The sequence below is a fragment of the Chthoniobacter flavus Ellin428 genome (assembly GCF_000173075.1).
GTDB classification, from domain to species: Bacteria; Verrucomicrobiota; Verrucomicrobiia; order Chthoniobacterales; family Chthoniobacteraceae; genus Chthoniobacter; species Chthoniobacter flavus.
The window spans coordinates 1-57671 of sequence record NZ_ABVL01000025.1; the positions used below are offsets into that span (position 1 = coordinate 1).

Consider the following 57671-nt stretch of genomic DNA (forward strand, 5'->3'; position numbering starts at 1 on the left):
CTATGTGCTCTGCCGCAGCCGCGCCCCGGAGTGAATAGGAAAAGGCCATGCTGCGCGGGCAACAAGAGCGGCTGCGCAAGAAGCTCGCGCAGATCGATGCCGCGTTGCGCAAAAAGCCGGCCAAGTCACCCCGGGTGATCGAACGGCGCATCGGCAAATGGCTTGGGCGCAATACCGCCGCCGAAAAGCTCTTCGCAGTCGAAGTGCTCGTGGGAAAAGGCCGCGCGGTCGGACTGCGCGTCAGCGAAGACCCGAGCAAAACCGAATGGGCGCAAGCCGCCCATGGCGCCTATCTGCTGCGCACCAACTGCACCGAAGAAGATCCCGGCAAGCTTTGGCGTTGGTATATCCAACTGACGGAAGTCGAAGACGCCTTTCGGACCAGCAAGAGCGACTTGGGACTGCGCCCAGTCTTTCATCAAAAAGAAGATCGGGTGCAGGCCCACATCCTGGTCTGCTTCCTGGCGCTGGTCATGTGGCGCACCTTGGAACTCTGGCTCAAAGCCAAGGCCATGGGAGACACCGCTCGGCAAGTGGTGCAGGAACTCGGCACCATTCATTCCATGGACCTCTTGTTCAACGTCCGTGACCGCGGCGAAACCCGGCTGCGCCTAGTCAGCAAACCCGAACCGCTGGCCGCCGATCTGCTGGCTCACTTGGGCCTGAAACTGCCCACGCGTCCGAAAATCATCGAAAATGTAGTGGAGAAAAACCGCCTTTAATCAACGTAAGCCCTTCAAAATCAACCCAACTAACTTCGTAACTGTCGAACTTGGGTTAACACTGAACACTACCCTGCTTTCTTCCGCTGCCAGGTCTTGCGCGCGTGGTGGAAGAGGTATTGCTGGGCGTAGCCACCGTAAGCGCCGAAGTAAGTCGCGGAGAATTCGCGCAGGCGGCTGACGGTGACGCGACGTTTGCGCGGGAAATAGATTTCGCGGAGCACCCGTTCGATCCAGACGTCGATGGGGAAAGCGCGCACGCGCTCGAAGCCGAAGAGCAGCGCACAATTGGCCACCTTTTCGCCCACGCCCGGCAGGCGGCACAATTCTTCGCGGGCGGCGTCATCATCCAGGCGCGCGAACGCCTCCAGGTCGACCTCCCCGTCGGCAATCATCCGTGCCGAACCGAGCAGATTCTTCGCGCGATACCCTAGCGCACAGGCGCGAAGGTCTTCTTCCTCGAGCTGCGCCAAAGCCTGCGGTGTGGGATAGGCGAAAAGCGTGTGGCCCTCCCACGCCACTTTCTTCCCGTAGCGCCTGCGCAGCGTGTGGGAGATTTGAGCGATGTGCGCCACCTGCTTCATCGAGGAGGTGATGAACGTCGCGATGCATTCCCACGCCGGCTGCCGGATGATACGCATGCCGCGGCAAAACTCCCGCGCCGCCTGCATCGCGGGATCTTCCGGAAAGCTCGCGCAGATTTCCGCGAGCGGATGATCGAGCGCGAAATAATCGCGCGCCACCTCCTCCGTCCCTCGCGGGATGAGCAATTCCTCGCCCTGCTGCTCCACATACATCGGCAGTTCGCCGATCACCCCCAACCAACCCGCGCCTTCGCGCACCCAATGGAACACCTGCCCGCACTCCAGCGTGAGCGTAAGGTCGAAGTCCTTCGCCGCGAGGCGCGCGGAGTTCACTGGATGAAGTAGCTCAGATTCTCCAGCTCGATCGCCAGGTCCACGTTATTCACCACCACGTTATCGGGCACTTGCAGGATGATCGGGGCGAAATTCAGGATCGCCAGCACACCGGAGGCGATGAGTTCGTTCGTGACCTCCTGCGCGACATTGCCGGGCACGGTGAGGATGGCCATCTTGATGCGCTGCTCGGTAACGAACTGCGCGAGCTTGGTCATCGGCAGCACTTTGATGCCGAGTTCCTTTTCGCGGGAGCGCAGCGGCTTGGCATCGAACGCGGCCACCACTTCGAAGCCTTCCTTGGCGAAACCGGGATAGCGCAACAGCGCCGAACCGAGATTACCGGCGCCGACGAGAATGACCGGTTGCAGTTGTGTGGTGCCGAGCGCTTCGGTGAGCCGGCGGCTCAGGGCTTCCACATTGTATCCCAGTCCACGCGTGCCGAAATTGCCGAAATACGTCAGGTCCTTGCGCAACTGGGTGGGCTTCACCCCCGCCGCCGTGGCCAGCGCGGCCGAGGAGACGGTCTCGATGTTGTTCGTGCGCAGCCGCTGCAGGGCCCGGTAGTAGAGTGACAACCGATAAACGGTTTTGCGGGGAATTACGAGTTTCTGCATCGTGTTTATCGGGGCGGGCGGCGAGGAATTAATGGAATCTCCGACTATTGGGTAGTTTTTTCCAACAACATCGCGTAACTCCCCCTCCCGACATTTTCCGGGCGTTCACCACGCGATCTCCGATCTTCCATCTTCCATCTCCCAATTTTCCATGCGTCTTAATCGTTTTCTCGCTTCCGCCGGCCTCGGTTCCCGCCGTGGCGTGGAGGAACTCATCACTTCCGGCCAGGTCCGGATCAATGGCCAGGTCGTCACCGATCTATCGACCCAGGTCGGCCCGACTGACGCGGTCAAGGTGGGCAGCCGCCTCCTGCGCACTGAACAGAAAATCACTGTCCTCCTGAATAAACCGGCCGGCTACGTCTGCACGGCCAGTGATGAGCGCGATCGCAAGACCATCTTCGACCTGTTGCCGGCGAACTGGCCCCGCGTTTACCACGTGGGCCGCCTCGACAAGGACAGCGAAGGCCTGCTGCTGGTGACCAACGATGGCGACCTTTCCCTCGCCCTCACCCACCCTCGTTACAAGATCGAAAAGGAATACGAAGTCCTTCTGGACAAGCCCTTTAACCCGCAGGATCGGGAGAAGCTGCTGAAGGGGTTTCACATCATCGGTGGCCGTGCCAAGGCCGAGCGTGTGGAGATTCTCAACCCCACGCACCTGAGCCTCACTCTGACGCAGGGCATCAAGCGGCAGATCCGCCTCATGCTCTATGATCTCGGCTATGAAGTGGAACGATTGGCGCGCATCCGCCTCGGCCCGTTGAAGATCGGCGAAATGCGGCCCGGCGAATGGCGCCTGCTGACTTCCAAGGAAATCGCCGCGCTGAAGGGCCCCGCTCAACCGAGCGCGCCCAAGGCGTAGCCTGAGCTCTGTTTCACGCAGAAGAACGCCTGCTTTTGTAAAGGGAGAGTGCGCCTTTTGCTGTACGCAAGGCGAACGGGTGGCCGCGGACACAGCCCAAACAAATGAAAAACCGCCGTTATATAAGTTTGCCACATATACTGAAGACTGCGTAGGTTCCTCTCTGTCCTGCGTGACGGCTTTCTTTCCAACCCGCTCTGTCGCCCGGATTCCTTCCCATGATGACATTGCGAAATACCATATTCTCCACAACGGCCACCACACGTCATTCCGTGCGTCGCGGACACCGTGTCCTGGCTGGCAGCATCGCGGCCCTCGTCGCCAGCCTCGCGCTCACTTCTGGTCTTCCGCGCGCCGCGGCCGCACCGCCCGCCACCTTTTGGCTCGGTGAGACCGACGGTACCTGGACCGGCAACAACTGGGCCACCAACTCCGCGGGTACCGTGACGATCTCGATTCCCACGGCAGCCGACGACGTCACCTTCTCCGCCACCGGCGCGGCCAATCAGGGCGTCACCACGCTCGGCCAGAACTTCACCATTCACAGTCTCACCATCGCCGACCCGACGCCCGTGGTGATCAACAGCGGCATCGGCGGTCCATATACCCTCACCGTCGCGGGTAATGCCGGCACCGGCATCACGGCTAGCACTGGCACCAATCTTACCGTCAATGCCAACCTTACGCTCGGAGGCGCCTCAGATACCATCGCGACGAACGGCACCGCCACCGTCACCATCACCGGCACGCTCAGTGGGAGCAATGGCCTCGTGAAAAATGGCGCGGGCACACTCAACCTCGCCGGAAACAACGCCTACACCGGCGCCACCACCGTCAATGCCGGCGTGCTGCAGTTATCGTCTGTCAGTCCGCTTCCTGGCGCCGTCAACCTCGCCGGGAGCACCGCACAACTGGTGCTGCCGGGCAGTCAACCGGGCGGCCTTTTGGGTCAGTACTACAATACCCCGCCGTTGAGCAACAACGGCAACGGTGGCGATCTCAGCTTCGGCAGTCTCGCCGCTCTGGAAACCCATCTCGGCACGCTGACACCGTCATTGACGGCCAATAGCAGTCTCGCCGGGACCAATTTTGATTTCAGCACGACTGGTTCCCTCTTTCCCGCGCCGTATAACTCGAACGCGAACAACCTCGAAGTGGAATGGAGCGGCCAGTTTCTCGCCCAAACCGCCGGCAGTTATACCTTCGGCACCGCGAGTGACGATGGCAGCATGCTCTTCATCGATGGCAACACCATCGTAAACAACAATTTCTTTCAAGGGGTGACCGAGCGCTCCGGCAGCGTCACCCTGACCCAAGGCCTCCACGACATTACCATCGCCTTTTATCAAGGCGGCGGCGGTTACGGCTTGCAGGCTTTCTACACTGTGCCCGGGGCGCCCTCCCAAACGCCGCTGCCCAACTCTCTGCTCTTCGCGCCGCACTCCAACGTTAGCATCGGTTCCTTGTCCGGCGTCGCCGGCAGCCAGGTCGTCCTCAATGGCGCGACGCTCAACGTGCAGGAAGACGTCGACACGATTTTTGCCGGGACGATTGTCGATGGCAGCGCGACTGGCGGCGGCCTCCTGAAGGCCGGTCCCGGCACCCTCACTCTCACTGGGACCAACACTTACACTGGCTTGACCACGATCATCGCCGGCACCCTGCAACTCGGCAACGGCGGCAACACCGGCAGCATTCTCGGCGACGTGGCCGACAATGCCGCGCTCGTCTTCAATCGCAGCGACGACTTCGCCTTTGCCGGCAACATCACCGGCAGCGGCACCGTCACCAAGCTGAACGCAAATACCCTCACCATTACCGGTAACTTCGCCAATACCGGCGGCACCACCATCGCCGGCACTTTGCAGGTCGGCAATGGCGGCACCTCCGGCGGTCTCGGCGGCACGGTAACCAACAATGGCGCTATCGTTTTCGACCGCAGCGACGACAATACCGTCTCCGCCAATATCGGCGGCACCGGCACGGTGACGAAACTGGGTGCGAACACGCTGACGCTTTCGGGCAACAATACCTACACCGGAGTGACCACGGTGCAGGATGGCACTGTGCAACTGGCGCCCAGTTCCCCGGCTGGCACGGCCTCGCTGAGCGGGCCCGTCAATCTTGCCAGTGCGACCGCGCGCCTTTCCCTCAGCTCCGGTTCCGGCCTGCTGGGCAGCTACTACGACGTGCCGAACACCCCCAGCGACAGCAACTTTACGAGCCTCGCCGCTCTGCAGAGCCATTTCGGCAGCATGACGCCGACGGTCGTCGCGAGCAGTTCCCTCGCGGGGGCCAATTTCGACTTCGGCACCTCCGTCGGCCAGAATTTCCCTGCTCCTTACAATAGCGGCACCGCCGCCAACTTCGAAGCGGAGTACATCGGCAAGTTCGACGCCCTGACTGCCGGCACCTATGGCTTTGAAATCGCCAGCGACGACGCCAGCGCCCTTTACATCGATGGACAGTTGGTCGAGAGCTACCTCGGGATCCATGCTTTTGGCGGCAGCTTTAATAACGTCACCCTGACCGCCGGTGAGCATGACATCCTCATTGCCTACTACCAGGCTTCTTTCGGCTATGGATTGCAGGGTTACTATATTGCCCCCGGAGGCGGATTTACTCTCCTGCCAAACTCCCTGCTCTCCTTCCAAACGCAGAATTCGATCGGTGCACTCACCGGTGTCGCGGGTAGTCAGGTCGTCCTCAACGGCCAGCAACTCACCGTCCACGAGGATGTCGACAGCACCTTTGCCGGGGCCATCGTCGATGGCAACCAGACCGGCGGCATTTTCATCAAGGACGGCGTCGCAACCCTCACGCTGACGGGCGCCAGCACGTTCACCGGGAGCACGACCGTCGCCGCGGGCACGCTGCAGATTGGCGATGGTGTGGCCGCCGGAGCCTCGCTCGGCAGCAGCGCCGTCACCACGAACAGTGGGGCGACTCTCGTCTTGAATCTCCTCAATGGCGAAACCTTTGGCAATGCCGTGACGAACAACGGTCATGTCGTCGCCACCGCGACATCGGCCATCAATAACTACACGCTCTCCGGCGCCATGAGTGGCACGGGTGATTTCACCAAAGATGGCGATAACATCGTGACCTTGACCGGAGCCAACACCTTCACCGGCGGCACGACGATCAATGCCGGCAAGCTGCAAATCGGGGACGGCGGGACCAGCGGCTCTCTCACTGGTAACGTCGTGAATAACAGCGCCCTGTTCTTCAATCGCAGCGACGACAACACGTTCTCCGGTAACATCAGTGGCGCTGGCATCGTGACAAAATTGGGTGCGAACGTGCTGACTTTCTCCGGCAACAACACCTACACGGGGACGACGACGATTCAAGCTGGCACCCTGCTCTTGCAAGCGAATGGCGCCAACACCACCCAGAATCTCAGCGGCGCCGTGAAACTCACTGGTTCCACGGCCACATTGGCCCTGGGCAGTCTGTCCGGGCTCACCGGGCAGTATTACAATGCTTCACCCAACCCTAACGACTTTACCAGCCTCGCCGCTCTGCAAAGCCACCTAAGCACACTCACGCCGGTTCTTACAGCGAACAGCAATCTGGCCGGGGCCAATTTCGATTTCGGCACCAACGGCTCCGGCTTTCCAGCACCGTACAATAGCGGCGCCATCAACCTCGAGGTCGAATGGACAGGCGTCTTCAATGCGCAGACGGCCGGCACCTACAGTTTTTTCACCGCGAGTGATGATGGCAGTATGCTCTTCATCGACGGCAACGTCGTGGTGAACAATAACAACTTCCAAGGGGTCACCGAACAGAACGGCACCGTCGATCTGACCGCCGGATACCACGATATCGTCATCGCCTTCTATCAGGGCGGCGGTGGCTATGGTCTAAACGCCTCCTACACCCCGCCCGGTGGCTCGAAGACCCTCCTGCCCAATTCCGCCTTTCAACTGATCACCAATGCCACGATCGGCTCGCTGAGTGGCGTCGTCGGCAGCCAGATCGTGCTCAACGGCGGACAACTCACCGTCAATCAAACCAGCAGCGATCTCTTCGCCGGCGTGATCAGTGACGGCAGCATCGCTGGCGGGCAATTGGTCAAGACCGGGACCGCGGCGCTGACCCTGAGCGGCGCGAATACCTATACCGGCGGCACCACCGTCAACGCCGGTGGGCTGATCGCGACCAATACCTCCGGCTCCGCCACGGGCACGGGCGCGGTGATCGTCAACAGCGGGGCGGCGCTCGGCGGCAACGGCATCATCTCTGGACCGGTGATGCTGAAAAGCGGCGGGTTCGTCGTTCCTGGGATCGTCACCCCCGGAACCCCTGGCAGCACTCTGCACGGCGCCTCGCTCACGTGGGATGGTGGCGGCACGGTCGCTCTCCAATTCGGCGGCGCGGCAGTCGACCAACTCGCCCTCACCGGCGCGCTCACCAAAGGCGCTCCGGGTGCTTACAATCTCGAGCTCATCAACACCGGCATCCTCCTTCAACAGGCTTACACCCTGGCGACGTTTGCCTCGACGGATTTTCTGGCGAGTGATTTCACGCTCACGCTGCCTGCCCGGTTACAGCGCGGCGCTCATCGAGACGGGCACGAGTTTGAGCATTGGCCTGGCCTACGCCGGCGGCGGGTCCACGATCCAAAATGCCGCTCCCGTCGGGACACCCTTTTTCGCGGACTTCATTGTAACTGGTTCGACGACTACCGGCGGTCCCGCGGATAACAATACGATCAACTCGCTGACCTTCACCACTGGCGGAAGCCTGACGATCACCAACACGCTCACTGTCACCAGCGGCAACGTCACCACCACCGGCACGAACACCATCACCGGCGGCACACTCTTCGGACCGAACGGGCTGCACTTCGATGTGCACGGCAACCTCTTCATCGGCAGCACGCTCATCGGCAACGCGACGCTCACCGGCGGGGGCTCGCTCTTCCTCGATGGCGCGCTCTTCGGCAACATGAACGTGTTGCAAGGTCTCCTCGGCGGCAACGGCACCATCTTCGGCAACCTCTATAACAGTTCCGTCGTCAGCCCCGGACATTCCCCTGGGCAGATTCATATGACGGGTAACTTCGCCCAGTCGCCCAGCGGCCTTTTGCAGATCCAGATCGGTGGACGCGACCTCACGCAACACGACCTCCTCTCCGTCGACGGCACGGCCAGCCTCGCAGGCGCGCTGCAACTCATCCGCCTCGACGGCTTCAAGCTGAAGCGCAACAAGCCGGTGACCTTTCTGACGGCCAATGGCGGCGTGGATGGAAGGTTTGCCATGGTGGAGAACGGTTTCACCAGCGACACGATTCTCGAGCCGACGGTGGTGTATCACACGAACAGCGTAGCCCTCGAAGCGGTGCAGGGTTCGTTTGCGGCGTATGCTGAAAACGCGGGGCTCACGCCCAACCAACGGTCGGTCGCCCGGGCGCTCGATAGCGCGGCCAACGATCGCCACGCCAATGCGCTCTTCGATTATCTCGATTACCGCAAGCTCAGCGATCTGCCGCGTGCTTTCGACAAGATCGCGCCGGATGAATTGACGAGCATGTTCACCATCGGCGTCTCGCTGGCCAATGTCCAGTCGGGCAACATCCAACGGCGTAACGATGACATCCGCAGCGGCTCGGCCGGCTTTAATGCCGCGGGTCTGGCGCTCAATGGCGCAGGACCGAGCTATAGTGGTAGCTTCAGCGGGGTCGCGGGACCAAGTGGCGACGATGGCAAACAAAGCAAGGAAGTGCAGCAGGTCGCGCCGGCGGACACCCGCTGGGGCGCCTTCCTCTCCGGCACGGGCGAATGGGTCAGCGTGGGCAACACCGACAACGCGCGCGGTTACACGATCGACAGCGGCGGCTTCACCCTCGGCCTCGACTACAAGGTCACGCCGAACCTGGCGATTGGTGTGGCCGCAGGTTACACCGGAACCACTGCCGATCTCACCGAGGGCGGTCGCGTGTATGTCAACGGTGGCAAGATCGGCCTCTACGCCACTTACTACGAATATCAGCAGGTCAAGGCCGCGCCGACGATGTCGAAGGATGCTGCCAAGGAAGGCCTCACGCCGACCTATGCGGAGGCCCGTGGCTTCTACGCCGATGCCGCCGTCTTCGGCGGATACAACAGCTACCACACCCATCGCGCCGCGCTGCAGGATGACGCCACCGGCGATACCGATGGCGGCGAACTCAACGTTCTTTTCGGAGGCGGCTATGACTTCAGGCAGGGTAACTTCACCTTCGGCCCGACGGCTTCGTTCAGCTACACCTACCTCGGCACCAATGCCTTCACCGAGCACGGCTCGCTCGCTCCGCTGGACATCCACGGCGGCAAGGGCGAATCGCTGCGCACGGCCTTTGGCATCAAGGCCAGCTACGACTGGAAAGTCGGCGGCGTGCTGATCAAGCCGGAGATCCGTGCCGCCTGGCAGCACGAGTATGGCGATACGGCTTACTCGCTCGATTCGAGTTTCGCCAATGGCGCCGGAGATTCCTTCCGCGTCGCCGGCCCGCAACTCGGCCGTGACAGCGCGCTCCTCGGCGCCGGCTTTGCCATCCAGTGCAGCGAACGCTGCTCGACTTACTTCTATTACGACGGCGAACTCGGCCGCCGAAATTTCCAGTCGACCAGCGTCACCGGCGGCTTCCGCCTGGCGTTTTAGAACGTCTCTCAAAATCAGTTCCCGAATTTCGAGTGCGTGCGGCGCGTTGGTGTAGGGCGGCGATCTTCGCCGCCGCGCGTGGGCGCATGGCGCCCCGGATATGAACGCAGGCGGCCAGGATGGCCGCCCTACAATTGCGTTCTCTGTCAGCGACGCCGGCCGACACCAACGAAGAACGCCAATAACATCACTCCACCACAGCACTGAGCGAAAGCATCTCCTATCTCGCTATACAATGTCTGGCGGGTATCGAGGTCGATGCGTTGCACGCTGTAACCTTCGACGCCGGCTTCGGTGCGTAACTTCCGAATCTCTGCGACGAGTGGCGCGATCTCCGCAGCATTCGCTCCACTGGGTGAGGCCTTGCGCCGCAGTACTTCGGCAATCACCGCGCGCTCGGGAAAACCACGGCCGGTCCACGATTCGCCCTGCGCATTCGTGACCGCGCCCGCAATCTCGCCGGTCGGCCGGACGAAGCAGGACACTCCGGTATTCGCGCTCCGCGCGATCGCGCTCCGGCTCTCCACCGCGCGATAGGCCAGCATCGATTGCCGCACTTGCAGCATCGCGCTCCGCTGGAACATTCCATCGTCGGAAATGTTCACCAGCAGGCGGGTTTGATCGTGCGGCAGAAATACTCCTGCCGTGCGGGCGAGATCGATTTCGCCGCAGATCGGCAGAGTGAAGGCGTGGCTTCCATTCGTGTTGCCGAACGCCAGAGGAAGGAATTTTGCACCGGGCTGCAGTTCGAATTCCGGTTGCACGCCGGTGACCGTCGCCAGCCAGCGAAACGGAGTCTCGGCCCATGTGCCAACAAAGGGAATGCGCTCGGCCGCCGGGAAGAGATGCACCTTCTGCTGCACGACGACCGGCAGGTGGGGACGAAAGAAAAACGCGGCATTGAAGCTTCGCCAGGGCCCGCCCCCGCCATTCGATTCCGGCAGGCGCATCGGTGCGCCGACAATGAGACTCGCGTTCGTCTCATCCGCCAGGGCCTGGATCCGCGCGGCGCAATCGCCTCCCTGCCGCATCTTCCCTTCGAGCCAGGCGCGCACACGAGCGTCGTCGGCCGCCGGTTGCTGGTGGACCATGAAGTCGACCGTCCGCTGGATCTGCGCGGGTTCAGCGCGGCAAAATTCCGGATTTAAAGGCGTGACCACGCTCGCTTCCGGCCAGACGATCAGCTCCGGCGCGGGATCGCGATGCGCCGCTTCCCGCGAGAATTCGATCAGCTTGTCGAAAAGTTGCGCGGGGTCATAACCGTCACCCACATCCGAGGCCCAAGGCACGTCCGGTTGCACCACGGCGACGACCGGTCCTGACTCGCGAGTCGTACGCGATTCGATCAGTCGATAACTGCCATAGCCGGCGATACATAGCCAAACACCGATCACACCGACGACCGTTGCGCAAAGGGCACGCGACCATCTTGGGCGGACCGTGAATGACGATGGCCAGATATCGCAGAGCGCACCGCTTACCATCGCGATGGCAGAGCTTACCAGGAACATCCCTCCGAGATCGGCGATCTGAATCACCCAAAGCTGGCGAAACAACGCCGGTGCCAACGCCCCGACGGGAAAACCAAAAGGCCCCAGGGAACGAAGATACTCGCCGGCCACCCAGCAGACGGGCAGCGTCAGACAAAGCGGGATCCGGCGCCGATGCCCCTCGCGAATCCCGACGGCGATCGGGAGCAAGCTCAAGCCCTGCAGCATCGCCAGGATGGCCAAGGCCCCCAAATTATAGAACGCGAACCAATACTCGATCGCGCCGAAATAAAACGTCCCCGCCACCCACGCCACGGCGAGGCGAGTGATCGGATATTCCGGACCGATAGCCAGTCGCGCGAAGGGCACCAACGCCACGAAGATCAGCGGCCAGCATACGTAGTAAGAGACCCATGTTATCAGCCCCCAGAGCAGAGCATACGAAACAATGTGTAACACCAACGTATTGCCAGCACGCACCCCTGTCCCGTCGGGAGCGGGAGGGAGACTACTTTTCGCGGTCATTCCGATTGCGTTGATGCACGGAGTTTTCTAGAACGGCGAAAGGCCGCTGGAAATCCTCAAAAAGGAAAATGCCGGCTGTCCACCATTTTATGCGCGCTTCGCTTCCTCTCGTCCTCGTCGCTTCGGCCTTCGCCTTGATTCCTCGCCCGGTTTCGGCCCTCTCTTCCGACCGCACCTGGCTGGCAGCGCCGATCTCAAATAACTGGAACGACGGCAACAACTGGCAGCCCAATACCCCTCCGGACAGTCCTTTCGCGGGAGCGGTGTTCGGACAATCGAACATCCTGAATCCCGCTTTTACGGCTTTCTCCTTCGTGGGATCCAATACCAAAGGGACGAGTATCTATTTCCAACCGAACGCCAGCGCCTACACCATCGAAATCAATGGTCAGACTGTGACGCTGTTCGCGGGCATTCGAAATGACTCGCAATTTACGCAAGTCATCAGCAACGGAGTCGCCAACGGCAGCCTGACTTTCAGCGGCGGAAGTATTGTCGGCAACGTGACTATCGTCAACGGAGGCGCAGGTACCCGGACGACGTTCACCAATGCATTCAACGGCGGCACCGTTCGCTTGATCAACGCCAGCACCACGTCCACCCTGGACTTCAGCGGAGTATTTTCACCAGGAACCACTGTCGGATCCATCGAGGGTTTCGGGACCATCATTCTCGGCTCCAACGAACTCCGGATCGGCACCAACAACTTGAATACCGTTTTCGCGGGAAGCATCACCGATGGATCCGGCACCGGCGGATCGCTGGTCAAGGTGGGATTCGGCTCGCTGACTCTGTCGGGAGTGAACACTTACACCGGCAACACGACCGTGCTCGGGGGCGCTCTTTTCGTCAATGGCTCGATCGCCAGTCCGCAGACATTCGTCGAGCCGGGCGCGTTGCTAGGCGGTAGCGGATTGATCGGCGGCAACGTCTTCAGCCACGGCGTGGTGAGCCCGGGAAATTCTCCAGGAAAACTCACGCTCGCGGGCAACTACACTCAATACAGCGATGGCACGCTGCGCATTGAGATCGGCGGAAACCAAGCCGGACAATTCGACCAACTCGCCGTGGGAGGAAGGGCGTCGCTCGATGGCACGCTCGAGATCCTGAGCAATGGCCGGGGCAAATTGAAACGCGGCGACCGCCTTTCCATCGTCACGGCTACTGCCGGGGTGTCCGGCACCTTCCGCGACATCGAGAATCGCTTCGATAACGGCACCATTCTCACCGTCGGAATCGCTTACGAACCCAACGCAGTGATCGCGATGATAAAGCAAGGGTCGTTTGCCAAATTCGCTGAAAGCACCGGACTCTCGTCCAATCAAATTTCCGTCGCCAGGGCCCTCGACAGCGCGGCAAACACTTCGCGGGCCAATCGGCTCTTCGATTATCTCGACTCGCGCAATCGGCGCAATCTGTCCGGCGATTTCGATCGCATTGCGCCCGAGGAACTGACTTCAGCCTTCGCCATCGGTATGGCCTTGGCCAATGTACAGTCGGCGAATATCCAACGCCGCACCGATGACATTCGCAGTGGCTCGGGCGGCTTCAGCGCCGCGGGTTTGGCGATCAATGGCATGGGTCCGAGCTACAGCGGAGGCTTCGATGCCGGTGTCGCCGGACCGAATGGCGACGACGGCAAGGACGTGAAAGAAACCAGGCAGGTTGTGCCCGCGGAGAACCGCTGGGGCGCCTTCCTTTCCGGCACCGGTGAATGGGTCAGCGTCGGCAACACCGACAACGCCCGTGGCTACCATCTCGACAGCGGCGGCTTCACCCTCGGCGTTGATTACAAGGTCACGCCCAACTTCGCCATCGGCCTCGCCGCGGGCTACACCGGCACCACCGCCGATCTCTCTGATCGCGGCCGCCTCTGGGTCAATGGCGGCAAGCTCGGTCTCTACGCCACCCTTTTCCAGAATGTGGAACCCGCCGCAGCGCCGAAGATGTCGAAGGATTCCTCCAAGGACTCGAAGGAAGTACGACCGCCGGCCACCGGCCTGGGCAGGAGCTTTTATGCCGATGTGGCGGTCTTCGGTGGCTACAACAGCTACGACAGCCGCCGCAGTGCACTGCAAGGCGACGCCCGTGGCGACACCGATGGGGGCGAACTCAATGTCCTCTTCGGCACCGGCTACGATTTCAAGAAGGGCCATTTCACCTTCGGCCCGACGGCGTCGTTCAATTACACCTACCTCGGCACCAGCGCCTTCACCGAGCATGGCTCCCTCGCCCCGCTCGACATCCACGGCGGCAAGGGCGAATCGCTGCGCACCGCTTTCGGCCTCAAGGCCAGCTACGACTGGAAAGTCGGTGGCGTCCTCATTAAGCCGGAGATCCGCGCGGCCTGGCAGCACGAATATGGCGATTCCGCCTACGATCTGACCTCCAGCTTCGCCAACAGCGCCGGCGAGTCCTTCCTCGTCGCTGGACCGCAACTCGGCCGCGACAGCGCATTGCTCGGCGCCGGCGTCGCCATCCAGTGCAGCGAACGTTGCTCGACCTTTTTCTATTACGACGGCGAACTCGGCCGCCGGAATTTCCAGGCGACCAACGTCACCGGCGGCTTCCGCCTGGCGTTTTAAGCCCGGTTTAGGGCGCAAGAGGCGCAGAGACGCAAAGGTCAGAATTCAGAGTCGAAGCCAGAGGAAACGATCTGTTTCTTCTGAATCGGCGCGTTTTTCCCAGCACCGACGGCCGAGGCGGAGGGGAATGGCTGGGACCGGTTATGGGCGAGCCGCGGTGCCCTCCAGGCTTTCTCCTATTCGGAATGGCCTGGACAGAGATCAGCCGGGGCGTCTGTTCGGTGGTCACGCGATCGCCCTCTGATCACGTTTCCTCCTATCCCTCAGCGCCTCTGCGTTTTCAAAATCCAAGTGCCGATTTTTGCCCGCACCGTGCAAAACACGACGGCGCATACATACTTTCCCTATTCAAAAATCAGTGCTACTTCTCCCGTTTCGCGCGTTGACAGACCACAATTTGTTGTGTTAAACCCCGAAATGCCCCCCGGTCGCCCACTATACAATGCATTGTAGCAAATGCGGAAGCCTTGAAGACAAGGTGATTGATTCCCGACTATCGAAGGATGGCCGTTCTATTCGTCGCCGCCGCGAATGCGTACAGTGTGGACACCGCTTTACTACTTATGAAGAAATCGAACGCGCCGACTTGCGTGTCGTAAAACGCGACGGTCGGAGCGAGCCCTTGAGTAAACAGAAGATGCTCGGGGGCATGATCAAGGCCTGCGAAAAGCGGCCCGTCAGTATCGAGGTGCTGGAGAAAAGTGCGGAAGAGATCGTGCAGGAGCTCGAAACGGAGTTCCGCCGCGAGATCCCTTCCAACGTCATCGGCGCCAAGGTCATGGACAAACTGCATCAACTCGATGAAGTGGCATACGTCCGGTATGCCTCCGTGTATCGTCATTTTCAGGACATCGGGGAATTCCTCGAGGAGATCCAGTCTCTGGAGCGTCGCCCGAAGCGCAGCGTCTCGCAGCCTGAACTATTCAAATAATCACCCGCACCACCACATCCGATGATTTCCCTGAAAGACAATCTTCCGGTTATCCAGCTGCCCAGTGGCCAGGTCATCGCGTTCGAATGCGAGTGGCTGGTGCGATCGCTCGTCCAGGCGGCAGCCCGCGCCGGCTACGCGAAATGGTGGCTGGCCGAGCATGTGGCCCGCAGCGTCACCGATTATCTGCACGATCAGAATGACGTGAACGTGCTGCCGGTGGAGCGGCTGACGAATGCGGTGCAGTCGGTGCTGCAGGTCATCGGCTATGCGGAAGTTGGCCGGCATTTTGTGCCGGCGGCGCCGCGAGTGCAGGTATCGCTGGTCGAACTGGCGCGCGAAGCCGGGACCGGCTACGAACTCGCCTTCTTCGATCTGCTCGGCCGCCGCATTCACGAGCTTTGCCAGGAGAAGAGTTCCTGCTTCGAACTGCTCGGCCTCGAGCCCTGCGTGAAGCTCCTCTGCTCGCGCAAGAGCTGGAGCCGCGACTGCGAAGTGCTGCAGGCCGATATCGTTTCCTTTGCCCGCGAGCAGACCGGCACCGCCGCCGCGGATCACGAAATCACTTTCTCTCTGGCATGACCATTTTCGAAAAAATCATCGCTCGTGAAATCCCCGCCCGCATCGTTCACGAGACGGACGAATTCATCGCCTTTCACGATGTCAACCCGCAGGCCCCGGTGCACGTCCTCATCGTGCCCAAGCGCGTCATCCCGCGGCTCGCGGAATCCGCGCCCTCGGATGCGGAGTTGCTCGGCCGGATGTTGGTCGCCTCGCGCGAGGTCGCGCAGAAACTCGGCGTCGTCGAAAGCGGCTACCGCATGGTCATCAACAGCGGCCGTGACGGCGGTGAAACCGTGCCCCACCTGCACATGCATTTGCTGGGCGGGCGGCATATGACCTGGCCCCCCGGATAGCCCTTCATGCTCTATCCACTACCCATCATCACCGCGAGTCTTGTCTATCTGATCCGCATCGCGGAAGTGGGGCGTAAACGTGAAACGATTCCCGGTCGCATCTTTGAGACGCTCACGCTACGCCTTTTCGTCCTGATCGGCACGCTCACGGTCGCCGGCTCCATCATCGAATACGTCGCTCGCGGCGGCGGTTTCTCGTGGAATGCTTTCGCCATCGGTCTCCTCTGCGCGGCCGTCTCGTTCAAGCTGCGCTGGGCGGCCATCGATGCGCTCGGCAAATTTTGGAGCTTGCACGTGGAGATTCGCGATAACCATCAGCTCGTGAAGACCGGGCCGTTTCGTTTTCTCCGCCACCCAGTTTACCTTTCCATGGTTTTGGAACTGATCGCCTTCATCCTCATCTGCAGCGCCTGGGGCATGTTGTTGATCGTCCCTATTCTTTTCATCCCGGTCATGATGATGCGACTGCGCCTGGAGGAACCGGCCATGGTCGAAAAATTTGGGGACGCATATCGCGACTATCAGCGCAGGGTGCCAATGCTGATTCCTTACAAATGGCCGCTCGCGAAATAAGCGGATCTCAACGCCGCCGCATCGTCATTACCGGCATGGGTGTCATCAGCGCTCCGGCGCTGAAGCTCGACCAGTTTTGGAATTGCATCCGCCACGGCATCAGCGGTGGCAAGATGATGACCCGCTTCCCTCCGGGCACCGCTCCGACTTTGATCGCCGCACAGATCGACGATTTCGATGCCTCGAACTACATGGACGCCAAGATGGCCCGGCGCCTCGATCACTCGCACCGTTATGGCGTCGCCGCCGCGCGTCTTGCGCAGCAGGATGCCAAGATCGACTTTGCCAAGGTGGACGCCGATCGCGTGGGCCTGGTCGAAGGCACCACGGCGAGCAGCAATGAAACGGCCTCGAAAGGCGATGAAGGCTATTACAAGCGTGGCTACAAAGGCGTGGGACCTTTCGCGCTCATCAATGGCTACAGCGGCGCGGGTTCCGGCGAGATTGCCAAGGAACTCAACATCCGCGGCCATTCGGTGACGCTGAGTTCCAGCAGTGCCTCGGGCAACGATGCGATCGGTTATGCGCTGAGCATGATTCGCCATGAAGAAGTCGACGTGATGGTCGCCGGCGGCGCCGAAGCGCCGATCGTGCCGCACATCTGGGGCGCACTCTGCCTGAACCAGGTGCTCAGCCGTCGCAACGCCACTCCGCAACAAGCCATGCGGCCTTTTGACAAGACCCGCGATGGCATTCTCCTCGGCGAAGGCGCCGCCTATCTCGTGCTGGAAGAACTCTCCTACGCCTTGAGCCGCGGCGCGCGCATCTATGCGGAGATTCTCGGCCACGGCCGCAGTTGCGAAGCCTACCATCCCGTCGCGCCGCACCCGGATGGCATCGGTTACTTCCGCGCCATCCAGAAGGGCATCCGCGAAGCGCAGATCGACCCGGAAGAAGTCGACTACATCAACGCCCACGGGACGGCCACGGAGGCCAACGACATCGTCGAGACCAAGGCCATCAAGCGTTACTTTGGTCCGCATGCCTACCGGCTGGCCGTCAGCTCGACGAAGCCCATTACCGGACATCTCCTGGGTGCAACGGGTGCTCTGGAGACCATCGTTTGCGCCCTTTCTCTCCATCATCAGGAAATTCCCATGACGCTGAATCACAGCGAAGCCGGAGATGGGTGTGACCTCGATTATGTGAAGGGCCGCTCGCGCCCTTACCCGATTCGTGTCGCCTTGAATCTGAGCAGCGGTTTCGGCGGCAAAAATTCCTGCCTCGTCTTGCGACGTTTCGAGCGATGAGATTCGGCGAGCTCATCCCACTCATCAGCGCGCTGCTGAATTTTTCGCTGGCGATCTTCGTGCTCGTCCAGAATCCCCGTGCCACGGTGGCCCGGGTGTACTTTCTCATGGGGATGTGCTTTTCCATTTGGAATTTCGGCACCTTCTGGATGTTCCGCGTCCCGGCCGGCCCCGAGCATTACGGTGAAGCGCTGTACTGGGCGCGTTTCCTCCAGTTCGGCGTCATCTTCATTCCCCTCACCCTGTGTCACGTGTCCTTCCTCGTGGCACAGATTCGCATCCCGCGCTGGGTGGTGTGGGCCGCCTATTCCTTCCACGTCGCGCTGTTTTTCAGCAACTTCACCGGCTTCTTCCTCGAGGGCGTGCGCAATGTCGGCTACGCGTGGTACTCGGTCGCCGGCTACGGATTCTGGATTCTCAGCGGCGTGTTCTCGCTCATGTGGGTTTCGGTCGCGGTGCTCTTCTGGCATCGGCGCAGTTTGCCTCCAATGGGCAAACGCCGTCTCACCCCGCTCATCATCGCGCAGACCGCCTTCGCCATCTTCGGCTGCAATGACATTTTGCCAATTCTCGGCATCTACTACTACCCCTACACGCACTCGCAGGTTTATCCGTTCGGGAGCATGGCGGTCATTTTTTATGGGCTGATCGTCGGCTACAGCGTGCTGCAGTATCAGTTGCTGGAAATCCACGTCACCCTCAACCGCAGCACGGCCAAGGCGGTGCGCGTGCTCTTCATCTTTTTCAGCGGCCTCTGCTCCCTGCTCGTCTTCTGGCTCGCAGATCGGGATGAGTTCACTTTCTATTCGTTCTTCGCCGGACTGGCCACGCTGATGATTGGCGCCATGTGCGCGGCGCTGCTCTTTCCCCGCCTCTTTGGCGAGAATACCGAAACCATCGAACGCCACATCCTCGGCGATACCTTCGAGTATGAGGATCGGGTGCATCGGTTCATCGAAGGTCTCACGTGGTACAATGACCTCACCGCGCTCCTCAACGATCTGCACGATCTGCTCGCCCGGACCTTCCAACTCGATAGCTACTATCTCATCCTGCGCAACGAGGCGAATCGGCTCTTCGAGCTGACCCGTTCGCAAACGGCCCAGCCCCCGCGAGGGTTTCCCGAATTGCGCACGCAATCCGCCATCTTCCGCTACTTCGAGTCGGCCAAGCGAGAGTATCTCTCGCTGCAGGAGGAGGACCCCTCCTCTCGGGGACCACTGCCCATGCAGCAGGCCCGTGTGGAATTAGCGCCCCTTCAGGGGCGTTTTTGTTTTCCACTGTCGTCAGAAGGCGAAATTTTCGGCCTGCTCGTGGTCGGACAAAAAAGTAGCGAGCAGTTCACCTCGAACGACATCAGCCTGCTCATCACGCTCGTCAAAAGCCTCAGTTTGATCGTGAACCAAATCCGCCTGAAGACGCAGGTCCAGCAGGCTTTGGAACTCGATCTGCTCGGCAAGATGTCGCGCGGCATGGCCCACGACCTCAACAACCTCCTCACCCCCGTCTGGACTTTGCTCCAGTTGAGCAGCGAAAACGGAAACAGCGAACCGCTGGACGACGAACTGCTTCCCGTCGCGTTGCGCAACGTGGCCACGATGCGCGCCTACATCAAGGAAGCGCTCTTCTTTTCCGAAAACCTGCGACCGGACCTGCAGCTCGGGCGCCTCGATCTCGTCATTCATCAAGCCGCGGATCTCGCCAAGGCGAGCCGCAAAAAGGAAGTGGAAGTCGTCGCCGATACGCCCGGTGAAGCGCTCGTGGAAATGGATGAAGTGCTTGTCCAGCGACTCATCGCCAATCTCATTTCGAATTCCATCGATGCCTCGCCGAGCGGTTCGCAAATCCGCGTGCAACTCGAGCGGCTCGCCAAGTCCGACGTCAACCGCGAGTGGTGGCGCGTGCGGGTCATCGACCAGGGCGAAGGCATCCCGAAGGAAAATCTCACGCGCATCCTCACGCCCTATTTTACGACCAAGAATCGCGGCGACGAAAATCGTGGCTTCGGTCTCGGTCTTGCCATCTGCCGCAAAATCGTGCACCTCCACGGCGGTCAGCTCTTCATTTCCAGCCAGCCCCGGAAAGGAACGACTGTCCAATTCGATCTCCCCAGTCGGCAGGCCAAACCGGCCACGCCGGCCATCGCTAAAGTTACTGCCTGATGCGTACCCTCCTCGTCATCACCCGGCAAGCCTCGCTCGCCCACGCCGTCCAAACGGTCCTGGATCCAGTCAAGTTCCAGCTCATCACCAAGGAAGCCATTGGTGAGGCCGAATTCCTGCTCTCGCGCGGCGCCATCGATGCCGTGATCCTCGACGCCGAGCTCACCGATGCTCGCGCGATTCGACTCATTGAGGAAGTGAAGAGCTTCGCTCCGGGTTGCCCCATCCTGATGTATGCCGGCGAGAAGCAGTGGGAGTGGGAAGAGGATGCCTACCTGCTCGGCGTGGAGCACGTCCTCGGCAAACCCGTTCGCGGCCGACTGCTCAACGTCCTGCTCGATCGACTCTTCCCGCGTCACGAGAGCCCCGCGACCATCGTGCCGGCGGGCCCCGCTGCGATCGAAACCGTTTCCCTGCGCCCGTATGTCGATCCCGTTCGGGCGTTGGAAGCGCTGCGCCGTTTCTCCGGCGTGCTCACGCACAGCCTCGATGCAGCGGCACTGCTCAAGCAATTCCTCCTGCTGCTCCGTGAGATCATCGGCGTGAATCGCGCGGTCATTTTCCTGCGCAAACCGTCCGGGCTGCTCGGCGATGGTCCCCTCGCCCAGGACGATCGCTGGCTGCGTTCCGCCTGCGCCATCGGCCACGACCAAAGCGTCCTCCAGCACTTTGCCCTCTCGCTCGGCGCGGGCATCGGCGGCTATCTCCATCGCCAGGGCCGCATCCTCCGCGCCAGCAGCTCTGAGGCGCATAACAGCCGTGAAATCTCCCGCGAATTCCAGCTCCTTGGCGCCCAGGTAGCCATCCCGATTCTCGATCGCGAATCGCTGCTCGGCGTGGTCGTCTTCGATGAGCGTCTGACCGGCGAATCCTACGCCAACGAGGAACTCGCGCTCATCTTCCACATGCTCGAAGAAGTGGGCCTGGCCATTCGCAACACCTGGCTGCACGACCAGTTGGTCGGCAATCACGACATGATCGCCGATATTCTCGGTCACCTCGGCAGCGGTTGCGTCGTCATCGGCGCCAATCTCAACACGCTGCACGCCAACATCGCCGCCTGCGAATATTTCCTCACGGAGAACCAGCACAAGGCCCGTCTGGAATTTTCCGACCTGCCACAGGAACTCGGCAGCCGGGTCTTCACCGTCATCAAGTCCGGCGAAGCGAGTCCGCCTTTCCGTTACGACAAGCTATCCAACGCTGCGGGCCGGGTCTTCCGCGTGAGCATCCTGCCTTTCCGCACGGCCAGCTCCACCGGCTCGAATGCTGCGCTGCTCATCATCGAAGACGTCACCGAGCACGAGCGTGCCCAGCGTTTGGAGATCGAGGCCTCCAATCTGCGTTTGGTGAAATCGATGGCCGAGCATCTCGCGCACGAGATCGGCAACTCGCTGGTGCCTCTCTCCACGCACCAGCAATTACTCAAGGAATCGATCACCGATCCGGAATTCCAGGAATCGCTCTCCGCGGTGCTCGCGGCCGGCGTCAAGCGCATCTCGCGGCTTTCGAATCAAATGGTCTTCCTCGCTCGCGAATGGCAGGGCGAATTCCGCGAGTCGGTGCAAATCTCCGATCTCATCGTGGAAGCATTCCACGAGGCCCACACCTTTCACCCCGGCAAGAAGCTGGCCCAGTTGCAATTCAACAAGGACATCTCGCCCTGGAAGGTCACCGGCGATCACAAGGCGCTGCGGCACGCGTTTTCCGAAATCATTCTCAACGCGCTGCAGGCCAATCCCGAAGACCCCAATGTCGCCGTGCATCTTTCCGAAAATCCGGCCGGCGTTCCCGAGTTGCAGGTCGAAGTGCGCGACTCCGGCACAGGCTTCGAACCCGAGGCTGCGCAACGTGCGCCGGAACCATTCTTCTCCACGCGCACGGTTGGCCTCGGTCTAGGATTGACAGTCTCCCGGAAAATTATTGAGAGTCATCACGGCAAGATTGAGATACCGACGCCGCGTAAAGGCGAGCCCGGTGTTGTCCGGATCTCGCTCCCCCTGCAGAACTAATTCCTCAATAGCGTTTACCCGACTTGGCTTGGAAAACGGCACTCATATTGCTTTCTCTTTTACGTTCATGAAAAACGCCCTGTTTATTCGTAGTTTTGCGTACCTCTTTCTCGGTGCGCTGTCGTTAAATTCCTACGGGGTCGGTTTCCGCATCCCCGAACAAGGCACGGCAGCGGCGGCCCGCGCCAATGCCTTCACGGCGACCGCGGATGATCCCTCCGCCGTTTACTACAATCCTGCCGGCATCCTCCAAAATGATGGCCTGCGGAACATGTTCGGCGCCTACACCATTTCCCTGCGTTCCAGCGTCGACCTCGACACTTCGGCGAAGAATAACCACTTCACCAACACGAATAACAACTGGCAGATCGCGCCGGAGTCCTACTACACCTGGCATCCGGCCGGCCAGCCCGTGGCCTTCGGTCTCGGCGTGTATGTCCCCTTCGGTTTTGCGATCAATTATCCCGACGACACGCCGATCCGCGATGTCGCGCACAAGGGGCGCCTCGGCTACACCACCATCAGCCCGGTCGTCGCCTTCCAGGTCTCGCGCACTTTCTCCATCGCGATCGGCCCAACGATCAACTATAGCACGGCCACCCTCGAGCGGGGCATCTTCGCTCCCGGCGACCAATTCAAATTCAACGGCGCGGGGTGGACCTTCGGCTTTATCGCGGCCATGATGTGGGTTCCCGCTCCCGAGCACCACTTCGGGTTGACCTATCGCAGCGCCACCCGGCTGGACTACAGCGGCCACACCTACGAGAACACCGACGCCTTCACCTCGGGCGGCGTGACGATTCCCGCGATCAATACCCATAGCAATGCGGATGTTGCCATCGACTTCCCGCAGACCATCACCGCTGGTTATTCGTATCGCCCAAGGCCAGACTGGAACTTCGAATTCGACGTCGACTGGGCCGACTGGGGATCGCTCAACACCGCGACCATCCACACCAGCACCGGCGACCTCGCCCTTCCTTTCAACTGGCGCTCCAGTTTCATGTACGAGTTCGGTATCACGAAACAGTTCTCCCATAATTTCCACACCAGCATCGGCTACTGCTACAGCCAAAAGTCCGTCCCCAGCGGCAGCTTCGATCCCGCTGTTCCCGATACCAACCGACACATCTTCAGCGCCGGTTTTGGACAAGGTTACGAACGTTTTAGCTGGAATGTCGCTTACCAATTCATTTATGGTCCTCCTCGCACCATCTCGGAAGGAACCGTGTCCGATGGCACCTACCGTTTTGACGCCCACGCTCTCTCATTCTCGATTGGATACAAGTTCTGAGCCAGTAACCGGCACAGGCCACACTTCCAAACCGACACTTCTGATCGTCGACGACGAAGAAGGACCTCGGCAGTCACTTCGTATCGTCTTCAAGAACGAGTACAACGTCCTCGTCGCCTCGGATGGCCTGGAGGCCATCATGCTCGCCCGCTCCAATCCCATCTGCGTGGTGGTGTGCGACATCATGATGCTCGGCATGTCCGGCGTCGAGGTGCTCAAGGAATTGAAGCAGATCGACCCGCTGGTCGAAGTCATCATGCTGACGGCTTTCGAAACGATCGAGACCGCGCGTCAGGCATTGCGCCACGGGGCCAGCGATTACCTGAACAAGCCTTTCGATATTCCGACCATGCGGGCCGCCGTGGCTCATGCCGCGCAGAAGCACAAGACCGCAGTGGAATTCCGCCAGGGCAACCAGCAGTTGCAGGAACTGCAAAGGGTCATCCAGGAACAGCGGATGCGCGAGGAGATGGCGCGGACGCAAGGCGAGATCTACGCCAGCGTCCTGCACGACATCAACAGCCCGCTCACCGTCATTTCCGGGTTCGTCGATCTCATCAATCGCTCCATGCAGAACACCGCGCGCGTGGAAGGCCAGCAACTCGAAAGCCTGCGCGACGATCTCAACAAACTGAACGGCCAGGTCGGCCGCTGCTTCGAGATTTCCCGCCGCTATCTCAGTTTCCTTCACAGCCAGACGGTGGAAAAATCGCAGGTCGGTGTGAATCAGATCATGAGTGATCTGAAGGAATTACTCCTACGCCATCCCACCTCGAAGGGCCATCAACTGACCGTCAACGGCCTCGACCGCGACGTCATCGCCGAGATCAACGGTACTGATTTCCTGCAAGTGCTGCTCAATCTCACGATCAACGCGCTGCAGAGCACCTCGCATCCGCATCGGGTCACGGTGAGCTGCCAGTTGCACCCGAGTCCGATCGACGTGCGGAAATTCTCGGACAGCCCCACGCAGCGGATGGTCAATCGCGAAGGCTTCGCCAACCGCACGCCCATTCTCACGGTGATCATCGAAGATGACGGCCCTGGGCATCCCCGGGCGACGTTCTCGCACGGATGTTCGAGCAACGCTTTACCACGAAGCCGCCCGAGCACGGTACCGGCCTCGGCCTTTCCATCGTCAAGCGCCTCGTCCGCGAAGCTCGCGGCGCAATCCTCATTCAATCCGCCCCCGGCGCCGGCGCGAAATTCACCGTCTGCCTGCAGACGTTGACGTAATCGATGTAGAGGCGGCTGTGTCAGCCGCCTGTGGTTTCGGAAAAGGCGGTTGGCAGAACCGCCTCTACAGCACTTCGACATTTCGCCCCAGTCTGCCTCCCTCTCACCGCTCGCCGGCCGTCTTCGGTCCGAGATATTGCCGGAGCAGAGACGACCAGGTCAGCGGAATGAGCGCGGCCACATAGAACAGCACTCCATACGCCACCTGCTTCATGAGGTGCGACAGCGGATCGATCGAGTCTCCTCTCACCAGCATGGCCAGCATGCAGAAAGCGGCGATCGCAATGCAGATCACGGTGATCATCAAATACCGCGCCCACATGTGCCGCAGCCACATCGCTACCCACAGAACCGAAGTCCAAAGGAGGCATCCACAGGTAATTCCGCCGCAGACACGGTAGGTATTCAGCGGATCGGAACTAAATCGGTAAAAGAAATAATGCGCGCCCGTAATGAGGATCAGGGTGACGCCCAACCAGGTGCGCCCCCACATTTTCTTCGTTCTCGTGGAAATCATGTATCGCTAAATCATCCGCCTTTCGCATCTTTCGCCGGTTCGACGGGCGCCAATTCCAACACCCGGCCGGGCAGCCAGCCAATCTTATTTTTGAAGTCGGTCGGACGTGTGTACTCGAGAACAAGCACATGTCCACGCCCGATCGAAAGCACATCCAGCGGCCGGGCCAGCGGAGCCAGCACGGTGGTCACCTTGGCCGTGACGCGGTTGCCCGCAGTCTTGTCCACCCGCACGGATAGCAGGTCGAATCCCACGTCGTCCTGCACCGCGGGCGGCCCGAGCAAATTACCGAAACGTGTCATGAGAAAACTCCCGCGCAAACTCGGCGGAAAGTCTCCTCCGCACCAAATCGTCCCGCACGGTGAGGAGTGAGGATCAAACGTCGACAAGCCAGCGGGCGAACCACCCCCGGCGGGACCGAGATTCACCACCGGCGGAGTGAACTCCAATCCAGGCGGTGGTGGCGGCGTATAGGAATACGGGAACCCCGGCTTCACCGGCCAGTCGGCAAATTGATACGGAAAACCGTAGTGCTTGCCCTGGCTGCACGAAATCCATCTCCTCCGGCGCATTGTAGTCTGGTCCATTGGCAAAGGTGAAAAGATCACCCGCGTCGTCCCAGGCAAAGCCGTAGGCATTCCGAATCCCGCGCGCGTAGACCTCGATCTTCGGCTGCTCGGCCCGCGGATCGAGCCGCCAGATACACGCCGTGATGTCGACCTCGCCGCCCTTGGAACGCTCCGGATCATTGCCCGGTTCGCCCCCATCCGTCCGCGACCCGCTGTTCACATAAAGCATCCCATCCGGACCGAAGGCGAGATGACTCACGCCATGATTGTAAGGCCCGACGCCATACGGATAACGGGTGCGGAACCAAGGCATCAATTTTCCCGGATGCCCATCGACCGTCTCGCTGGAGCGCCAGATGACCACTTCGTTCTGATGCGGCAGGCTCTCCTTGCGCTTCTGGTTGCTCACAATCCACAGCCGGCCCTGGGCATCGACCGTCATCCCCATCGTCACCGCATCGACGCCGCCCAGCTCGAGATAGTCGGTGGCCTTGATGATCTGCACAAACGCGCCCACGCCCATATCGAGCACATACACGCTCCCCTTTTCGGCCAGCGCATAGATGGTCTTCTTCACAGGGTCCATGGCCAGGCGGGTCATGAACTCCGGCGACTTCGCCACTTCTCGCAGGGTGAACCCTTCCGGCGCCGGGGGCAGTGGACGATATTCCGCGGACTTCAGCAGCTCGGCATAAGTCGGAAAACGCGAGTTGCTCCGGCCGGTCTTCACTTCATCCGCCGTGAAAATCGGCGCCTCGTTGCCCCACGAATTCGCCACGAACGTCAGCACATCCGCGACTTGCTGGTCGTCGAGGATTTGTGCGGGCATCAGGTTATCGAAATGCTGGCCGGCCACATCCACCGGACCAGAGAGCCCTTCGCAGAGCACCTTCACCACCGAGTCGCGCTTGTCTTTCAGCCAATCGCTCTTCGCCAGCGGCGGGAAAACGGTGGGCACACCCGCTCCGTTGGGCTGATGGCACATCGAACACTTCTCGGTAAAAGTCTTTTGCCCGCGGGCCATCTGGTCGGCCGGAGGGGCAGCGTGCACGGAAACCAGCCCCAGCACGCAAAACAGCGGGGCGAGTCGGCGGAAATTCGCAAAAATCATTTCGGCTAATTTGAAGCGCAGACCCGGCACCAATTCAATTGTCTATACGGCCAAGTCTCGTTTTATCTGCAAAATCAGGGCTTACCTGACTAAACCTGACTAATATTCCTGCGGTCTCGTTCGTCATCATCAGCATTGACGTAACTCGTACGCCTCGCTCTACTCGCGTTCAGGTTGCGGTTTTTGATTCCAGCTCACTATGCGATACATTGTGATTCTTCTGGCCCTCGGTACGACGGCTTTTGCGCAGATTCCCATCCCTGCGGTAGGTAAATTTCCGTCGACTCGCGTCCAGGTGCAAATCGGCAACCAGGAAAAAGCGAAGGGCAAAGACTTTTTTCGCAAGACCCAGCACATTCAGCCGCGGTTTTCGTTGGAAGGCGCGAGCAGCATGCAGCCCATCCCGGCCGCCGAGGCGCAGATGATCATCATCACCTACGACACGAAGGCCAAATTCGTCGACAACCGCGACTCTTTCAAAGTCCTCTCCACGGAAACGATCCCGGTGCCGGCCGCTCCCAACGGCGCCAAGCGTCTGTTGTCGTTCACTCCGTCCGACGTGACCTTCGATGGCTATCGCGACAGCTCGAATATTGGCGGTGAGGCCTACAAATTCTATATCTTTGCCCTGCGCGATAGTGAGACCAAGTCGATCGTCGACTTCGAGACGAACAGCCTCCCGCTCGCCAACCTCTGCAAGACGGACCCGGCCAAGCGCACTGAAATATTGGGCCTGGCCAAAGGCGCGAAATTCCCGACCGAATACAAATAGCGGTCGTCAGCGTTTCTGATGACCATCGTCCAATCCAGCCGGGAATACGAAAAGTGGCTGGGAGGACAGATCACGATCCTCAAGGCGGATCTCGCGGCCAAACATGAGCGGATGGCGGAGGATGCGTTCAGCTTTCTCCGGGCCACTTTCTACCGCTGGATGCAGCTTCTGCCGGAGCACTGCCGGGCGGTTTTCAAGGCGCCCGCGGTCCTCGGGGTCGGCGATCTGCACGTGGAGAACTATGGCACCTGGCGCGATTCCGAGGGGCGCCTCATCTGGGGAATCAACGATTTCGACGAAGCCTTTTCCCTGCCTTACACGAATGACCTCGTGCGCCTGGCCACGAGCGCGGCGTTGGCCATCGAGCTCGAGCATCTCCTCCTTCCCCTCACTATTGCCTGTGCGGCAATCCTCGATGGCTACATCACCGGCCTCGAGAGCGGTGGCAGCCCTTTCGTCCTTTCCGAGGAACACCGCTGGTTGCGCGACATCGCCACCAGCAAATTGCGCAACCCCACCCTTTATTGGGAAAAGCTCAACGGGCAGCCCCCGGTGAAGCAGGTTCCTTCGAAGGTCCTCACGATGCTGCGCAACGCCATGCCGGAAAAAGGGCTGTCCTTCCGCGTCGCGCATCGGCAGGCCGGCCTCGGCAGTCTCGGACGCGAACGTTACACCGCCCTGGCGGATTGGTGCGGCGGGAAAATCGCCCGCGAAGCCAAGGCGCTGCTCCCCTCAGCCTGTGCCTGGGCGGGGCATCATCCGACCGACACCCACATCTATTACGCGGATATTCTCCGCCGCTCGGTCCGGGCCGCGGATCCGTTTCTCTGCTTGCACGACACGTGGATCCTGCGCCGTCTGGCACCGTACTCCAGCCGCATCGAACTCGCCGAACTCCCTCGTTCGCGGGAAGAGGAAAAGCTGCTCTGGGGCATGGGCCGCGAATTGGCGAACATCCACATCGGCACCCGCTCCGCCGTCCCGCGCATCCTAAAGGATCTGCGCGACCGCAAAACGAAATGGCTGCGCCAGGCCGCCGACGTCATGACCACCGAAACCCTGCGCGACTGGAAAGCGTGGAGAAAGCGGTGACGCTAGGATTTCACCGCCCACCCCAGTATTGCTCCGCCCAACACCAGCCACATCGAGTTGACGCGGAAGCGAAACAAAAGCACGGCCGCGACCAGCGCGATGACCACGGTGACGACATCGACCACCGCGCTCCTTCCCAATTGCCACGTCACGACCACCATCAGCGCCAGCGATGCGACGTTCAATCCATCGAGAAACGCGCCCATCGTGGGTGAGGCACGCAAGCGCCGCAACAACGGGGCACTGACCGCCACGAAGACAAACGCCGGTAAAAAAATCCCGAGGGTCGCGAGGAGCGACCCTGGCACTCCACCGAGGATGTAACCGATAAAAGTCGCGGTGGTAAAAACCGGCCCCGGTGTCACCTGCCCCACCGCGATCGCATCGAACAATTGCGCATCGGTGAGCCAATGCCAGCGATCGACCAAATCTGCCCGTAGAAAGGCCAGCAGCACATAGCCGCTGCCAAACAACACCGCGCCCACTTTCAAAAAGAAGAGAAACATCGGCCACAAACCAAACGGCGCCGCCGCTCCCCAAGCGACCGGCGTCAACGGAACCGCCGCCACTGCATGCAGACGCGAGCGCGAGACGTGCCGCCCTACCATGGCCACCAGCGCCGCGCCAAAGAGCAACGCCAACTCATCCATTCCCAGCAGATTTCCCAGCACGGTCGCGCCACCGATCAACGCCAGTCCAAGCGATTTCACCGCCGATTGACCAAGATTCCACAAGGCCTGCAAAACGATTGCGATGATCACCGGTTTGACGCCATAGAGCAGCGCGTTCACCTGCGGGAGCTGCCCGTAGGTCACGTAGAGCCAGCCGCATCCCATGACGAGCAGCATCGCCGGCAAAATGAAGCATGCGCCGGCGACGACCAACCCCACGCCGCCCGCGCGCAAGCGGCCGATGTGAATCGCCAGTTCGGTGGAGTTCGGCCCAGGGATGAGATTCGTCGCGCCGACCATGTCGAGAAACTCCTCGTGGCTCAGCCAGCATCGTCGTCGCACGCACTCCTGTTCCATCAGCGCGATGTGCGCCGCCGGTCCGCCGAAACCAATCACTCCGAGCTTCAGGAAAAGTCCCGCGAGTTCCCACAGCCGTTGCGCGCGTGACGCGGGGACAGGCTCGGTAGACTCTTCACTGCTCATGAGGTTCGCTCATTCCGCCGAGAGGAGCCGAAAACGCAAGCCTTGTCCGCCGCCCCACGCGCGCCGCTGTTTCCCATCGCATCACCGAAACCGCAGTCAATCCAATGGCTCGTGGACCAGTCCGAACCCAGCTCCCACGGCGGTTCCCGTGGAGCCGGGCACGAGTGCGTCCTCGGGCGGCGGTGTGCAGACCTGCAATCGCCGGCAACGCGTGCAACGCCACGGCTCCCAACGAGCCGCGATCAACGTGATCAGCCAGCACGGCGCCCACAGGCCCAGCGTGCAGATGGTCAGTGCCAGATGCACTTGATGCTGCGGCACCCGGCGCCGCAGCACACTCTCCGTCCCACAGCCCGCACACTGTCCGAGTCGGTAGTGTTTTCGAAACATGTCCCGGAATTTCGCCACGCGATGTGGCGGATACTTGACGCCTCCGTGAACATTCCGTGAACCTTCTTCCCACACTCGTCTCCGTCAAAAATTGCCTTCCGTCGTGCGGCTACGTAACGTGCCGGCTCTCCTTTCCCGCAATGCGTGCCGTCTTGTTTCTCATTTTTACTGTTTGTCTGGTTCTTCCAGGTTTTGTCCTCGGTCGCGATCCCAGCAAGATCGCGGAGACCAATTCTCCCGATGGCAAATACGCCCTTTCGGCCACGATGGAAAACGAAACGACACTCCTCATCGAGTTCAAGAACAAGTCGGGCAAGACCGTCGGCAAAATCACGGTTTCCGATTTCGATGGCAATGATCGCCGCAGCGGAATCACCGCGCTGTGGAAGGCTGATGCCTCGGCAGTCGCGTTGAACATCGATCGCGGGGCGAACATCTCCGACTGCCGCGTGGCGGCAAATGCGAAAGGCTCGTGGGTCGAGCTGCCGTTGCCCAAGGAACCCGTCCAAAAGGTCCGCAAAGCCGGCAACACGCAGGGAGGCAAAGCGATGGACCACCTTAGCGCCCAATCGTGGCTGCCGGGGCAGAGATTGGCCGTCTCCTATACCGGCAACAACGGCACGGAATACGGGCTCGTCTTCCAGCTCGTGCGCGGCTGGAAGCAGCATCTCGAATATCAGCAAACCATCACCGTCAAAGGCGCGTCGTCGGAACCCAGGGTGGTAAACGAGCTGCCGTGCACCTTCCACGTTTTCGCCGGCGAAACGGAAGGCGCCGCCGACGGGGCCGGCGTGACGGCGCAATTCAAGAATCCGTCAGGACTGGCGATCGACGAGCACGGAAATGTGGACGTCGCCGACCGCACAAATCAGACGCTGCGCCGCATCAGCCCCAGCGGAGAAACGGAAACGATCGCGGGCACCGCGGGCGAACACGGGACGGCCGACGGCGCGGGAAAGGCCGCGCGCTTCTGGTATCCGCAGGGCCTGGCGATCGATGAGCACGGGAACGTTTACGTCGCGGATACCAGCGCAAAGAGCGTGCGCAAAGTCACGCCCAACGGACAAGTCTCCACCCTGGCGGGCGGTTTCAAATACCCGACTGCCGTCGCGGTGAATCACGAGGGCGATGTCTTCGTGACCGACTCCAGCAACCACGTGATCCAGAAGATCGCGCACGACGGCAAGGTCAGCGTGCTCGCGGGCAAGCCCGGCGAATCCGGGGCGAAGAATGGCCACGGCGAAGAGGCGCGCTTTCATTTTCCCAATGGCATCGCCATCGGCGCTGACGGCGCATTGTACGTCGTGGAGCATTCCTCCATCCGCAAGATCGATGGCAAGGGCAACGTGACCACCTTCGCCGGTTCGCTCGAGGAGGAAGGCCGCAACGATGGCACCGGTGCCGCCGCGCGTTTTTGGGGTCTCACGGCCATCGCCGCCGATGCCAGGGGCAATCTCTACGTCGCCGACCACGAACTGAAAAACCTGCGGCGTATTTCAAGGAGTGGCGTCGTACAGACGATGCGCACGGCCGAGCATAACGACCTGCCCCTGCAAAACCCGATGGCCATCGCGGTCGACGCCCGTGGCCGCGTCTTCGTCGCAGATCAAAACACCAGCACGATCCTGCTTGTCGAACCCGTCGACATCAGTGAAACGACCGCAAAGTAAGGCGTCCACCGCTTCTCCGCGTGCATCCCTCTTTTTCTGCGCTAGCATCCGCAACCCCGCATGGCATCTGACACCGCCCCCCTCTCCGCCTCGCAAGGCACGGAAATCTCCGCCCGTTTTGTCCGTGGCATCCTGTTCTTTGAGCGCTACGTGCTGCCGTGGATTTATGTGTGGTTCGTCTATATCCAGGTGAGCCACGCTTACGCCGAGTATCGGAATTACCACAACCCGCTTCACGCCCGCCTCCACCCGGAGACTTTCTCGATCTTCTGCGCGTCGATCACCAAGTACGTTCTCCTCGCCGTGCTATCGGCCTTTACCGGTATCGCCTTGTTCTTCAGCCGGCAGCCCACGCATCCGCCGAAGAGTCTCATTCACATCACGGTGCCACTGGCGATGAGTTACTACGTCTTCCTCTACGGCGCCATCGGCCTCATGCCTTTGGAACTGCGGGAGAATCTCCTGCCGTTGCACTGGCGTGTCCCCGCGGCCGTAGCGGCGTTGGTGCTCAGCATCATCGGTTATGCGATCGCGCTTTGGGGGCTGGCTAATTTGGGGCGCTCGTTCGCCATCATGGTGGCCGCACGGGGAATGGTAACCGCGGGCCCTTACCAATACGTCCGGCACCCGATGTATCTCGGTTATCTCTTCGAGCTCACCGGCCTGCTCCTCGCTTCGGCTTGTCTCGGCATGCTGCTCCTCGGCGCAGGGTTTGTTTTCCTGATGGTCACCCGGGCGCAGCTCGAAGAAGAACGCCTCGCCGAAGCGTATCCCGCCTATCGCGATTACATGCGGCGGACGGGGTTTCTGTTTCCGCGTTTTGGGGCCTAGTGGAAACCAGGAACCCGGTAGCAGAGTTGCTTCGGTAGTTTCTGTTTTCCCGGCTTGGCGCGTAGTGGAAACCAAGACTGGCGGAGAGCGCAGGGCACGAACGCGCGAAGCGCCCCAAAACATCGTCATCCTGAGCGGAGCGGGGAAGCATGGGCGGAGTCGAAGGACCTCTGACTTCCGAGGGTTTTCGTGCCGAACTTCTTCAATAGGCGTGTGGTCACGCGCAGGGTGCGAAGGCTCCGCACGAGAACCCGCAGAAATTGGAGGTCCTTCGACTCCGCCCATGCTTCCTCGCTCCGCTCAGGATGACACATTTTTTCGGGCGCTGCGCGCATCTCCGGCCCAGCGCACACAGACAGCAACACGTTCGCGGCCGCAGGTTTTTCCACGCAGCTTCCGCTACTTCCAGTTCTCCACTAACTCCACCAGCGTCCGGATCCCAAAACCAGTCGCCCCACGCGCCATGTCGGCCCGGTCTTTTTCCCGGTGGCCGGTATAGGCGATATCGAGATGGGCCCACGGCGTATCCTCGGCAAACGTCTTGAGAAACGCCGCCGCGGTGCACGCGCCGCCAAGGCGTCCGCCGGAATTCTTGATCAGCGCCACATCGCTGCGGATCTGCCGTTCGTAATCCTCGAACATCGGCATGTGCCAGATACACTCGCCCGCCGTCGCGGCGGCATCGAGCACGCGCTGGCGCAATTTGTCATCGTTGCTCCAGAAACCGGCGGCGTATTCGCCCAGCGCCACACCACATGCGCCGGTGAGGGTCGCGAGGTCCACGATGGCCGCCGCATTCAAATCCTGGCGCGCATACGCGATCGCGTCCGCGAGCACCACCCGTCCTTCGGCATCGGTGTTCACGATCTCGATGTGTTTGCCATCGTACGTCGTGACGATATCGCCCGGGCGATAAGCATTTCCGCCAGGCATATTTTCCGCGCTGGCAATGACGCCGACCACATTGCGCTTCACGCCCAGCGCCGCCATCGCCGCCATCGCGCCGAGCACGGCAATCCCGCCGCACTTGTCGAAGATCATCTCCTCCATGTTGGCAGCCGGCTTGATGGAAATGCCGCCGGTATCAAACGTGATCGCCTTGCCGACCATGGCCACCGGCGCGTCTGTTTTCGCTCCGCCACGATGCTCGAGCACGATCATCCTCGGAGGCCGCACACTACCCTGCCCCACGGCAAGCAAGCCGCCAAACTTGCCAGCACGCAGCGCCTTCTCGTCGAAGACGCGCACCTTGAATCCGTAAGTCCGGCCCAGCTTCTCCGCCTGTTGGGCGAGTGTGCCGGGATAGAGCAGATTGCCGGGCAGATTGCCGACTTCGCGGACGACATTGGTCGCCGTGGCGATCGCCTCGGAACGGCGCACCGCGCGCTTCGCTGCCGCGACATCGCCCGCCAGCACCTGCACGGAGAGGCCGGCCAATCCCGCCGTCTTCCTCGTCTTGAAACGCTCGAAGCGATAATCCGCCAGCAGCGCTCCTTCGACAGCCGGCCCCGCAAACTGCGGCCAATCATCGAGGTGCAACGCCAGGTGGTGTTCATCGATCTTCTTGAGGAAAATCGTCGCCGCACCCGCCGCCGAACGGAAGGTCGCGGCATCGATCTTCGCCCGCTGTCCCAGACCTACGCACAGGACGCGCTCATTACGCGCGTAGAAAAGCGCGTTCGCTTTACCGGAAAACTCCGCCTCCGTGACCGGCGGCGTGATCTTGCCGCGGGCATCCTTGGGGACGAACCGGACGGTGATGGCACGCTTGGCCGGAGCTTCGGGGCCGACGGAGATTTTCACGGCTTTAGAGTTGGACGACCTGGACGCTGTGGATGTCGCCTCCAGCGGTCAGCTCCTTGATGATCGCTTCGCTGGGCACGGAATCGAGGTTCAAGAGCGTGAGCGCTTCGCCGCCCTCTTCGTTGCGGCTCAGCGACATGCCCGCGATGTTCACCTTGTGCTTGCCGAGCAGCGTGCCGACGTGGCCGACGACGCCCGGGCGATCGCGGTTCTCGAACAGGAAGAGCACGCCTTCGGGCTTCGCTTCCACGTGGCGGCCGTTGACCTTCACGATGCGCGGCGTGGTGCCGAAGAAAGTGCCGGCCACGCTCACCCAACCGTTTTCCCCGGTGGCGGTGAGTTCGATGAGCTCAGCAAAATCGCTCTGGCTGCTCTCACGCGATTCGGTGAGCTTGATACCGAGGTTTTCCGCGAAGCTGAGGCAATTGACGACATTCACCTCAGGACCGCCGGCGGCGCGAAGGAAGGAGGCGAGAATCGAGCGCGTCACCGGGGTGGTGTCCGCTTCATTGATTTTGCCCGAGTAGTTGATATTGAGGCTCTCCACGCGCTTCGCTGCGATCTGCGAGAGGAAATGCCCGAGCTTTTCGCCGAGGGCGATGTGCGGGCCGACAACCGCGAGGGTCTTCGCATCGATGCTCGGCATGTTGACCGCATTGCGGATTTCGCCGCTCAGCAGGGCCGCGCGAATCTGCTCGGCCACTTCGATGCCCACGCCTTCCTGCGCTTCCGCCGTGGACGCGCCGAGGTGCGGGGTGAGGATGAGATTCGGCAGGCCGCGCAGCGGGGATTCGGCCGGGAGCGGTTCGGCCTCGAAGACGTCGAGCGCCGCGGCAGCGACTTGCTTCGACTTCAAAGCTTCCACCAGCGCCGCTTCGTCGATGAGACCGCCACGCGCGCAATTCACGATGCGCACGCCCTTCTTGGTCTTGGCGAGGCGCTCGGCATTGAGCATGTACTTCGTCTCCGCGGTGAGCGGCATGTGCAGGGTGATGAAATCGGCCTGCGGAATGATCAGGTCGAGCGATTCGACGAGTTCCACCTGCAGCGAGCGGGCGCGGCTGGCCGAGAGATACGGATCGTAAGCGAGGACGCGCATGCCGAAGGCGATGGCGCGGCGGGCGATCTCCGTGCCGATGCGGCCCATGCCGAGAATGGCGAGCGTCTTGTTATAGAGCTCCACGCCGACGAAAGTCTTCCGGTCCCACTTGCCACTCTTCACGCTGGCGTCGGCCTGCGGGATGTTGCGCGCGGTCGAGACCATGAGCGAGAAAGCGTGCTCGGCGGTCGAGATGGTATTTCCACCCGGCGTGTTCATCACGATGATGCCGCGCTTGGTGGCGGCGTCCACGTCCACGTTGTCCACACCCACGCCCGCGCGGCCGATCACCTTCAGGTTGGTGGCCGCTTCGATGACCTTGGCGTTGGCCTTGGTTTCGCTGCGCACAACGAGCGCGTTGAATTCGCCGATGATCGCGAGGAGTTCATCGGGCTTGAGGCCGATTTTGACGGTGACGTCGAGCGACCCGCCATTGGCGAGTTCATCAATGCCCTTCTGGGCGATGGGATCGGCGACGAGAACTTTGGGTTTGGACATGGCTGTGAAAAAAGAGCGGCAATTCTCGGCACCGCGCCGGAAAGCGCAAACGAAAATTCCCGATAACGGAAAACAGTTTCCCGATTACAGGGGCGGAGACACCCTATTGTTTGATGATTTCCCTCACGTAAATCGTCACCACGCCATCCGCCCCACGGCGGATATCGCTGATGAGATACGGGCGGCCGCCATCACGCACGAAGCGTTCCTTTTCTGGCGGAGGCACGGCGCCAGCGGGGTATTCGACGACGACGCGCGGGGATTGATCGTCCGGGCGCGTGGCGTCGCGCAGCACGGCGCGGCTGGTGCCGGAAGCTGTCACGCGGAATTCGCCCCGCAAGTAGAGCCGTTCGCCCGATTGCCCGTGGTCGGCCAGCGCGGACACTTCATCCAGCGAGACTTCCTTGGCCGGAGGCGCCTGGCCAGGGGCGTAGGTGCGCCAGGTCGCGCCATTGTTGCTCAGGGTCGGATCGCTCTGCGCGGTGATGAAACGCTCCATTTTCACCCCGTCCGGCGAATACTGGGGCAGCGGCGTGCCCCGGGTCGGCAAGGGCGTGGCGGCGTACATCTGTGGTTCCGGCGGACGCGGGGTAATCGCCGGCTGCACCATCGCCAACTGTGGATGCGGGGTCGGCGTCGGGGCGAGGGAGGCCATGCGCATCGGGGTCGGCGCCGCAGAAGCGATACGGCGCGGCGTGGGCTGACCGGGAATGGGAATGGGCGTGACCGGAATTCCCGCCTCGGGCAAGGGCAGCGTTCCCTTTTCCGGCGTGGGCGCTCCCGGCTCCACGATATCCACCCGCGCGATTTCGTGCTTGGCCGGGGTGGCCTCGGGCGTATTGGGGCTCGCTGAGGGCAATGGATGATTGCGGCGGTAGGCAGCAAACTTGTTCAAGCCCTCTTGCAGAGAGGGCCCCTTCATCACCGGCAGGCCCGGGACCATGTTCAAGATCGCTGGCGGTTCCAGGCTGAATCTTCCTTTGCCGGGGAGTTCGTATCCCCCGTAGAGCAGCGGGATGACCGTAAACTGCATCCGCCCATCGGGCACACGCTCGATATGGATGACCGCCGAAAGGTCATTGGTCCGCTCCAGCTTCAAGGGATTGCCTGTCTGCAAGAGGGCGCGCAACGCGGGCACGTTGCCCTCCGGAGCGGTGAAAACGTGCTCGACCACGACCTGCGGGAATCCTTCGGCCTGCGCCAGCGTCACGACGCCCGAGGGAAACATATCCGTCGGCTTGAGGTCCGCCGAATCGAGAATGACGAAGTGGCCGGTGACATAGGTCACCAGCTTCTTGGTCTCCCGGTAATTGCGAATGTAGTTGCGCAGCAACTCGCCGTTCTCATTCTCCAGTTCGAGGCGCGAATACCGGCTGTAGCGCTCGAAGAGCTTCTGTGCGGTGAGGAATTCTCCCGGCGGCGCGGCCGTCACCTCAAACCGCAGCGGCGCATCCAGCTTCTTTAGCTTCTTGAGGATCGCGTAAGCCCGGGGCTGTTCCGGATGACCAAAGACCCAGAAGCTGCCCATCCAGCAGGCAAAGGCCAGCCCGACGAGCAGGAGGATGAAGATGGTCCAAAGGAAAAGATTGTCGTGGCCTTTCGGCTCGGCATCGGCGTCGTCGTATCCGTAAAAATCGTCGGCCATGGGAAAACAAAGGAAGCGCGGGACGCTCCGGAAAAATCAGGGTTGGGTGCTGGCTTCAGCGTCGGCGGGCTCAAAGGAAGTGCCACAGCCACAGCTTCGCACGGCGTTGGGGTTCTGGATGCGGAAGCCCGCCCCGGCGAGGTCGTCGCTATAGTCGATCGTCGACCCATCGAGAAAATGACGGCTCTTTTCGGCGATGATCACCTTCACCCCATCGCGTTCCACCACCTCGTCGCCGGGTTCGGCCTGACCGAAGCCCATGCCATACTGCAAGCCCGCGCAGCCGCCATGCTCCACGAAAATACGCAAACCTTGGGTTTGGTCATCCTGCTCGCGCATCATGACCTGGAGCTGCCGAATGGCTGGTTCAGTGACTTGAATCATCAGGAAGGACGTTAACAGTGGATTTTGAAGGAGGAAAGTGACAAGTGACGCCCTCTAGCGTTCACTTTTCACCTGCTTTCATTCAGCATTCGTCGTTCCGAATTCGTCATTTGTCATTTTTCCCACCGTGTCTCGCATCGCTCTTCTCTCGGAACAAGTCGCCAGCCAGGTCGCGGCCGGTGAAGTCGTGGAGCGCCCGGCCAGCGTGGTGAAGGAACTCGTCGAGAACTCCATCGACGCGGGCGCCAAAAAAATCGAGGTCGCGATTCGTCGTGGCGGCATCTCCTCGATCCGCGTGGTCGATGACGGCTTCGGCATGGATCGCGATGACGCCCTGCTCTGCCTGGAGCGCCACGCCACGAGCAAGATCCGCACAGGCGACGACCTCGCTTCCATTCACACCCTCGGCTTTCGCGGCGAAGCGCTGCCCAGCATCGCCAGCGTCTCGCGTTTTCGCCTGGCCACGCGCGAACCCGCCGCCCTGGCCGGCACGGAGGTCATCGTCAATGGCGGCAAAATCGAGAGCGTGAAAGACTGCGGCGATGCGCCCGGCACGCAGATCGAAGTGCGCTCGCTCTTCTATAATCTCCCCGCGCGCCGCAAATTTCTCCGCACCGAGAATACGGAATCGAGCCACGTCGAGCATCAGCTTCACCTGCAGGCCATCGGGCATCCGGAGATTGGCTTCGTCTTCGTCAATGACGAGCGGGTCGTCTATCAACTCCCACCCACCACGCATCTGCGCGAGCGCATCCGCGATCTCTGCGGCGCGGCGCTCGCTGCTGAATTGCTCGAGGTGCCCGAGTTTGCCGCCGACAATATTCGCATCCGCGGATTCGTCGGCAAAGCCGGCGTGAGCCGCAGCTCGCGTGCGCAACAACTCATCTTCCTCAACGGTCGCGCAGTCGAAAACAGCACGCTCAATTTCGCCCTGCGCGAGGGCTACCACACCGCGCTGATGAAGGGCCAGCATCCGGTCACCTTCCTCTTCATCGACATGGATCCCGCGGCGGTCGACGTGAATGTCCACCCCGCCAAGCGCGAAGTCCGCTTCCGCAACTCCGCCGAAATCCGCGAAGCGATCGTGGAGGCGATCCGGCGGACACTCGAGACCGACCGCGCGGAGTGGTCGGCCACTTTCCGCGCTGGGACCTCCGCGGAAACCGCCAATGAGGTTTCTGGTTTCTCGTTTCTCGTTTCAGGCTCCCCTGCTCCACCGGTTCCCGAGACGCCACCATTAATTCCTATCCACGAGCAAGTCGCGCTGCGCCGCGATTGGGGCGCATTCCCGCAGCCGCCCCGCGCTCCCATCACTCCTATTTCTCCCATACCTCCTATCACTCCTACGGAGGTATCCCCCACTTCACCGACGGTCCCCGCAGCAGCAGAACCAATCCCCCCGGCGTTCCCCGACCCCGAAACGCCGTCTGCGCAGGACTTTAAAATCCTCGGCGTCCTCGGCAAACTCTACGTCCTGATGGAAAACGCCACTGGCCTGGTGCTGGTCGATCAACACGCCGCCCACGAGCGCATTCTTTTCGAGGAAATGCTCAAGCGCATGGAATCCCAAGGCGTCCCCACCCAGCGGCTCCTCCTTCCGCTCACGCTGCAAGTGAGTCCGCGCGACGCCGACTGGATCACCCACCATCTCGACGTCCTCAACCGCGCCGGGATCGGCCTGGAACCCTTTGGCGCCGGCACCTTCAAGATCGACAGCCTGCCCACTTTCCTCCGCGGCAGCGAACCTTCCCAGCTCCTGCGCGAGATCATCGACGACCTGCGCGAGACCAGCGCCCAGACGAGCAAGTTGCGCCTCGGTGAGCACATGATCGCCAAGACCGTCTGCCGCCACGCGGTAAAGGCCAACGACGTCCTCCGCGAACCGGAACTCGTCCGCCTCATCCAGGACCTCCTCGCCTGCGATCTCCCCTATTGCTGCCCGCACGGCCGCCCGACGATGATCCAGATGAGCTACAGCGAGCTGGAAAAGAAGTTCGGCCGGAAGGTTTGAGTTCTTAGTTCTTAGTTCTTAGTGCGCAGTCCACTGCTCCTGCCGAACACCTGGTGGTGTCGCTACTGAGAACCAAGCACCGAAAACCAGGCACTGAGCACTTGGCACCCGCCTCTCCATCTCTCATCCTCGGCTCCACATGCCATCCTGGAGTCTTCTCTACCTGGTGAGCGAATGGATGATTCGTCTGGCGATGCTCATCTACGTGCCACAGCAGCGGTCCGCGGCAGCGTCGCGGACATGGTTGTTGCTGATCTTTCTTTTGCCCTGGCCGGGGTTGCTTCTTTACGCGGCTTTGGGACGTATTCGTGTCCCCCGCGAACGCATCGTCCAGCAGAAGCGCGCGTCACAACGCATCATGGATGCGCAGACTCATCTGCGGCCCCATATCGTCTGCCAGCCCCCTCTTCCGGAATACCTCGCTCATCTGCCGGGACTCGCAGCCAAGCTCGGTGATTTCGATGTCTTTGCGGGAACCGCGGTCGAGCTTCTTTCAGACTATCAGGAATCAATCGACCGCCTGGTCAAGGATATCGACGCGGCGCAGCATCACGTCCATCTCCTCACCTATATCTTCGCGGCCGACGCCACGGGGAACGCGGTCGCGGAAGCGCTGGTGCGGGCGGCGAAGCGCGGAGTGCGCACCCGGGTCATGCTCGATGCAGTAGGTTCCCACGGTGGCCTTGCGCAGCTAGCCCCGCGGCTGCGAAGTGAGGGCGTGGAAGTGGTAGCCATGCTGCCGGTCGGATTCTTCCGGCACAACGCGGCACGGTTCGATCTGCGCAATCATCGCAAGCTCGCCGTCATCGATGGCCTTGTCGGCTACGCCGGCTCGCAGAATATCGTGAGCCCGGATTTCGTTCCCGGCTACCCCAACGAGGAACTGGTCGCCCGCATTACCGGCCCAGTCGTCGCCCAGATTCAAGCGATCCTCCTCGCCGACTATTTCATCGAAACCGGCGGCACGCTCGAGATGGATCGCTTTTTCCCAGAGATCGCCGCCGCCGGTTCCGCTGCGGCGCAAATGCTGCCCAGCAGTCCCGGCTATCAGCGCGAGAATGGCGCCGAGTTGTTCATCGCCTTGATCTATGCCGCCCGGGAACGGGTCGTCCTGACCACGCCTTACTTCGTGCCCGACGAACCCTTTCTGGCCGCGCTCCGTTCCGCGACACGCCGTGGCGTGGAGGTTCGACTCATCGTTTCCAGCCACGGCAACCAGACGCTCACCCAATTCGCCCAGCGCTCTTATTACGAACAATTGCTGACCGCCGGCGTCCACGTACACCTTTACCGGCCCCATTTCCTGCACGCGAAACACCTCAGCGTGGACGACTCCATCGCCCTGCTCGGCTCGACGAATCTCGATATCCGCTCCTTCGCGCTGAACGCCGAGGTCAGCCTGATCCTTTACGACCGCGACGCAGTGCAGCGTCTACAGGCGGTCCAGGAACGCTGCCTCGCGGACAGCGATGAACTCAACCTCGCGTCCTGGCAACAACGCCCCCTCTCTGAGCGCGTCCTGCAAAATCTCGCGCGCCTGGCGGATTCGTTGCTCTAGAGATCATTGCTTTCAGCGAAAGGGCAACCTGCGGGCTTTTACTGATCCCGTCCATCTTCCGCGCTTTTATGGTTGCGCCGGTAAAAATACGGATTTTCTCAGTTTTATAGTATTGCAAGGCGTAAGGAAAAACGCCACGAACGATTAAGGGTACGTCGTACTACGTTTCATCGTAATTCAGTCGGCTTGGGCGAAAACCCCGGCGGGCTGGGCTCTCCTGAAGCATTGGTGCTTCGCGATTCTCCGCGATCTGCGGCCAGTCATTCCAAGAAAACCTTCTTCCGTCTTCTGGCCTCACGCCGGTCGTTCGCTTCGGCTCGAAGCTGGGCCAGACGCAGGAGGAAGGAACCTTGTAAAGCGCACCCGATATCCGTTCCCAACCCAATATGAGACACCGGTCATCCTTCCCCTTTAGCCAGCGCCTGCCTCGCTTTTCCCGGCGCGCTAAACGCCTGATCCTGACCAATACGGTTGCCGGACTCCTGGTTTCGCTCGCCTTCCCTTCGCTGGCTTCGATCAATATCTTCAATGGCAGCATCAATTCCTCGTGGGCCAACGCCGGCAACTGGAGTCTCAGCCATGTGCCCAATTCGATCGACGGCCTTTTCTTCAACAGCTCGACCACTGGAAACAGCCAGCTTAACAACAGCTGGAGTACGCAAACGTTGAGCTTCGATACCGGCTCGGACAGCTTCGGTATCGACGCCAATTTCGCCGGCACCACCACCCGGACGCTCGTCTTCGTTGGCGGCACGAATGCCAATGGTGGCGCAGACCTCATCTCGCTAAGCGCCAATACCACCGGCACGATCACGCTCGGCGGCGCCAACGGCGTCGGCGTGCTCAATCTCGATTTCAACACCGCCCATCGCACCGGAACGATCAACGTGGCCAACAGCGCCGCCACGCTCGTCATTGGCGCGAATGCCCACCTCATCGGCTCCAACGGCATCACCAAGAATGGCGCAGGCACACTGCAGATCCTTTCAACGAACACTTACACCGGCGGCACGGCGATTAATGCCGGCGTCATCGCCTTTGCCAATGGCAGTCTCGGCTCGGGCACGATCACACTCAATGGCGGCGGCCTCCAATGGGTCACGGGCAACACCCAGGATATTTCCGGGCAACTCGCTACCATCGGTAGCGGCGGCGCTACGTTCGATACGAATGGGCAAAACATCACCTTTAACAGTGTCTTTGGCAGCGCCGGCACCGTCACCAAAACAGGAGCGGGCACGCTGACCCTGCCCAATGCCCCTTGGCAGCAACTCCAGGTGAACCAAGGAACTGTGAACTTGACCGCCAGCAGCGTCACCACTGGAGGGATACAACTCAACGGGGGCAATCTCACCTTCAGCAACACCACAACAACCCTTAACGCTGCTGGCGTGATACAACTCTACGGGATCAATCTCGTCTGCGACGACGCCATGACCACCGTCACCGCTGGCGGGCTGCAACTCAACGGTGGTGGCAATCTCATCTTTGGCAAGGCCATGACCACTGTCTCGCTGGGCGGGCTTTCGAGCAATAGCACGACCGCCATCTTCCCCACGCAAAACGGTTCCGGCGCACCAATGGCGGTGACCTTGGGCTCTGCCACTAATTTTGCCGGGATGATCACGGGCAACGGCTCCATCGTCTCGCAAGGCGGGACGCTTTCGGGCGACAATTCCGGGTTCAACGGCGGCTTCACGGTCAATGCCGGCACCCTGCAGATCGCCTCAAGCACCGCCTTGGGCACCGGTACGGTTACCCTCAATGGCGGCACGCTGACTTTCGTCGGCCAGCCCTATTTCAGCGCGGGCGCGCTGGCAGCCTCGAATAGCACCCTTGTCTTGCAAAACAACTCTCGCGCGCCGGTCTACTTCACCGTGGGCAGCAATGGCGCTTCGACGACTTTCTCCGGCATCTTGACCGGCGACTTCGACCGCCCCCAAGGCACGCTGATCAAGGTAGGGACAGGAACATTGACCCTCACCAACAGTGATTATTCTACAGCGAATATCACTCTGATGAGTGGCACGCTCGATGTGAGTGCCGACCCCTATCTCTTGGGCGCTGGAGCTTTACAAATCAATGGCGGCGCTCTCGCCTTCGGCAACCTCACCAGTTCATCCGTTGGCGCCCTCACCGGCTCCGGCAACCTGGTGCTGACCAACGCCAATAATCAAGGCGTCACCTTCACCGTAGGTATGACATTGCCCAATTGGTTATTCGTCGGATTTAGCTTGGATACCCCGGCCTTGGAGACCTTTTATGGCGCGATCACCGGTCTGGGTACATTGGTCATGAATGGCTCGGCCGTCGCTCAGAATAACTGGAACATCCCCCTCAACATCCTCCACCTCGGAGGCTCGGGTTCGACCGCAAACATTACCCTGTTGAATGGCACGATCTACATCCAGAGCAGTGGCGCACTCGGTTCAGGCACGTTCACCGACGACGGCGGCACGCTCAGTTTCGTCGGGCCCACCACTGCGGCGGCCGGCGCTCTCGCCGGAACCGTCAATCTCGCGTTGCTCACTGACGCAATCACTCCCCTGCCCGTCACTTTCATCGTCGGCAGCAATGGCGCCTCCACGACCTTTTCCGGTGCGCTAACGGGGTCCGGCACGCTGGTCAAGGTTGGTTCTGGCACCCTGACGCTGACGGGTACCGGTTCCACCGCGAATATCACGCTCAACAGCGGCGCCATCGATATCAGCGCCAGCCCCACAAGCCTGAGCAGCGGTGTCTTCACCTACAACGGTGGCAACCTCATTTTCGGTGGCCAGACCAGCATCTCGGTCGGCGGACTCGCTGGCTCCAGCGATCTGGTGCTCACCAATGCCAGCAATCAAGGAATCACCTTCATCGTGGGCGGCAATGGTGCCAACACGACCTACACGGGAGCGATCACCGGCTTGGGCACCCTGGTAATGAACGGTCCAAGCACCCTCGCGCTCACCAACCCGAACTCGACGGCAGGCATCGTTCTGGCGGGTGGCTCGCTCGACATCAGCCAGAATGGCAGCGCACTCGGCTCAGGCACGTTCGGCGACTACGGTGGCACGCTCAATTTCGGCTCGCTCACCGCCGCGTCGGCTGGCGCTCTGGCGGGACCGGGCAATCTCTCGCTGCTCAATAACTCCTCTCAACCCGTCACTTTCACCGTCGGCGACAATGGCGCTTCCACGGAATACTCGGGCGCCCTCACCGGTGGCACGCTAGTCAAGAATGGCACCGGAGCGCTCAGGCTGAGCGGCACCGGTTCCACTGCAAATTTCACGCTCAACAACGGCACGATCGATCTCAGCAGCAACGCCACGGGTCTAGGGACTGGCACTTTCACCATCAACAGCGGCTCCCTCTATTTCGGCGCCCAGACCAGCGTCTCGGCCGGCGCACTGGCCGGGTCCGGCGGATTGGAGCTCACCAATGCCAGCAATCAAGGCGTCACCTTCACCGTCGGTGGGAATAACAGCTCAACCACTTATACCGGCGCATTGACCGGCTCCGGCAGTTTGATCAAGACCGGCTCCGGCACGCTGGCGCTCTCCAATCCGAATTCAACGGCGAACATCACCCTGGCGAGTGGCACGCTCGACATTAGCCAAAATAGCTACGCGCTCGGCACGGGCACGTTCACCTATAATGGCGGCACGCTCAATTTCGGCTCGCTCACCGCAGCGTCGGCTGGCGCTCTGGCGGGAACGGGCAATCTCTCGCTGCTCAATAACTCCTCCCAGCCCGTCACTTTCACCGTCTGCACCAACGGCGCTTCCACGGTCTACTCGGGCACCCTCACCGGCGGCACGCTGATCATGAATGGCACCGGCACTCTCGGTCTGAGTGGCCCAGGCTCCACCGCAAATATCACGCTCAACAACGGCACGATCGATCTCAGCAGCAGCGCCACGGATCTAGGTACTGGCACCTTCACCATCAACGGCGGCAACCTCTACTTCGGCGCCCAGACCAGCGCTTCGGCCGGCGCACTGGCCGGTTCCGGGGGATTGGTGCTTACCAATGCCAGCAATCAAGCGGTCGCCTTCACCGTCGGCGGCAATGGCACCAACACGACTTACACGGGAGCGGTCACCGGCTTGGGTACGCTGGTCAAGACCGGCTCCGGCGCGCTGGCGCTCTCCGACCCGAATTCGACGGCCGGCATTACGCTGTCACAAGGTATCCTCGATATCAGTGCCAATGGCAGCGCGCTCGGCTCCGGCACGTTTACCGACAACGGCGGCACCCTCAATTTCGGCTCGCTCACCGCCGTATCGGCCGGCGCTCTGGCGGGAACCGCCAATCTCTCGCTGCTCAATAACTCCTCCCAGCCTGTCACTTTCACCGTCGGCAGCAATGGCGCCTCCACGACTTACTCCGGAGCCCTCGCCGGCGGCACCCTGGTCAAGACCGGCGCCGGCACGATGACTCTTACCGGCTCCGTCTCCTCCGGAGCCAACTTGACGCTGGCCAACGGTACGCTCGACATCAGTCTCGACAGCGCCGCGCTCCAATCGGGCACCTTCACCATCAATGGCGGCGCGCTCAATTTGGGGACTTTGACGAGCGTCTCGGCCGGCGGCCTCGCCGGTTCAGGCGGGCTGGTGCTCACAAACGCGAGCAGCCAGGCAGTCACTTTCACCGTCACTGGCAACAATAGCACGAACTACTCTGGAGCGGTCACCGGCTTGGGTTCGTTGGTGATGAATGGCACTGGCACCCTCGCGCTCTCCAACTCCAACTCGACGGTGAACATTACCCAGTCCCAAGGTACCCTCGATATCTCCCAGAATGGGAACGCACTCGGCTCGGGCACCTTCACCATCAACGGCGGCACGCTTTTCACCGGCTCGCAGACTAGCGTTTCCATGGGCGCGCTGGCCGGAGCGGGCACCGTTGCCCTGCAAAGCCCCGGCGGCCAGCCCATCGCACTCACCACGGGCGGGAACGGCGCATCCACCACTTTTTCCGGATTGCTCAACGGCAGTGGCTCGGTGATCAAAGCGGGCGCTGGCACCTGGACCCTTACCACGGCCAACAGCTACACCGGCGGCACGACGATCAATGGCGGCGCGATCGTCAGCACCAGTGTCGGCGCGAGTTCCTCGGTGCTCGGCACCGGCCCGGTGACGGTGGGCGCCAACAGCCTGCTCACCGGCGTGGGCTTCATTCCTGGCGCCACCACGGTGAACGGCTTCCTTTCTCCCGGAAGCCCCATCGGCACCTTGAACTTCGGCAACTCGTTGACCTTTTCGAGCACAGGGGGATATCAGGTCACCCTGGGCTTCGAGACGCCTGGCACCGGCTACAGCCAGGTCTTCGTGCAAAACCAGATCAACCTGGCCGGCACTCTGAGCATCACTTTTGCCAGCGGTTTCGTGCCCAACATCGGGGACAAGTTCTTCATTCTCGACACGATCGGTTCCTCTGCCGTCACCGGGACTTTCCGCAACCCGGCGGGCGGAGCTCTCAACCAGATCACCGTCAACGGCATGCTCTTCCATGTCACTTATAACGATAGCAATTCGGACGGCGGGGCCAACGACGTCTCGCTCACCTATCAGGGTCCGACTCCCTTTTTCTACAAATGGTCGGGCGCCGGGGCGGATACCAACTTTGGCACGGGCGCGAACTGGCAGGGCAACAGCGTCCCGCCCGCGGGCAACAGCGGGGTGGAACTCGTCTTTTCGGGCTCGGGCACGGGCGCCTTCCTCACCCCGGTCAATAACCTCACCAATTTGTTTGCCGGCAGTATCAGCATTGAACCCGGCAGCGGTAATTTTGTGCTTTCCGGTCAGCCGATCCCATATCTGGGCAGCAGCGGCGTGACCTGCACCCGCGCCGGCACTCAGACAATCAACAACCAGATCACGCTCGGCCTCACTGGAACCTGGACTATCGGCAACGGCAGTACCTTGCTCATGAACGGAAACCTCTCCGGAACCGGCTCTCCCACGCTGACTAAAACCGGAACCGGCACGCTGATCCTCGCGGGGACCACCTCCTCCCTCGGTGGCCTCACCATTGGCGCGGGCACACTGCAACTGGGCAATGGTGGAACCACCGGCACCCTCCCCGCATCCATGTCGATCCTGGATAGAGGCAACCTGGCCTTCAATTTCTCCCGGAGCGTCACCGAGGGAACCGACTTCGGCAGCATTTCCGGTAGCGGCACCGTGACACAGGGGGGCCCCGGCACCGTCTTCCTGACCGCCAATACTTATACTGGCGGAACGATCGTTACCGGCGGCGTGATCAATTTCGGAAGCTCCGGCCTGGGCACCGGTCCCATCACCCTCAATGGCGGTGGCCTGCAGTGGTCCACCGCGCTCGGTATTTCGTCCCAACTCGTGTCCATCGGTTCCTTGGGCGGAACGCTCGATACCAACGGCAACAGCGTTACCATCAATAGCGTCATCAGTGGAGCGGGCCCGCTCACCAAAACAGGCATCGGCGCCCTCACGTTGAATGTCGACAGCTCCGGGTTCAGCGGCGGCTTTACCGTCCTCCAAGACAGCTTGATTTACGGCTCTACGGCCAATGCACTGGGCACCGGCACGATCACACTGAGTGGTGGAACGCTCGGTTTTAACCAGGTGACGGCCGCCAATGCCGGCGGCCTGGCCGGGACGGGTAACATCGTGCTCACCAACGCCAGCAATCAGCCGGTCACTTTCACCGTGGGTGGCAACGGCGCCTCCACGACTTATTCCGGGAGCCTTTCCGGTCTGGGCCTCCTCATCAAGAGCGGCACCGGCACCTTCACGCTCGCGGGGGACAGCACCGGCTCGGTGAGTGAAATTTCCATCGCGCAAGGCACCGTCGCGCTGGCCACGCCGAATGCCGCCGCGGGTTACACGCTTTCTCTCGACGGCGGCAATCTGTCCTTCGGCTCGCTGACCAGCGCCACGGCGAGCGAACTTACCGGCAGCGGGTCCCTCCTGCTGGCCAATGTCACCAATCAATCCGTCGCCTTCACCGTGGGTGGGGATAACAATTCAACCACCTACGCGGGCGCATTGACTGGCACAGGCACCTTGATCAAGACCGGCACGGGCACGCTCACGCTGGGCAACGCGGGTTCGACAGCGGCGACTACACTCAACGCCGGCGTCATCGATTTCGATGGCAACCCGAACGCATTAGGCGCCGGGACTTTCACCATCAACGGCGGCACGGTGAACTTCGACAGCCTCACCGCTGCGTCGGTCGGCGCTCTGGCCGGTTCCGGTCCGTTGGTCCTGACGAACAGCAACAACCAGCCCGTCAATCTCACCGTGGGCACAAACGGCGCTTCGACCACTTATTCCGGAACCCTCGCGGGCTTGGGCTTCCTCACCATGAACGGCACGGGCACCCTCACCCTGGCCGGCGACAGCACCAATGCATCGGGCACCGTGAGCATCACACAAGGCACCGTCGCCCTGGCGACATCGAACGCTGCGGCGGGTTACACGCTCGGTCTCAATGGCGGCACCCTATCCTTCGGATCGTTGACCAGCGCCGCCGCCGCCGCCTTGCAAGGCAGCGGTTCTCTCGTCCTCCAGAACATCAACAATCAAGCGGTCGCCTTTACTCTCGGTGGGAATAACAGCTCAACCACTTATACCGGTGCACTTACCGGCTCCGGCACGTTAATCAAGACCGGCTCCGGCACGCTGGCGCTCTCCAACCCGAATTCGACGGCCGGCATTACGCTGTCACAAGGTATCCTCGATCTCAGTGCCAATGGCAGCGCGCTCGGTTCCGGCACGTTTACCGACAACGGCGGCACGCTCAATTTCGGCTCGCTCACCGCAGCCTCGGCTGGCGCTCTGGCGGGAACCGCCAATCTCTCGCTGCTCAATAACTCCTCCCAGCCCATCACTTTCACCGTCGGCAGCAACGGCGCCTCCACGACTTACTCCGGCGCCCTCGCCGGCGGCACCCTGGTCAAGACCGGCACCGGCACGATGACTCTCACCGGCTCCATCTCCTCCGGAGCCAACTTGACGCTGGTCAACGGTACGCTCGACATCAGTCTCGACGGCACCGCGCTCCAATCGGGCACCTTCACCATCAATGGCGGCGCGCTCAATTTGGGGACTTTGACGAGCGTCTCGACCGGCGGCCTCGCCGGTTCAGGAGGGCTGGTACTCACAAACGCGAGCAACCAGGCAGTCACTTTCACCGTCACGGGCAACAATAGCACGAACTACACGGGAGCGGTCACCGGCTTGGGTTCGTTGGTGATGAATGGCACTGGCGCCCTCGCGCTCTCCAACTCGAATTCCACGGCGAACATTACTCTCACGCAAGGCATCCTCGATATCTCCCAGAATGGGAACGCGCTCGGCTTGGGCACCTTCACCACCAACGGCGGCACTCTTTTCACCGGCTCGCAGACAAGCGTTTCCATGGGCGCGCTGGCCGGTTTCGGTCCTTTGGTCCTGACGAACAGCAACACCCAACCCATCAATTTCACCGCGGGCAGCAACGGCGCTTCGACGACTTACTCGGGCACGCTCTCGGGCCTCGGTAGCTTGATCAAGACCGGCACAGGCACCCTTACGCTGACCGGCGACAGCACCGGCGTGTTGAGCACCGTGAGCATCGCACAAGGCACCCTAGCGCTGGCCACATCGAATGCCGCGGCGGGTTATACGCTCGGCCTCAATGGCGGCACCCTATCCTTCGGATCGTCAACCAGCGTCGTAGCGGGCGGGCTCTCGGGCAACGGAACGCTAACTCTGACGAACGCCAACAATCAGGCCGTCACCTTCACCGTAGGCGGGAATAATGCCTCGACGACTTTCAATGGCGCGCTCACCGGCTTGGGAATGCTGGTAAAAACGGGTTCCGGCACACTCACCCTCAACAACTCGGAATCCCTCGCCGCAATCACGCTCGCCGGCGGCACCCTCCAGATACCGGCCAGCAGTCTCCTTTCCTCCGCCTCGGCTATCACGCTCACTGGCGGCACGCTGAATCTCGGTAGCCTTACGAACAATACCGTAGCCTCGGTCAGCCTGCAATCCGGCAGCATCACCAGCACCACGGGCACGCTCTACAGCACCAGCGACTACGATATTCAGTCCGGCAGCGCTAGCGCGATTCTCGCCGGCAACGTCAACTTGAACAAAACCACCGCCGGCACCGTGACATTGACCGGGGCCAACACCTACACCGGCGTCACTACGATCACCAACGGTATCCTAAGCGTCTCAAACCTGACCGCTGGCGGCGCGGCAAGCAGCATCGGCACATCCAGCAACGCCGCGGCCAACCTCGTGATCAATGGGGCCACGTTGCAGTACACCAACGGCCATGTCGGCGTGACCCAACCCACCGACCGACTCTTCACCATGGGCACAGCCGGAGCGACACTCGACTCCTCCGGCGGCGGCTCGATCTTCTTCACCAACACCGGCGCGGTGGTTCTTTCCGGCACCAACACCGCACGCACATTCACGCTCAGCGGCACGGGGATTGGTGGCTTCGTGCCCGTCATCGGTGACAACGGAACGGGACAGACTTCGCTCACCAAAAGCGGGACCGGCATTTGGACACTGGACGGGGCGAGCACCTATACCGGGGTCACTACCGTCAACGCTGGCATGCTGTTTGTCGCATTAGCCAACGGCGGCACGCCCAGTTCCATTGGAGCCTCGAGCAACGCCGCGGCCAATCTCGTCTTGCAGGACGGCACCAACCTGAAGATGCTCGCCTCCACCACGGATCGCCTGTTTACCATCAATGGCTCCGTATCGCTTGAGGCCGACGATTCTGTGCAATTCACCAACCCCGGCACCATCGCCTTTTCCGCCATCAATACTCCGTGCACGGTCATCCTCACCACCCCCTTCAACAACGCCAGCGTCACCGCTTCCTTCGCGCCGGCAATCGGTGACAACGGAACCGCGCCGACCTCGCTCCTCAAAAGAGGGGCGGGCGCCTGGGCACTCACCGGCACGAACACCTACACCGGTAGCACCACCATCAATTCCGGCGAGCTGGTGGTCAGCGGTTCACTCAATGGCACTACCGGGGTCAACGTCGCGACTAACGCCATCCTCGGCGGCACTGGCACGATCGCTCTCGCTAATGGCAGCGCGTTCACCTTGCAAAGTGGTGCGAGACTAATGCCCGGCAGCGGGACGAGCAACGGGTTCACCATCAACGCCACCGGCGGCGGTTCGGCGACGCTGAATTTGCAGAACAACTCGGCCCTCTGGCTCACCATTGCCAATAACCAGGCGGGCAGCTTCGGTGCGCCTTCGCTGAACGACTACTCCAAGCTCACCCTCGGGCCCAACGTCAGTGCGACGCTCAGCGGCCAGCTTGTCGCCCTCACGAGCGGGACGGTGAACAATGGTGACGTCTTCGTCATCATCGACAGCAGCACCGCGGTGAGCGGCATGTTCAGCGACACCGGCACCGCCGCCCCCAACAGCGCTGGCAGCGCCTATCTTTTCACCTTCAACGGACAGCAGTGGGAGATCAACTACGCCTGGACCGGCAACACTCCCCTCGCCGGCATGGATTTCAACAGCTTCGCGCAAGTCACCGGCGGCACGAACGTCGCCCTGCTCGCGATCCCCGAGCCCGGCTCGATGCTCTCGCTTCTCGGTGGTAGTGCGCTGCTGCTCGGCTGGCGGCGGCGCAAGGTGCGTTAGGCGATTTTGATTCGATAAGTCGCGATGGTGGATGCCGATCTCCAAGCGGCATATCTTAACTAACACGCAGGAGGCATCTATCTGCGAACGAATTGCTCTGACCGGCAGCGGCAGCGTGGCGGATCGTGTTCGAGGGCGAGTCATTTCGTAGAGACCTAGTACAACTACCTAGTTTTTTGCCGGCAAGCGTCTTGTAAACCGTCGACGTTCCTTTACACCGGCGTTGAATGCACTTCTGCGTCGTCCGGAGATACGGTCCCGTAAGTTCGCCTCCTCTTTTCCGGCGAACCCCAAGTCAAATCCCGAGAGCTACGCATTTCAACGTAACTCCGACAGCCACGTCTCCTTCGCCACCGGCTTTTGACACCCCGCCTCCGGATGAAACACCCTCCGTTCTTTAAGAGAAAGCTGTGCACCGCACGGCGCGAGTCATTCTCAGCACGAGCATCGTCGTCCTCGCAGCGTCGCCTCTCACTCCTGGGTTGGCAGCGGCGAAAGAGACTTTGAGGCGAGCCGGAATACTTACGTAATAACTCGCATAAAACCCACATTCGCTTCGCCTGTCGACGATTAACAGCACCCGTAACTAATACGGGGCTTTCTGTAAACCAACCCCCGAAAGGTGTGACACCTGCTTGCTAGCATCCTGCGTTTTTCTACGGGCAACTTTACCTCCTGAAAAACGCAACAGCCCGACCCTCATGAAACATCGGCCATCCATTTCCAGCCGCGCCCTCAGGCGTTTCATCCTCGCTAATACTATCGCCGGATTAGTGGTGACCTCGCTGGCCACGACGAATCTCTTCATTGGCAGCGGATCCTGGAACACTCCCGGGAATTGGAGCCAGAACCATGTGCCGGGCTCTTCCGATGCGCTTTTCTTCAACAGCCCCGCGCAGTTGGACAACCAGCTCAACGGCAGCTTCACCGCGCAGACGTGGAGTTTCGATACCGGGTCCTCTAGTTTCAACGTCAACGCCAATACATCCAGCGCGACGCCCCAGACGCTCACCCTCACCGGCGGCACGAATGCCAACGGCGGCGCGGATCTCATTTCGCTGAGCGCCAAGACGACTGGCACGATCACGCTCGGCGGCACCGCCGGGGTCGGCACGCTCACCATCGCGTTCGGCGCGACCAATGGCACCATCAGCGTCGCCAACAGCGCCGCCAAACTCGTCGTCGGCGCCAATGCGCACCTCACGGGAATCAATGGCATCACCAAAAATGGCGCGGGCACATTGCAGATCCTCTCGACGAACAGCTACACCGGTGGGACGACGATCAATTTCGGCACCATCGCTTTTGCCAATGGCAGTCTGGGTTCAGGCACGATCACGCTCAATGGCGGCGGCCTGCAATGGCTCCCGGGCAATACCCAGGACATTTCCGGCCAGCTCGGCCCCGTCGGGTTCGGCGGAGGCATGTTGGATACGAATGGGAATAACGTCACCTTTACCGGCGCCCTCACCGGAACCGGCACGGTCAACAAAGTCGGAACGGGCACGCTGACCCTCACCAATGCCAGCTCCACGGCGCCGATCACGCTCACCGCCGGTACGCTGGCTCTCAGCAGCCCCGGTGCCTTGGGCTCGGGGACATTCACGCTCAACGGCGGAACTCTTTCTTTCGGCGCTCTGAGCAGCGCCTCCGCGGGCGCGTTGTCTGGCTCCGGCTCGCTGACGCTGATGAATAATGGCAACCAGCCGGTCAATTTCACCGTTGGCAGCAACGGCGCTTCGACCTTTTTTTCCGGATCGATCTCGGGCCAGGGCGCGTTGTTTCAAAGCGGCGCCGGCACGCTGACTTTGTCCGGCGACACATCCAACCTGACCGGGGCCATCGGGGTAAATCAAGGAACCGTGATCCTCGCCGCCAGCAATGTCACCTTGCCCGGCACGATGCAGCTCAGCGGGGGCAATCTCGGCTTCGGAAACAACACGGCCACTGCCTCGATCGGTTCATTCGGCGGCGCTGCGCCGTCTATCTTTTCCACACAGAATGGTCTCGGCGCACCGGTGGCCGTAACCGTCGGCGGCAGCAACAACACCTTCGGCTTTTCCGGCACAATCACCGGCAACGGCTCGATCACCAAGGTCGGGTCGGGAACGATGAGTCTTTCGGGCGATAGTTCCACGTTCACCGGCGGCCTCGCGCTCAATGCGGGCGCATTGCAAATCTCCTCGAGCAATGCCTTGGGCACCGGCACGTTCACTTACAACGGAGGCACGCTGAGTTTCCTCACCCAAAACAGTTTCAGCGCGGGTGCGCTGGCGGGGTCGGGCAACATTTCGTTGCAGAACAACTCCTCACAGCCGGTCACCTTCACCGTCGGCGCCAACGGCGCCTCGACGACTTACTCCGGTATGCTGTCCGGCACCGGCACGCTGGTGAAGGTCGGCACCGGAACGCTGGCGCTCACGAACCCGGTTTCGGCGGCCAACATTCAGCTCCAGGCCGGCACGCTCGATGTGAGTGCCAGTGCCACCGCTTTGGGCTTGGGAATTTTCACGATCAATGGGGGCGCTCTGGCCTTCGGCACGCAGACCAGTTCATCGGTCGGTGCCCTCGCCGGTTCCGGGAACCTGGTGCTGACGAATGCCAATAACCAAGGCGTCACCTTCAACGTGGGGCCGCTCACGGCAAGCACCACCTATTCGGGCGCGATCACCGGCTTGGGTACGCTGGTCGTGAATAGCTCGGGCACCCTCACGCTCTCCGGTTCAGGCTCCACGGCGGGCATCACGCTGCAGAGCGGCTCGATCAATCTCAGCCTCAATGGCGCGGCTTTGGGCACCGGGACGTTCACGATCAACGGCCCCAGCTCGGCCATGCACTACGGCAGCCAGCCTAACATCAACGCGGGCGCCCTGGCCGGCAACGGCACGCTCAACCTGCAGAATGACTCTTTCCAACCGGTGATTTTCAGCGTGGGCAGTAACGGCGCATCCACGACCTTCTCGGGGACACTGGCGGGAAACGGCACACTCGTGATGAACGGTCCAGGCACGATGACGTTGAGCGGAAACAACGCCGGCTTCACCGGAACGGTCAGCGTGAATCAAGGCACCGTCCTGTTTTCCTCCGTATCGCCCAATGTCTCCCTGCCCGGCAACCTCAATCTCGCGGGTGGCAATGCCGGGTTTGTCGGCAATCTCGTCAACACGGCTTCCTTCGGGTCGATCAATGCCACGAGTGCGTCGTCCTCGTTGTCCACCCAAAATGACCTCGGCCAACCGCTCGCCGTGACCGTCGGCACCAACGGCAGTTCCATGACTTTCCAAGGATCGCTGACCGGCACCGGTACGGTGATCAAACAAGGCCCCGGCACGCTCACGCTCGCCAATCCAAACTCGACGGCGAACATTACGCTGGCCAGTGGAACGATCAACACCAGCCAGAATGGTCTCGGCACAGGCACGTTTACCTTCAACGGGGGGACGCTCAATTTCGGCTCGAGTGTGTCGGCGGGCGGCCTGGCGGGAACAGCCGATCTCGCGCTGCACGGCGCCGTTTTCACCGTCGGCAGCAACGGCGCCACCACGAGTTACGCAGGCGCACTCTCCAACGGTCTATTGGTCATGAACGGCCCGGGCACCCTTCAGCTGACCGGGACCGCTTCTTCCGCGAGCATCACGCTTCTCGCCGGCACCATCGATCTCAGCTTAAGCGACCTCGGTCTGGGCCAGGGTGTCTTCACCATCAACGGCGGCAATCTCTCCTTCGGTCTCCAGACGAGATCCTCGACGGGCGCGCTCGCCGGCTCCGGCGACCTGGTGCTGACGAATACCAGCAATCGTGGCGTCACTTTCAACGTCGGCAACGATGGCGTCAGCACCACCTATACTGGCGCGCTCACCGGACTGGGCACCCTGGTCAAAACCGGCCCCGGCACGCTCACGCTCACCAATCCAAACTCGACGGCGAACATCACGCTTTCGCAAGGCGGTCTCAACATCAGCGCGAATGGGAACGCGCTCGGCTCGGGCACGTTTACCTACAACGGCGGAGCGCTCAATTTCGGCTCGAGTGTGTCGGCGGGCGGCCTGGCGGGAACAGCCGATCTCGCGCTGCACGGCGCCGTTTTCACCGTCGGCAGCAACGGCGCCACCACGAGTTACGCAGGCGCGCTCTCCGGCGGCACATTGATCATGAATGGCCCGGGCACACTTGGATTGGCGGGCACAGGTTCCTCCGCCGGCATCGGGCTCCTCGCCGGCACGATCGATCTCAGCGGCAGCAGTACCGGCCTGGGCACGGGAATCTTCACGATCAATGGTGGCAATCTTACGTTCGGCAACCAGACCAGTGCCTCGGCCGGCTCACTGGCTGGGTCCGGCGGGCTGGTGCTGACGAATGCCAGCAATCAAGGCGTCGCTTTCACCGTCGGCGCCAATAACCTCTCCACCACTTACACAGGCGCGGTCTCCGGATTGGGCACGCTGGTCAAGACTGGCTCCGGCCTGCTCACGCTGACCAATTCGAATTCGACCGCGGGCATTACCGTGTCGCAAGGCGGAATCGATATCAGCCAGAATGGCAACGCCCTCGGCACCGGCACCCTCACCGTGAACAACGGCGGCTTCCTCAATGTCGGCAACCTCACGAATATTTCGGCCGGTGCCTTTGCCGGCTTCGGCACCTTCACTCTCCAAAACAATTTCGGCAGTCCGCTCATTTTCACCGTGGGCAGCAACGGCGCCTCCACGAGCTATTCGGGACAACTCTTCGGACCCGGCACCCTCGTCAAGGTGGGCACCGGCACGATGGCACTGACCGCCTCCAACTCGACCGCCAACCTCACCCTGGCCAACGGCGCATTCGACATCAGCTTCAACGGCGACGCTCTCGGCTTGGGCGTGTTCACGATCAATGGCGGCGCGCTGAATTTCGGAACGCTGACCAGTGCCACGGCGGGCGGGCTGGCGGGTTCGGGCGGGCTCGTGCTCACGAACACGAGCAATCAAGGAGTGACCTTCACCGTGGGTAGCAATAACGTCCCCACTACCTACGCCGGGGCGGTCACCGGCCTGGGCACGCTGGTCAAAACGGGCACCGGCTCGCTCGCACTCACCAACTCCAATTCGACCGCGGCGATCACGCTCTCCCAAGGCACGCTCGACCTTAGCCAATATGGTTCCGCTCTCGGCTCGGGTACCTTTACCGACAAC

At 61.3% G+C, this 57671-nt stretch carries 34 protein-coding genes and 1 pseudogene (1 of these 35 running past the window's edge); 23 read left to right on the forward strand and 12 right to left on the reverse strand.

The window, feature by feature from the left end; translation table 11 throughout:
• The first annotated feature begins 47 nt into the window (after nt 1-47).
• Nucleotides 48-722 (forward strand): IS1634 family transposase, encoded by a 675-nt coding sequence (locus tag CFE428DRAFT_RS26545; protein ID WP_006982774.1) that lies wholly within the window; start codon nt 48-50, stop codon nt 720-722.
• A gap of 68 nt (nt 723-790) precedes the next feature.
• Here the strand turns inward: CFE428DRAFT_RS26545 and CFE428DRAFT_RS26550 are convergent, their stop codons facing one another.
• Nucleotides 791-1639 carry a DNA-3-methyladenine glycosylase family protein gene (locus CFE428DRAFT_RS26550; RefSeq protein ID WP_006982775.1) on the reverse strand — a complete coding sequence of 283 codons (849 nt, stop codon included), beginning with the start codon at nt 1637-1639 and terminating at the stop codon, nt 791-793.
• A complete protein-coding gene (locus CFE428DRAFT_RS26555; RefSeq protein ID WP_006982776.1) occupies nt 1636-2256 on the reverse strand; it encodes a redox-sensing transcriptional repressor Rex in 621 nt (206 codons plus the stop codon). The genes CFE428DRAFT_RS26550 and CFE428DRAFT_RS26555 overlap by 4 nt, the downstream gene beginning before the upstream one ends.
• A 151-nt stretch (nt 2257-2407) precedes the next feature.
• Between CFE428DRAFT_RS26555 and CFE428DRAFT_RS26560 the strand changes: the two genes are divergently transcribed.
• The 3 genes from CFE428DRAFT_RS26560 to CFE428DRAFT_RS40085 all read left to right on the forward strand — a co-directional run bounded on the left by CFE428DRAFT_RS26560 (nt 2408) and on the right by CFE428DRAFT_RS40085 (nt 9772).
• Nucleotides 2408-3121, forward strand: a complete 714-nt coding sequence (locus CFE428DRAFT_RS26560) for a pseudouridine synthase (RefSeq protein WP_006982777.1) — start codon at nt 2408-2410, stop codon at nt 3119-3121.
• A gap of 272 nt (nt 3122-3393) precedes the next feature.
• Complete coding sequence (locus CFE428DRAFT_RS26565; RefSeq protein WP_042725868.1) at nt 3394-7833, forward strand: beta strand repeat-containing protein; 4440 nt, start codon at nt 3394-3396, stop codon at nt 7831-7833.
• Nucleotides 7834-7981: 148 nt separating this feature from the next.
• Nucleotides 7982-9772, forward strand: coding sequence for an autotransporter family protein (locus tag CFE428DRAFT_RS40085; RefSeq protein ID WP_006982780.1), 1791 nt, complete (start codon nt 7982-7984; stop codon nt 9770-9772).
• A 146-nt stretch (nt 9773-9918) separates the two neighbouring features.
• Here the strand turns inward: CFE428DRAFT_RS40085 and lnt are convergent, their stop codons facing one another.
• Nucleotides 9919-11787, reverse strand: a complete 1869-nt coding sequence (lnt, locus tag CFE428DRAFT_RS26570; RefSeq protein ID WP_006982781.1) for an apolipoprotein N-acyltransferase — start codon at nt 11785-11787, stop codon at nt 9919-9921.
• A gap of 89 nt (nt 11788-11876) precedes the next feature.
• Here lnt and CFE428DRAFT_RS26575 point away from each other — a divergent pair, with 89 nt between their 5' ends.
• The 11 genes and pseudogenes from CFE428DRAFT_RS26575 (at nt 11877) to CFE428DRAFT_RS41385 (ending at nt 24747) form a co-directional block, all read left to right on the forward strand.
• On the forward strand, nt 11877-14372 hold the full coding sequence (locus CFE428DRAFT_RS26575) for an autotransporter family protein (RefSeq protein WP_006982782.1): 2496 nt from the start codon (nt 11877-11879) through the stop codon (nt 14370-14372).
• Nucleotides 14373-14814: 442 nt separating this feature from the next.
• On the forward strand, nt 14815-15303 hold the full coding sequence (gene nrdR / locus CFE428DRAFT_RS26580) for a transcriptional regulator NrdR (RefSeq protein ID WP_042725870.1): 489 nt from the start codon (nt 14815-14817) through the stop codon (nt 15301-15303).
• A 21-nt stretch (nt 15304-15324) separates the two neighbouring features.
• Nucleotides 15325-15885: a hypothetical protein gene (locus tag CFE428DRAFT_RS26585; protein WP_006982784.1), complete on the forward strand. Its 561-nt coding sequence runs from the start codon at nt 15325-15327 to the stop codon at nt 15883-15885.
• Entirely contained in the window at nt 15882-16220 is a 339-nt protein-coding gene (locus CFE428DRAFT_RS26590; protein ID WP_006982785.1) for a histidine triad nucleotide-binding protein, read from the forward strand. Before CFE428DRAFT_RS26585 ends, CFE428DRAFT_RS26590 begins: the two co-directional genes overlap by 4 nt.
• A 6-nt stretch (nt 16221-16226) precedes the next feature.
• Nucleotides 16227-16793 carry a methyltransferase family protein gene (locus tag CFE428DRAFT_RS26595; protein WP_006982786.1) on the forward strand — a complete coding sequence of 189 codons (567 nt, stop codon included), beginning with the start codon at nt 16227-16229 and terminating at the stop codon, nt 16791-16793.
• Nucleotides 16775-18043 (forward strand): beta-ketoacyl-[acyl-carrier-protein] synthase family protein, encoded by a 1269-nt coding sequence (locus tag CFE428DRAFT_RS26600; RefSeq protein ID WP_042725871.1) that lies wholly within the window; start codon nt 16775-16777, stop codon nt 18041-18043. The genes CFE428DRAFT_RS26595 and CFE428DRAFT_RS26600 overlap by 19 nt, the downstream gene beginning before the upstream one ends.
• Entirely contained in the window at nt 18040-20205 is a 2166-nt protein-coding gene (locus CFE428DRAFT_RS26605) for a sensor histidine kinase (RefSeq protein ID WP_006982788.1), read from the forward strand. The genes CFE428DRAFT_RS26600 and CFE428DRAFT_RS26605 overlap by 4 nt, the downstream gene beginning before the upstream one ends.
• Complete coding sequence (locus CFE428DRAFT_RS26610; RefSeq protein WP_006982789.1) at nt 20205-22217, forward strand: ATP-binding protein; 2013 nt, start codon at nt 20205-20207, stop codon at nt 22215-22217. The genes CFE428DRAFT_RS26605 and CFE428DRAFT_RS26610 overlap by 1 nt, the downstream gene beginning before the upstream one ends.
• 67 nt (nt 22218-22284) lie before the next feature.
• Nucleotides 22285-23511, forward strand: coding sequence for an OmpP1/FadL family transporter (locus CFE428DRAFT_RS26615; protein ID WP_006982790.1), 1227 nt, complete (start codon nt 22285-22287; stop codon nt 23509-23511).
• Nucleotides 23453-23815: pseudogene (locus CFE428DRAFT_RS41380) on the forward strand (response regulator); the annotation flags it as partial. The gene CFE428DRAFT_RS26615 and the pseudogene CFE428DRAFT_RS41380, both read left to right, overlap by 59 nt.
• A 770-nt stretch (nt 23816-24585) precedes the next feature.
• The gene (locus CFE428DRAFT_RS41385; protein WP_162145317.1) at nt 24586-24747 is read left to right on the forward strand and encodes an ATP-binding protein; all 162 of its coding nucleotides are present in this window, start codon (nt 24586-24588) and stop codon (nt 24745-24747) included.
• A gap of 103 nt (nt 24748-24850) precedes the next feature.
• Here the strand turns inward: CFE428DRAFT_RS41385 and CFE428DRAFT_RS26625 are convergent, their stop codons facing one another.
• The 3 genes from CFE428DRAFT_RS26625 to CFE428DRAFT_RS34550 all read right to left on the reverse strand — a co-directional run bounded on the left by CFE428DRAFT_RS26625 (nt 24851) and on the right by CFE428DRAFT_RS34550 (nt 26944).
• On the reverse strand, nt 24851-25264 hold the full coding sequence (locus CFE428DRAFT_RS26625; RefSeq protein WP_006982792.1) for a hypothetical protein: 414 nt from the start codon (nt 25262-25264) through the stop codon (nt 24851-24853).
• 11 nt (nt 25265-25275) lie between these two features.
• Nucleotides 25276-25566 carry a hypothetical protein gene (locus tag CFE428DRAFT_RS26630; RefSeq protein ID WP_006982793.1) on the reverse strand — a complete coding sequence of 97 codons (291 nt, stop codon included), beginning with the start codon at nt 25564-25566 and terminating at the stop codon, nt 25276-25278.
• Nucleotides 25567-25639: 73 nt separating this feature from the next.
• On the reverse strand, nt 25640-26944 hold the full coding sequence (locus CFE428DRAFT_RS34550) for a c-type cytochrome (protein WP_006982794.1): 1305 nt from the start codon (nt 26942-26944) through the stop codon (nt 25640-25642).
• A 211-nt stretch (nt 26945-27155) separates the two neighbouring features.
• On the opposite strand from CFE428DRAFT_RS34550, the gene CFE428DRAFT_RS26640 reads away from it, so the two are divergent.
• Nucleotides 27156-27716: a hypothetical protein gene (locus CFE428DRAFT_RS26640; protein WP_157447642.1), complete on the forward strand. Its 561-nt coding sequence runs from the start codon at nt 27156-27158 to the stop codon at nt 27714-27716.
• A gap of 18 nt (nt 27717-27734) precedes the next feature.
• Nucleotides 27735-28808 carry a DUF2252 family protein gene (locus CFE428DRAFT_RS26645; protein ID WP_006982796.1) on the forward strand — a complete coding sequence of 358 codons (1074 nt, stop codon included), beginning with the start codon at nt 27735-27737 and terminating at the stop codon, nt 28806-28808.
• Between the two features lie 2 nt (nt 28809-28810).
• Here the strand turns inward: CFE428DRAFT_RS26645 and chrA are convergent, their stop codons facing one another.
• Nucleotides 28811-29962 (reverse strand): chromate efflux transporter, encoded by a 1152-nt coding sequence (gene chrA / locus CFE428DRAFT_RS26650; protein WP_006982797.1) that lies wholly within the window; start codon nt 29960-29962, stop codon nt 28811-28813.
• 96 nt (nt 29963-30058) lie between these two features.
• Nucleotides 30059-30352, reverse strand: coding sequence for a hypothetical protein (locus tag CFE428DRAFT_RS26655; RefSeq protein WP_042725875.1), 294 nt, complete (start codon nt 30350-30352; stop codon nt 30059-30061).
• 140 nt (nt 30353-30492) lie between these two features.
• Here CFE428DRAFT_RS26655 and CFE428DRAFT_RS34555 point away from each other — a divergent pair, with 140 nt between their 5' ends.
• Together CFE428DRAFT_RS34555 and CFE428DRAFT_RS34560 are read left to right on the forward strand one after the other, a co-directional pair.
• On the forward strand, nt 30493-32022 hold the full coding sequence (locus tag CFE428DRAFT_RS34555) for an NHL domain-containing protein (protein WP_006982798.1): 1530 nt from the start codon (nt 30493-30495) through the stop codon (nt 32020-32022).
• A 60-nt stretch (nt 32023-32082) separates the two neighbouring features.
• Complete coding sequence (locus tag CFE428DRAFT_RS34560; RefSeq protein WP_006982799.1) at nt 32083-32853, forward strand: methyltransferase family protein; 771 nt, start codon at nt 32083-32085, stop codon at nt 32851-32853.
• Nucleotides 32854-33252: 399 nt separating this feature from the next.
• On the opposite strand, the gene CFE428DRAFT_RS26670 is transcribed toward CFE428DRAFT_RS34560, so the two are convergent.
• The 4 genes from CFE428DRAFT_RS26670 to CFE428DRAFT_RS26685 all read right to left on the reverse strand — a co-directional run bounded on the left by CFE428DRAFT_RS26670 (nt 33253) and on the right by CFE428DRAFT_RS26685 (nt 38282).
• Nucleotides 33253-34656 (reverse strand): leucyl aminopeptidase, encoded by a 1404-nt coding sequence (locus tag CFE428DRAFT_RS26670; protein ID WP_006982801.1) that lies wholly within the window; start codon nt 34654-34656, stop codon nt 33253-33255.
• 4 nt (nt 34657-34660) lie between these two features.
• On the reverse strand, nt 34661-36253 hold the full coding sequence (gene serA, locus CFE428DRAFT_RS26675) for a phosphoglycerate dehydrogenase (protein WP_006982802.1): 1593 nt from the start codon (nt 36251-36253) through the stop codon (nt 34661-34663).
• Nucleotides 36254-36356: 103 nt separating this feature from the next.
• A complete protein-coding gene (locus CFE428DRAFT_RS26680; protein WP_006982803.1) occupies nt 36357-37898 on the reverse strand; it encodes a hypothetical protein in 1542 nt (513 codons plus the stop codon).
• Between the two features lie 36 nt (nt 37899-37934).
• Entirely contained in the window at nt 37935-38282 is a 348-nt protein-coding gene (locus CFE428DRAFT_RS26685; RefSeq protein ID WP_006982804.1) for a HesB/IscA family protein, read from the reverse strand.
• 127 nt (nt 38283-38409) lie between these two features.
• Here CFE428DRAFT_RS26685 and mutL point away from each other — a divergent pair, with 127 nt between their 5' ends.
• From mutL to CFE428DRAFT_RS26705, 4 genes are all read left to right on the forward strand, one after another.
• The gene (mutL, locus tag CFE428DRAFT_RS26690) at nt 38410-40293 is read left to right on the forward strand and encodes a DNA mismatch repair endonuclease MutL (protein ID WP_006982805.1); all 1884 of its coding nucleotides are present in this window, start codon (nt 38410-38412) and stop codon (nt 40291-40293) included.
• A gap of 139 nt (nt 40294-40432) precedes the next feature.
• Complete coding sequence (gene cls, locus CFE428DRAFT_RS26695) at nt 40433-41851, forward strand: cardiolipin synthase (RefSeq protein WP_006982806.1); 1419 nt, start codon at nt 40433-40435, stop codon at nt 41849-41851.
• Between the two features lie 386 nt (nt 41852-42237).
• On the forward strand, nt 42238-52500 hold the full coding sequence (locus CFE428DRAFT_RS26700; protein WP_006982807.1) for an autotransporter-associated beta strand repeat-containing protein: 10263 nt from the start codon (nt 42238-42240) through the stop codon (nt 52498-52500).
• A 701-nt stretch (nt 52501-53201) separates the two neighbouring features.
• On the forward strand, nt 53202-57671 hold the 5' portion of the coding sequence (locus CFE428DRAFT_RS26705) for a beta strand repeat-containing protein (RefSeq protein WP_006982808.1). The gene runs 5412 nt beyond the window's last position; 4470 of the gene's 9882 nt are visible here — the first part of the coding sequence; the start codon lies at nt 53202-53204; its stop codon lies off the right edge, out of view.

Excerpts from the sequence above, each read along its gene's own strand:
- CFE428DRAFT_RS26545 (WP_006982774.1), top strand. The coding sequence starts at position 48 with ATGCTGCGCGGGCAACAAGAGCGGCTGCGCAAGAAGCTCGCGCAGATC.
- CFE428DRAFT_RS26555 (WP_006982776.1), bottom strand. The coding sequence starts at position 2,256 with ATGCAGAAACTCGTAATTCCCCGCAAAACCGTTTATCGGTTGTCACTC.
- CFE428DRAFT_RS26560 (WP_006982777.1), top strand. The coding sequence starts at position 2,408 with ATGCGTCTTAATCGTTTTCTCGCTTCCGCCGGCCTCGGTTCCCGCCGT.
- lnt (WP_006982781.1), bottom strand. The coding sequence starts at position 11,787 with ATGACCGCGAAAAGTAGTCTCCCTCCCGCTCCCGACGGGACAGGGGTG.
- CFE428DRAFT_RS26575 (WP_006982782.1), top strand. The coding sequence starts at position 11,877 with ATGCGCGCTTCGCTTCCTCTCGTCCTCGTCGCTTCGGCCTTCGCCTTG.
- nrdR (WP_042725870.1), top strand. The coding sequence starts at position 14,815 with ATGCATTGTAGCAAATGCGGAAGCCTTGAAGACAAGGTGATTGATTCC.
- CFE428DRAFT_RS26585 (WP_006982784.1), top strand. The coding sequence starts at position 15,325 with ATGATTTCCCTGAAAGACAATCTTCCGGTTATCCAGCTGCCCAGTGGC.
- CFE428DRAFT_RS26590 (WP_006982785.1), top strand. The coding sequence starts at position 15,882 with ATGACCATTTTCGAAAAAATCATCGCTCGTGAAATCCCCGCCCGCATC.
- CFE428DRAFT_RS26595 (WP_006982786.1), top strand. The coding sequence starts at position 16,227 with ATGCTCTATCCACTACCCATCATCACCGCGAGTCTTGTCTATCTGATC.
- CFE428DRAFT_RS26600 (WP_042725871.1), top strand. The coding sequence starts at position 16,775 with ATGGCCGCTCGCGAAATAAGCGGATCTCAACGCCGCCGCATCGTCATT.
- CFE428DRAFT_RS26605 (WP_006982788.1), top strand. The coding sequence starts at position 18,040 with ATGAGATTCGGCGAGCTCATCCCACTCATCAGCGCGCTGCTGAATTTT.
- CFE428DRAFT_RS26610 (WP_006982789.1), top strand. The coding sequence starts at position 20,205 with ATGCGTACCCTCCTCGTCATCACCCGGCAAGCCTCGCTCGCCCACGCC.
- CFE428DRAFT_RS26615 (WP_006982790.1), top strand. The coding sequence starts at position 22,285 with ATGAAAAACGCCCTGTTTATTCGTAGTTTTGCGTACCTCTTTCTCGGT.
- CFE428DRAFT_RS41385 (WP_162145317.1), top strand. The coding sequence starts at position 24,586 with ATGTTCGAGCAACGCTTTACCACGAAGCCGCCCGAGCACGGTACCGGC.
- CFE428DRAFT_RS26625 (WP_006982792.1), bottom strand. The coding sequence starts at position 25,264 with ATGATTTCCACGAGAACGAAGAAAATGTGGGGGCGCACCTGGTTGGGC.
- CFE428DRAFT_RS26630 (WP_006982793.1), bottom strand. The coding sequence starts at position 25,566 with ATGACACGTTTCGGTAATTTGCTCGGGCCGCCCGCGGTGCAGGACGAC.
- CFE428DRAFT_RS34550 (WP_006982794.1), bottom strand. The coding sequence starts at position 26,944 with ATGATTTTTGCGAATTTCCGCCGACTCGCCCCGCTGTTTTGCGTGCTG.
- CFE428DRAFT_RS26645 (WP_006982796.1), top strand. The coding sequence starts at position 27,735 with ATGACCATCGTCCAATCCAGCCGGGAATACGAAAAGTGGCTGGGAGGA.
- chrA (WP_006982797.1), bottom strand. The coding sequence starts at position 29,962 with ATGAGCAGTGAAGAGTCTACCGAGCCTGTCCCCGCGTCACGCGCGCAA.
- CFE428DRAFT_RS26655 (WP_042725875.1), bottom strand. The coding sequence starts at position 30,352 with ATGTTTCGAAAACACTACCGACTCGGACAGTGTGCGGGCTGTGGGACG.
- CFE428DRAFT_RS34555 (WP_006982798.1), top strand. The coding sequence starts at position 30,493 with ATGCGTGCCGTCTTGTTTCTCATTTTTACTGTTTGTCTGGTTCTTCCA.
- CFE428DRAFT_RS34560 (WP_006982799.1), top strand. The coding sequence starts at position 32,083 with ATGGCATCTGACACCGCCCCCCTCTCCGCCTCGCAAGGCACGGAAATC.
- serA (WP_006982802.1), bottom strand. The coding sequence starts at position 36,253 with ATGTCCAAACCCAAAGTTCTCGTCGCCGATCCCATCGCCCAGAAGGGC.
- CFE428DRAFT_RS26680 (WP_006982803.1), bottom strand. The coding sequence starts at position 37,898 with ATGGCCGACGATTTTTACGGATACGACGACGCCGATGCCGAGCCGAAA.
- CFE428DRAFT_RS26685 (WP_006982804.1), bottom strand. The coding sequence starts at position 38,282 with ATGATTCAAGTCACTGAACCAGCCATTCGGCAGCTCCAGGTCATGATG.
- cls (WP_006982806.1), top strand. The coding sequence starts at position 40,433 with ATGCCATCCTGGAGTCTTCTCTACCTGGTGAGCGAATGGATGATTCGT.
- CFE428DRAFT_RS26700 (WP_006982807.1), top strand. The coding sequence starts at position 42,238 with ATGAGACACCGGTCATCCTTCCCCTTTAGCCAGCGCCTGCCTCGCTTT.